At 68.4% G+C, this 42,515-nt stretch carries 38 protein-coding genes and 5 pseudogenes; 26 read left to right on the top strand and 17 right to left on the bottom strand.

What is annotated here, in order from left to right:
* Positions 1 to 174: 174 nt before the first annotated feature.
* Positions 175 to 588 carry a helix-turn-helix domain-containing protein gene (locus tag KUM49_RS29500; RefSeq protein WP_217240014.1) on the bottom strand — a complete coding sequence of 138 codons (414 nt, stop codon included), beginning with the start codon at positions 586 to 588 and terminating at the stop codon, positions 175 to 177.
* An 85-nt stretch (positions 589 to 673) separates the two neighbouring features.
* On the opposite strand from KUM49_RS29500, the gene KUM49_RS29505 reads away from it, so the two are divergent.
* The 6 genes and pseudogenes from KUM49_RS29505 to KUM49_RS29530 all read left to right on the top strand — a co-directional run bounded on the left by KUM49_RS29505 (position 674) and on the right by KUM49_RS29530 (position 4,432).
* Positions 674 to 1,486, top strand: a complete 813-nt coding sequence (locus KUM49_RS29505) for an NAD(P)H-binding protein (protein ID WP_217240015.1) — start codon at positions 674 to 676, stop codon at positions 1,484 to 1,486.
* A gap of 128 nt (positions 1,487 to 1,614) precedes the next feature.
* Positions 1,615 to 1,830: a helix-turn-helix domain-containing protein gene (locus KUM49_RS50800; protein WP_374200213.1), complete on the top strand. Its 216-nt coding sequence runs from the start codon at positions 1,615 to 1,617 to the stop codon at positions 1,828 to 1,830.
* Positions 1,731 to 2,273 (top strand): helix-turn-helix domain-containing protein, encoded by a 543-nt coding sequence (locus tag KUM49_RS29515; RefSeq protein ID WP_308406787.1) that lies wholly within the window; start codon positions 1,731 to 1,733, stop codon positions 2,271 to 2,273. The genes KUM49_RS50800 and KUM49_RS29515 overlap by 100 nt, the downstream gene beginning before the upstream one ends.
* Positions 2,249 to 2,419: pseudogene (locus KUM49_RS29520) on the top strand (ISAzo13 family transposase); the annotation flags it as partial. The gene KUM49_RS29515 and the pseudogene KUM49_RS29520, both read left to right, overlap by 25 nt.
* Before the next feature lie 727 nt (positions 2,420 to 3,146).
* On the top strand, positions 3,147 to 3,500 hold the full coding sequence (locus KUM49_RS29525) for an STAS domain-containing protein (protein ID WP_308406788.1): 354 nt from the start codon (positions 3,147 to 3,149) through the stop codon (positions 3,498 to 3,500).
* Positions 3,500 to 4,432 carry an anti-sigma factor RsbA family regulatory protein gene (locus KUM49_RS29530; RefSeq protein ID WP_217240018.1) on the top strand — a complete coding sequence of 311 codons (933 nt, stop codon included), beginning with the start codon at positions 3,500 to 3,502 and terminating at the stop codon, positions 4,430 to 4,432. The genes KUM49_RS29525 and KUM49_RS29530 overlap by 1 nt, the downstream gene beginning before the upstream one ends.
* Here the strand turns inward: KUM49_RS29530 and KUM49_RS29535 are convergent.
* Positions 4,417 to 4,614, bottom strand: a complete 198-nt coding sequence (locus KUM49_RS29535; RefSeq protein WP_217240019.1) for a hypothetical protein — start codon at positions 4,612 to 4,614, stop codon at positions 4,417 to 4,419. The genes KUM49_RS29530 and KUM49_RS29535 overlap by 16 nt on opposite strands.
* Before the next feature lie 415 nt (positions 4,615 to 5,029).
* On the opposite strand from KUM49_RS29535, the gene KUM49_RS29540 reads away from it, so the two are divergent.
* Both KUM49_RS29540 and KUM49_RS29545 read left to right on the top strand, forming a co-directional pair.
* Entirely contained in the window at positions 5,030 to 5,212 is a 183-nt protein-coding gene (locus KUM49_RS29540; protein ID WP_217240020.1) for a hypothetical protein, read from the top strand.
* Positions 5,213 to 5,415: 203 nt separating this feature from the next.
* Positions 5,416 to 5,958 carry a hypothetical protein gene (locus tag KUM49_RS29545; protein ID WP_217240021.1) on the top strand — a complete coding sequence of 181 codons (543 nt, stop codon included), beginning with the start codon at positions 5,416 to 5,418 and terminating at the stop codon, positions 5,956 to 5,958.
* Between the two features lie 20 nt (positions 5,959 to 5,978).
* Here the strand turns inward: KUM49_RS29545 and KUM49_RS29550 are convergent.
* The 6 genes and pseudogenes from KUM49_RS29550 to KUM49_RS48705 form a co-directional block, all read right to left on the bottom strand.
* A pseudogene (locus tag KUM49_RS29550) lies at positions 5,979 to 6,982 on the bottom strand (IS5 family transposase).
* A 299-nt stretch (positions 6,983 to 7,281) separates the two neighbouring features.
* Complete coding sequence (locus KUM49_RS48690) at positions 7,282 to 8,217, bottom strand: transposase (protein ID WP_308406789.1); 936 nt, start codon at positions 8,215 to 8,217, stop codon at positions 7,282 to 7,284.
* A 14-nt stretch (positions 8,218 to 8,231) separates the two neighbouring features.
* Positions 8,232 to 8,453, bottom strand: a complete 222-nt coding sequence (locus KUM49_RS48695) for a transposase family protein (RefSeq protein WP_308406795.1) — start codon at positions 8,451 to 8,453, stop codon at positions 8,232 to 8,234.
* 607 nt (positions 8,454 to 9,060) lie between these two features.
* A complete protein-coding gene (locus KUM49_RS29560) occupies positions 9,061 to 10,962 on the bottom strand; it encodes a sensor domain-containing diguanylate cyclase (RefSeq protein ID WP_217240022.1) in 1,902 nt (633 codons plus the stop codon).
* Between the two features lie 755 nt (positions 10,963 to 11,717).
* Entirely contained in the window at positions 11,718 to 11,858 is a 141-nt protein-coding gene (locus tag KUM49_RS48700; protein WP_254401983.1) for an ATP-dependent DNA ligase, read from the bottom strand.
* Positions 11,859 to 12,019: 161 nt separating this feature from the next.
* A complete protein-coding gene (locus KUM49_RS48705) occupies positions 12,020 to 12,385 on the bottom strand; it encodes a hypothetical protein (RefSeq protein ID WP_308406790.1) in 366 nt (121 codons plus the stop codon).
* Positions 12,386 to 12,699: 314 nt separating this feature from the next.
* On the opposite strand from KUM49_RS48705, the gene KUM49_RS29570 reads away from it, so the two are divergent.
* The gene (locus KUM49_RS29570; RefSeq protein ID WP_217240023.1) at positions 12,700 to 13,284 is read left to right on the top strand and encodes a hypothetical protein; all 585 of its coding nucleotides are present in this window, start codon (positions 12,700 to 12,702) and stop codon (positions 13,282 to 13,284) included.
* A 354-nt stretch (positions 13,285 to 13,638) separates the two neighbouring features.
* On the opposite strand, the gene KUM49_RS29575 is transcribed toward KUM49_RS29570, so the two are convergent.
* Complete coding sequence (locus tag KUM49_RS29575; protein WP_302185498.1) at positions 13,639 to 15,099, bottom strand: polysaccharide biosynthesis tyrosine autokinase; 1,461 nt, start codon at positions 15,097 to 15,099, stop codon at positions 13,639 to 13,641.
* A 310-nt stretch (positions 15,100 to 15,409) separates the two neighbouring features.
* Here KUM49_RS29575 and KUM49_RS29580 point away from each other — a divergent pair, with 310 nt between their 5' ends.
* From KUM49_RS29580 to KUM49_RS29600, 5 genes are all read left to right on the top strand, one after another.
* Entirely contained in the window at positions 15,410 to 16,279 is an 870-nt protein-coding gene (locus KUM49_RS29580) for a glutaminyl-peptide cyclotransferase (protein WP_308406791.1), read from the top strand.
* Between the two features lie 153 nt (positions 16,280 to 16,432).
* Positions 16,433 to 17,515 carry a glycosyltransferase family 4 protein gene (locus tag KUM49_RS29585; protein WP_217240025.1) on the top strand — a complete coding sequence of 361 codons (1,083 nt, stop codon included), beginning with the start codon at positions 16,433 to 16,435 and terminating at the stop codon, positions 17,513 to 17,515.
* 96 nt (positions 17,516 to 17,611) lie between these two features.
* Complete coding sequence (locus KUM49_RS29590; RefSeq protein WP_217240026.1) at positions 17,612 to 18,409, top strand: FkbM family methyltransferase; 798 nt, start codon at positions 17,612 to 17,614, stop codon at positions 18,407 to 18,409.
* A 185-nt stretch (positions 18,410 to 18,594) separates the two neighbouring features.
* On the top strand, positions 18,595 to 19,578 hold the full coding sequence (locus KUM49_RS29595; RefSeq protein ID WP_217240027.1) for an NAD(P)-dependent oxidoreductase: 984 nt from the start codon (positions 18,595 to 18,597) through the stop codon (positions 19,576 to 19,578).
* Positions 19,579 to 19,606: 28 nt separating this feature from the next.
* Positions 19,607 to 20,236 (top strand): class I SAM-dependent methyltransferase, encoded by a 630-nt coding sequence (locus KUM49_RS29600; RefSeq protein WP_217240028.1) that lies wholly within the window; start codon positions 19,607 to 19,609, stop codon positions 20,234 to 20,236.
* An 82-nt stretch (positions 20,237 to 20,318) separates the two neighbouring features.
* On the opposite strand, the gene KUM49_RS29605 is transcribed toward KUM49_RS29600, so the two are convergent.
* The 5 genes from KUM49_RS29605 to KUM49_RS29625 form a co-directional block, all read right to left on the bottom strand.
* Entirely contained in the window at positions 20,319 to 21,521 is a 1,203-nt protein-coding gene (locus tag KUM49_RS29605; protein ID WP_217240029.1) for a glycosyltransferase family 4 protein, read from the bottom strand.
* On the bottom strand, positions 21,522 to 22,265 hold the full coding sequence (locus KUM49_RS29610; RefSeq protein WP_217240030.1) for an O-methyltransferase: 744 nt from the start codon (positions 22,263 to 22,265) through the stop codon (positions 21,522 to 21,524).
* 128 nt (positions 22,266 to 22,393) lie between these two features.
* Positions 22,394 to 23,539 carry a glycosyltransferase gene (locus KUM49_RS29615; protein WP_217240031.1) on the bottom strand — a complete coding sequence of 382 codons (1,146 nt, stop codon included), beginning with the start codon at positions 23,537 to 23,539 and terminating at the stop codon, positions 22,394 to 22,396.
* Entirely contained in the window at positions 23,536 to 24,234 is a 699-nt protein-coding gene (locus tag KUM49_RS29620; protein ID WP_217240032.1) for a WbqC family protein, read from the bottom strand. Before KUM49_RS29620 ends, KUM49_RS29615 begins: the two co-directional genes overlap by 4 nt.
* Entirely contained in the window at positions 24,231 to 25,409 is a 1,179-nt protein-coding gene (locus KUM49_RS29625) for a GNAT family N-acetyltransferase (protein ID WP_217240033.1), read from the bottom strand. The genes KUM49_RS29620 and KUM49_RS29625 overlap by 4 nt, the downstream gene beginning before the upstream one ends.
* Before the next feature lie 189 nt (positions 25,410 to 25,598).
* On the opposite strand from KUM49_RS29625, the gene KUM49_RS29630 reads away from it, so the two are divergent.
* The 4 genes and pseudogenes from KUM49_RS29630 (at position 25,599) to KUM49_RS29645 (ending at position 30,360) form a co-directional block, all read left to right on the top strand.
* Positions 25,599 to 27,029, top strand: a complete 1,431-nt coding sequence (locus KUM49_RS29630) for an O-antigen ligase (protein WP_217240034.1) — start codon at positions 25,599 to 25,601, stop codon at positions 27,027 to 27,029.
* Positions 27,030 to 27,094: 65 nt separating this feature from the next.
* On the top strand, positions 27,095 to 28,231 hold the full coding sequence (locus KUM49_RS29635; RefSeq protein WP_217240035.1) for a glycosyltransferase: 1,137 nt from the start codon (positions 27,095 to 27,097) through the stop codon (positions 28,229 to 28,231).
* Positions 28,228 to 29,166, top strand: a complete 939-nt coding sequence (locus KUM49_RS29640; protein ID WP_217240036.1) for an NAD-dependent epimerase/dehydratase family protein — start codon at positions 28,228 to 28,230, stop codon at positions 29,164 to 29,166. Before KUM49_RS29635 ends, KUM49_RS29640 begins: the two co-directional genes overlap by 4 nt.
* Before the next feature lie 256 nt (positions 29,167 to 29,422).
* Positions 29,423 to 30,360: pseudogene (locus KUM49_RS29645) on the top strand (IS110 family transposase).
* A 38-nt stretch (positions 30,361 to 30,398) separates the two neighbouring features.
* Here the strand turns inward: KUM49_RS29645 and KUM49_RS29650 are convergent.
* A complete protein-coding gene (locus tag KUM49_RS29650) occupies positions 30,399 to 31,691 on the bottom strand; it encodes a hypothetical protein (RefSeq protein WP_217240037.1) in 1,293 nt (430 codons plus the stop codon).
* Between the two features lie 161 nt (positions 31,692 to 31,852).
* The gene (locus tag KUM49_RS29655; protein ID WP_308406792.1) at positions 31,853 to 33,133 is read right to left on the bottom strand and encodes a nucleotide sugar dehydrogenase; all 1,281 of its coding nucleotides are present in this window, start codon (positions 33,131 to 33,133) and stop codon (positions 31,853 to 31,855) included.
* A gap of 259 nt (positions 33,134 to 33,392) precedes the next feature.
* Between KUM49_RS29655 and KUM49_RS29660 the strand changes: the two genes are divergently transcribed.
* Genes KUM49_RS29660 through KUM49_RS29670 form a run of 3 tightly spaced genes read left to right on the top strand, consistent with a single transcriptional unit; the run spans position 33,393 to position 36,850 of the window.
* Positions 33,393 to 34,481 carry an NAD(P)-dependent oxidoreductase gene (locus KUM49_RS29660; protein ID WP_217240038.1) on the top strand — a complete coding sequence of 363 codons (1,089 nt, stop codon included), beginning with the start codon at positions 33,393 to 33,395 and terminating at the stop codon, positions 34,479 to 34,481.
* Positions 34,478 to 35,668, top strand: a complete 1,191-nt coding sequence (locus KUM49_RS29665) for an MraY family glycosyltransferase (protein WP_217240039.1) — start codon at positions 34,478 to 34,480, stop codon at positions 35,666 to 35,668. The genes KUM49_RS29660 and KUM49_RS29665 overlap by 4 nt, the downstream gene beginning before the upstream one ends.
* 36 nt (positions 35,669 to 35,704) lie before the next feature.
* On the top strand, positions 35,705 to 36,850 hold the full coding sequence (locus KUM49_RS29670) for a glycosyltransferase (RefSeq protein WP_217240040.1): 1,146 nt from the start codon (positions 35,705 to 35,707) through the stop codon (positions 36,848 to 36,850).
* A 41-nt stretch (positions 36,851 to 36,891) separates the two neighbouring features.
* On the opposite strand, the gene KUM49_RS48710 is transcribed toward KUM49_RS29670, so the two are convergent.
* Positions 36,892 to 38,094: a DUF4012 domain-containing protein gene (locus tag KUM49_RS48710; protein ID WP_308406793.1), complete on the bottom strand. Its 1,203-nt coding sequence runs from the start codon at positions 38,092 to 38,094 to the stop codon at positions 36,892 to 36,894.
* Between the two features lie 1,187 nt (positions 38,095 to 39,281).
* On the opposite strand from KUM49_RS48710, the gene KUM49_RS29680 reads away from it, so the two are divergent.
* From KUM49_RS29680 to KUM49_RS29700, 5 genes and pseudogenes are all read left to right on the top strand, one after another.
* Positions 39,282 to 39,845 carry a low molecular weight phosphatase family protein gene (locus KUM49_RS29680; protein WP_217240042.1) on the top strand — a complete coding sequence of 188 codons (564 nt, stop codon included), beginning with the start codon at positions 39,282 to 39,284 and terminating at the stop codon, positions 39,843 to 39,845.
* A gap of 552 nt (positions 39,846 to 40,397) precedes the next feature.
* A complete protein-coding gene (locus KUM49_RS29685) occupies positions 40,398 to 40,892 on the top strand; it encodes a DUF5959 family protein (RefSeq protein ID WP_308406794.1) in 495 nt (164 codons plus the stop codon).
* A 26-nt stretch (positions 40,893 to 40,918) separates the two neighbouring features.
* A complete protein-coding gene (locus KUM49_RS29690; protein ID WP_217240047.1) occupies positions 40,919 to 41,074 on the top strand; it encodes a hypothetical protein in 156 nt (51 codons plus the stop codon).
* A gap of 6 nt (positions 41,075 to 41,080) precedes the next feature.
* Positions 41,081 to 41,637: pseudogene (locus KUM49_RS29695) on the top strand (XRE family transcriptional regulator).
* A 221-nt stretch (positions 41,638 to 41,858) separates the two neighbouring features.
* Positions 41,859 to 42,420, top strand: a pseudogene (locus tag KUM49_RS29700) (GNAT family N-acetyltransferase).
* Positions 42,421 to 42,515 lie beyond the last annotated feature (95 nt).

A 42,515-nucleotide genomic window follows, 5' to 3' on the forward strand; every position in this document is an offset into this window, starting at 1 on the left:
CGTGCCCATAAAACCATCGCCCAGCACCCGCCCCCGAGCACCCTCAACTACCCCGCCAACAGGACATATACCCAGCCAAAGAGGAATCCAGCACTAGTGCTGCCCCGCGGAAGTTCGTTGAGGGGTTGATCAACTGTCCCAGTCATAGTCGGCAAGGTGCTGGAGCCCGCTTGTTCACCGGATTCCGGAGTCGGGATATTCGGCATCCCATTCTTGGCGTGCTTGCGCGATGGCGTCGCGGTGTTCCGCCGACCAGTCCGTGAGGGCCTTGACCAGATAGGTGAGGCTGTGGCCCATCGCCGTGAGCTCGTACTCGACCTGCGGGGGCACCATGGGGTGCACGGTCCGGGTGACCAGGCCGTCGCGTTCCAACCGGCGCACGGTGAGCGTCAGCATCCGCTGTGAGATACCGGGTATGGCGCGCTGTAGCTGTCGGAAACGGCGGACACCCTGGGCCAGTTCGACGACGACCAGGACCGACCATTTGTCGCCGATCCGGTCGAGTACATCGCGGATCCCGCAGTCCTCGTGCTCGTCGCCGCAGCTGACGACGGGTTCGGTGGTTACCCCGGTGTGCCCCACTGACATGGAAGTGCCTCCTTACGCTCCCTGCCGCAAACCCGCAGGATGATCCCGGTTACCGAAGAGAACCTACCGGAACGGGAAGACCCTGATGATCCTGGTTACGGGCGCCGTCGGCGCCCTGGGCATGCTGATCGCCGAGCGGCTGGCCGACCGCGACGACACCGTCCTTGGAACGCGCGAACCTCAGCGGCTCAAGGCCCCGCTGCCGGTCCGCCACATCGACTTCGACGAGCCCGGCACCCTCGCAGGGGGCTTCGAGGCTGTGGATGTACTGCTGCTGATCTCCGCAGGCTACGGCGAGGACGACACCGTCATAGCTCGGCACGGTGCCGCCATCGACGCCGCAGAGAAGGCCGGTGTGGGGCATGTCGTCTATACGAGCCTGACCACCGACGGCGATCACCTTCCCTACGCGCTGCCGCACCGTTGGACCGAGCGTCGGCTCCAGGCGAGCACCATGGACTGGACGATCCTGCGCAATGGCCTGTACGCGGAGTTGCTGGGTGGCCTAGCGGCGCCGTCGGCCGACGGGCGGATTACCGCCCCGCTCGGCGAGGGCCAACTGGCCGCCGTTGCACGGGCGGATCTGGCCGATGCCGCGGCACACGTGACGGTGGAGGCACCCGCTCATGCGGGGCGCATCCATGAACTCGTCGGCGAGAAGGCCATCGGCGGAGCCGACCTGGCCCGCGCTCACGGCCCACACGTCACCTACGAGCCGGAGACCCTCGCGCAGGCCCGCGCGCGCATCGCCGCTTCCGGCGCCGAGCCGTTCCAGGTGCCGATGCTGGTGGGCACCTACTCCGCCATCGCGACCGGATTCATGTCCCGCACCGGCGGTGATCTGCGTCAACTGCTGGGCCGCGCACCCCACTCCGCGCTCGCAGCAGCCCTCGCATAGCCCACACAGCAACCATTCCGCGCCGCCAGGAAAGTGCCATGCCCCGCGCAACCAAGAGGGTTCTGACGGCGGTTGTGGTGGACCTTGCCGAGCCGGTGCCTGCGCGCCTGCTGCGGCTCACAGCGTCTATGACCGCACAGGTCCGGCAGGTCCTACGGGCGAAGATCGTTCTCGCTGCGGCTGACGGGCTGGCCAACGCCGCGATCGCACGCGAGCTGAAGGTCAGCATCAACACGGTGCGCAAGTGGCGGGGCCGGTTCGCCGCCGGTGGCCGGCAGCTCTGTCTGACGCGAAACGCTCCGGCCGGCCCTGTGTCTACGGGCCGCAGGTGCGCGTCGCCGTAGTGGCCGCCGCCACCAGCGCGCCCCCGCACCCGGAGTCGACCTGGTCGCACCGCAAGATCGCAGCGCAGGTGGCGTGCACGGTCTTCGCCGCGATCTCGCCGTCCCAGGTCGGCCGGATCCTGGCGGATCTGAATCTGAAACCGCGCCGGGTGCGGGGCTGGCTCACCCGCCGGGATACCCCGGACTTCTGGCAGCGGGCCGCCGACGTCTGCAACTTGTACCTCTCCACGCCCGAGGGTGCGGTGGTGCTGTCCGTCGGCGAGAAGACCGCCATCGCCGCGCGATCCCGACGGCACCCTGGGCAGGCGCCCCGGCCCGGACGGATAGCGCGGCAGGAGTTCGAATACCGTCGGCACGGCACCTCCTCCCTCGTCGCGGCACTGGACGTGCGAAGCGGCCAGATCCTCACTGAGACCATCACCCGAATGCCGGCAGGCTCCTGATCACCGCCGACGCCGGCGGCTCCAACGACCCCCGCCGCTGGACCTGGAAAAGCAGCCTTGCCACCTTCGCACGAGGGAGCGTCCTGGAGATCACGGTCTGTCACCTACCGCCGGGCACTTCGAAGTGGAACAAGATAGAGGTGCGCCACGAGGCGCCACTGTTACCGGGCAGGGGTGAAAGAACCCTGCCGCCGGGCTGTCGCAGCAGCCCGGTGAAGCTGAGGGCAGCCGATCAGTGGAGACGCACGGAGAGGTGGGAGCAGCCCTGACAACGACGGAGCGCGTCGGTACTTCCAGACGGCGCGTGTCCGGCAAGCAAGACGAGACGCCGTACGAGAGGAACCAGTGCCTGACGTCCCGTAAGTGTTCCACCGGCTCCAATCTGGAGGATATGGGCCGGGTGCAGCGCACGCCGCCTTCTCGTGGGCGGCGACTTCGAAGCCGGTCTTTCGATGCTGGTGAGGAGGCCACGCTGAATGCCTGCTGCGTAAGTGTGGCGATGCTGTCGGGGTAGAGCTGGGCGGCTCACTCGTCGACCGGAAAGTGGTGATCGTGGGAAGCGTGCTGGCATCGACCGGCACTTGCCTGAGGAAACGATCGCCCGCGCGTCACCTCACCCGTGACGCTCACACCCAGGGTGCCGGTTGCGGCCGACGTCAGCGTCCGGCCCTCTCGGAACGTTGCTGGTTCTCATCGACATTTGCGGGCTCCGCGATCTCCGAGCGCTATCCGAAAACGTCGATGTACGTTGCTCGCTCCTACTTACAGATCCAGGCGTGTCTGCCGCCTGGATACACTGCCCCGTCGGGAGGAGCTTTTCCTCTGCCCGTGCCGTGCCGGTCGGCAGGCGGCTTGATGTGAAGGAGTCCGAGCGTGGATGCCCCACATGCGGTGGGCGGACCCGCCCCGGCGGAGCCCGGGAGGGCCGCTCTGGAGGTGAGTCCGTTGCCCGGTCGTTCCGGGATACGTGCCCGCGGTGAGATCAGCGCCCTCACTCGCCCGTCCTGGGAGCAGGCCCTGTCCGAGCTGGCTCGGCGGCACGCGGGTGTGTCGTACGTGGAGCTGTCGGATGTGGCGTTCGTCGACGTGGCCGGGGTAACCGCGCTGGCGGTCACCGCAATGAACCTGCCCGACGGGAGGGTTGTGGTCGAGAATCCCCCGCCGCAGCTGCCGCGGGTTTTGGAGATGTTCTGGCCGGGCCTGGACCGGATCGAGGTGGCTCTGTGATGAGCACGGTGACCACCCACGAGGCGTTCGTCCACCCTGCCCTTTTCTACCGCACCGAGCAGGAGTACACGCGGCAGACGGTGGCCTTCCTGCGCGAGGGCCTGACCAACGGCGAGCCGATGGCCGTGGCGGTGCCCGGCCCCAACCTGGAGCTGATCAGGGCAGGTCTGGGCGGGGACGCCGAGGGCATCCTGTTCCTGGACATGACCGAGGCCGGCCGCAACCCGGGGCGGATCATCCCCAAGGTGCTGCGCGGATTCGCCGACGCCCACCCGCAGGGGCGTGTGCGGATCATCGGCGAGCCGATCTGGGCCGGGCGCAGCGCGGTGGAGTACCCGGCGTGCGCGCAGCACGAGGCGCTGATCAACGCCGCGTTCGAGGGCCGGGCGGTGACGATCCTGTGCCCCTACGACGAGGAGCGGCTGGACCCGGAGGTGATCGCCGATGCGAAGGTCACCCACCCGACCCTCATCAGCGGGGAGGGACGCGAGTCGGTCAGCGACGCCTACGACTGGCAGGCGGTCGTCGACCGGTACAACCAGGCGCTTGCACCTGCACCGGACGCCGTGGCCTTCTCCTACGGTGGTGAGGACCTTCCGGCGGTCCGCCAGTTCGCTCTCGCTCAGGCGGTGCGGTTGGGCATGGCCGGGGAGCGGCTGATGGATGTGGAGCTGGCGGTCTCGGAGCTGACGACCAACAGCGTGGTCCACGGCGGAGGCCGCGGGACACTCGCCATCTGGGCGGAGCAGGGGCAGCTGGTGTGTGAGGTCCGCGATGCGGGCCGGCTGGCCGATCCGCTGGCCGGCCGCCGCCCGCCGGAGCGCGGCCAGTTGGGCGGCCGGGGCCTGATGCTGGTCCACTACGTGGCCGACCTGGTGCGCGTGCACACCGGCGACGACGGCACGACCGTGCGCTTCTACCTCAGCTTGTGACAGCGCGCGGGCGGCCACCTGTCCGGGTGGCCGCCCGCCCCGCTCCTCTCGCGGACCTTGTATTCCTGCCAGCCCCGCACCGAGGGCCGGTAGGCGTCGTCCAGCCTCTTGAAGACCATCCGCTCCATCCCGACCGACGCCCACGTCAGCCACTCGCGCACGATGTCAGCGTCGGTGGTCATGGGCACAACGTCCAGGCGCAGACAGCCGGCGCGCGGCGAACACGGACTCCAGCGCGGCCCCGCGCCGCCGGTACGGCCACCCGGTTGTGTCCGTCCCGGACAGCCGCAGCAGATCCAGTTACGAAGTGGGCCGGCCACTCTTCCACTGCCCGGGCCGCCCCGGCACCGCGGCACCCGCAACGTCTTCAGGACATCGGACCGTCTCCGCGTTCGCGGTGATCAGGTTCGTCAGCGGGGTGCGATCGACGAGCTCGTCCAGCCGTTCCTTCTGCGGTCCCGAGAAGACATGGCCGCGCCTGAGCTGAGCGCCCTTTTCACCTTGCAGGGTGATGTGACCTGTTTCCTGGGTGATGCGATCTGCCAGGGGAAGACGGTAGACATCTGAAGACTCAGCGCTGAGCCGCCGGAGGCCGCGATGGTGCGTTCACTCCAGGAGGATCACGAGTCCGCCGACGACGCCAGCCTGCGCACGGCCAACCAGGCCCGCGACGTGACCCGCGGGTTCTTGTCCGTGGCCGCACCGCACGGCGGGAGCGGAGCGGACGCCGTGCTCCTGGTGGTGTCGGAGCTGTTCACTAGGGCGCGTATCGAGTCGTGATCAATCTGCAGAATCACCTTCGTGGCGGAGTGTGGCCCGCGTTCCCGGTGTGAGGCGCTGTTGATTCGAGCGAAGGCGGAGGGCGGGAACTGCTCTGACATCGGGCCGCACCAGGACCGCCAAACGGTGCGGGTCCGGTAAGCGTGCTGGAGAGGAGCGACGCCACTGCCCCTGCTGCTGAACGGCGCGTAGCATCTCCGGGCATGACGCTGCTGCCGAACCTGCCTCAGAACACGGCGCTGCTCGAGCTGTTGCGGGAGCAGGGTGTTGCGCAGGTGCACGGTGCCTATGCTTACGAGGGGTGGGAGCTGCATACCCACCCCGATCTGGTCGAGAGACTTGAGGACCTTGCTCCCCGCTGGCCCGTCCTGGCGACCTTCGGGATACCGGTGCTTGGAGCCAAGGGCATCGCCGCGGTCGTCGCCTGGGGTATGGGCATGCTGCTGGTGCGTCTTCCCGAGGCGCCGACCGAGCCTCTGGAGCCCGCAGGGCCCTGTCCGCCCCTGACAGATCCGGGCCAGGGCTGGTACTCGGTCTGCCCCTGGCAGAGCGAGCTTCCTTCGGCGGAGTCCAAGCGCCTGCTGTCGGCGCTGGTTCAGCATGCGCTCTCGTATGCGGCGAGCCTGTCGGAGGACGACAGCATCGACTGGCAGGGGCGCCCGGTGCAGGCACCGGACACGCACAGCGGTAAGGCCAAGGGCAGACGCCCCAGCAAGCACAAGGGCGGACGCGGACGACGGCGCTAGTTTGTGTAGCGGGGGCGTGATCAACGGGACGTCCGGGGCAGGTCTTTGATCCAGATGACCGAGGCGCGCAGTTGGAGGCCGACGAGGTAGCTCTCCGGGGTCTTGTCATACGGGGTGGCGACGGCTCGCCAGGCCTTGAGCTTGTTGATCAGCCGCTCGACGGTGTTCCGCTCCTTGTACAGGCCTGCGTCGTAGCAGACGGGCCGACCACCCCTGGGGCCCTTCTTCTTCCGGTTGGCGGCCTGGTCCCGCTTCTCCGGAATGACGGCCTTGATGCCGCGTCTGCGCAGGTGGACGCGGTTGCCGCGGGACGAATAGGCCTTGTCCCCTGCGACGGCTTCGGGCCGGGTGCGGGGGCGGCCGACGGGCCCACGGACCCGGATCTTCCTCAGTACGGCCATGAACTGCGGGCTGTCCGCGGCCTGGCCCGCAGTCAGGATGAACGCCAGCGGGCGGCACTTGCGGTCGGCGGCGAGGTGGACCTTGCTGGTCTGCCCACCCCGCGAGCGTCCCAGGAGGGCGGCCTCCGGCCGGAGCTTTCGGCGCCGCCGGATGCGTCGTCGCTCCTCCCGCTCAGGCTCCGCTTCGACATCCCGTCCGTTTTGTTCTTCGAGGCTGCCCCCTTTGACCTGGCCTTCTCCTCCTCGGCGGCAGCGTCCTCCAAGGCGGTGAGTACGTCCGTGCTCAGGTGCATCCCAGCGGCGTCGTCGTGGGACCGCGCGGTGGTGGAGTCGATGCTGACCAGGGACAGGTCCACCTCGCCCCGCTTCGCGGCTTCCGCGATCAGGCCCTCCAGGAGGTTCTCGAATACGCCGGCGTCACGCCACTGCCCGAAGCGGTTGGAGACGGTCGACCAGGCGCCGAACTCCGGCGGCATCTCCCGCCACTGTGCGCCGGTCTTGAACCGCCGGATCACTCCCTCGAACTGCTGCCGCAGGCGCTCGGGGTACGGACCATACTCGCCGATTGGCAGGTACGGGTCGATGAACTCCCACTGCTCGTCCGTCAGTTGCACTCGCGTCACGCAAGACGATTTACCGGATCACACCTCGGAGCGAGGGCGAAACCCGCAAATTGATCATGACTCGATACGCGCCCTAGCAGCCAGCGCTCCCCTCGAGCCCACCGCCTTTCTCATACGACCTGCCGTGAAGCGGTGCGCTACAGGCGGGCGATGCCGGGGGAGAGGTCGGGGCGGGCGCGGTGGAGGCGCGCGGGATGCCGTCGCCGGCCGGAGGTGTCGCGGGGCGAGGTCGACGCCGACTTCCACCACCAGCTCGGGTTCCACCAGCGTCAACTGCGACGACATCGAGCTGGCTTTGTTCACGATGCCTCACGCGGGGAGGGTGGGTGTTCGCGCGGCTCGTCCAGAGGCAGGCCCCGCCGCAGGGGTGCGACGGCCATCTTCACGCGCTGGTAGTGGCCCAGGTAACCCTTGGCCAGAAGTTCCTGGTGAAGGATCTTGGCGCTGTGTTCGCCCTCGTCCCAGCGTTGCTGCAGGTAGTCGAGGTAGGGGTCCAGGGTGGACGGGCGGCGGGGCGGGCGGCGCATCACCTCGTGCCAGGTGCGGGCCCGGGCGTACTTGCGCACGGTGCGTCGGTCCAGCCCCAGCTCGCGGGCCGCGGAACTGTAGGAACGGCCCGCCTCGGTCAGCGCGTGCACCGCTTCGAACAGCCGCCGGGCATGCCTGCCGGCGGGAGTGTCCCCCGCAGGATCCTCGGCAGCTTCCTCGTGAGGGGGCGGATCGCATGCCTGGCCCGGGGGCAGGGCTGCGGGCAGGCCCCCGCGGTGGGCGGCGGCGATCTCCTGGACGCGCCGGGACAGGCCCTGCCACAGGTGGAAGCGATCGCTGACCTGGACAGCCTTCGGGGCGCCGTCGGCGATGCCCTGTCGGTAGGTCAGCGAGCCGTCCCGGCAGGCGACTTCGACACCGGGATGCGCGCGCAGCCAGCGGCTGAGCTGTTCGGCGTTCCTTCCTTCCCGGAGCGTCAGCGGGAGCCGGGTGGTGGCGTCGACCAGAAGGGTGCCGTAGGCGTCGCCGTAGAGCGCGAAGTCGTCCACCCCGAGCACCCTGGGCGTAACCAGCGAAGGCAGGGCCACTCGCATCAGCTGCGAGAGCACGGTGCACCGCGAGAGCTCGACATTGAGGACGCGCAGCATCCTGGCCCCGCCCCGGCCGGCCAGCATCACACCGACGGCCTCGACCAGGTGCTGCAGCAGCGGAGTGCGCCGCTGATAGTGCACCGTAAGCTCGGGCACCTGTTCGGCAAAGGTCAGCTCGAACAGGCTGTGTTCTCGCAGTACAGACGGCGCACGCTCAAGTCGATCCGCACCGGACGGCCGCCGAGCGTGGTATCAGCGAGGTGCCGCACATAACGGCTGTGGCTCCACGCACTTCTCGTCCCGCACCCCGTACATCCCGCCGATACGCCGGATCTGGTCCGGGCCCGGACCACCACGCAAGGACCGGAGACATCAACCGACTCCACCAGCACACCCGCCAAATGCGGTAACAAAGTTGTCGAGCTCGGCGTCGGAGATCTCAACGGTCTCAACCTGGGGAGCGGAGTTCATGAGGAAACTTCCCTTCGTATGGATGATCCACAAGGGGGTGGCCCCGCCGGGAACATAGCGGGCCTCGGCCGCAGGCGTGCGACACCCGTTTCCGGAGACGTTCGCGCGGGCCCCGCAGCGCAGAGATCAAAGCACGGAGCGCACCGGCTATCCAATCAACCGGAATGCAAACTTAGGAAGTTGAACGTACAGGCTGCACATCCGTGCAGGTGCGCACGCGACGTGAGGGCGGTTTCTCCACATGCCGCGCGGCACTGGGACCCCGACTTGTATTGCGTCCACGCTTTCGAACGGGACTCTCCGCACCAACAGAGCGTTATGTGGCAGGCTCGTGTGTAGACGCATTGCGCACCGCGCCGCAGTTGCGCATTCGATGTGCAGATTCACTGGAGCCGGGAATGCCACTCCACCTCGGACACTGACCGTTGTCGATCGGTGGCATACGTATGCCCGCTCAGGACGGCGTACGCCGAGCGCAATGAGGTGGCCTGCGGCGACGGTGTGGACGACAGTCGATTTGCCTTGCGTTCAGCCGTCTTGCTGCTGTGGGACCGCCGTGCCTCCGCACTGGGGGTGCTCGGTAGGGCGATCACCGGTTGTGGCGTCCTGCAGCGTCTGCGTCTGGCTCTGGCCGTTGTCGTGGTTACTCATGGCCGATCCGGCGGCAGGCACGCGGGGGCGCGCCGCTGATCGGTCCTGACGGTCGCCTTGATGAGCTGGCGGCGGGTCTTGTGCAGCCGGTTCGTCTGTCTCCTGGAGAGGAATGGCCGCGTGGTGGGCCTTGGGTGACGGACTGTTGCGGTTTTGGTGGGGTTGGGGGATGTGCATTCGGATGCGCGCTTTGCCTGCTCTTTTGGCCTCGTACATGGCTTTGTCGGCTTGGTGGAGGAGTTCGTCCGGTGTGACGCCGGGGAGGGCTACTGTCATGCCGATGGAGGCGGAGACGAGCGCCTCCTTGCCGGCGATCTGGTAGGGCTGTGTCAGGGCGGACAGGATTCGCTCGGCGACGTCTCTGGCCCGGGAGGGGTGTGTCCCGGCCTCTCCCTCTAAGAGGGCGGCGAACTCGTCACCGCCGAGGCGGGCTACGGTGTCTTCGGCCCGTACGGATGCCCGGAGCCGATGAGCGGCGTGGACCAGGAGAGCGTCGCCGACCGCGTGTCCGGCCGAGTCGTTGACGGCCTTGAAGCCGTCCAGGTCCACGAAGAGCACTGTGGGTGGGGCTGTGCGAGTGGTCCGTTTCCGCATGGCGTGCGCGACTCGGTCGGCGAAGAGGGCCCGGTTGGGCAGTCCGGTCAGCGCGTCGTGGAAGGCCAGGTGCTCGAGTTGTTCCTGCAGGGCGAGCCGTTCGGTCACGTCCCGACTGCTGAAGATCATTCCCTCGGTGTGGTAGCTGACCGTCGATTCGACGTGGCGCCAGCGTCCGTCGGCGTGGCGGACCCGGCAGGACACGCGGCGGCCCGGACCGCGGATGCACGATGCGGCTTCCTGCCGCAGCGCCTCGGCTTCCTGCATCAGCGGCATCACGTCGTCGGGGTGGCAGTACAGGGGCAGGCGGGCACCCAGCAGGTCCTCAGGCCGGTAGCCGAAGACGTGGTGGGCGGCCGGACTGACGTAGCGGACGCGGCCGTCCGGACTGACGATGGTGATCACGTCGCGAGTGCCGTCGACCAGGGTGCGGTAAAGAGCCTCCCGGGTGGTGGCTTCGCGGGTGATGTGAAGGTGATCGGCGTGGATGATGCCCTGCCGGATACCAAGCGCGACAAGGAGCGAGCCTGCCAGGACCATGAGGGCCATGTCAGTGTGGCCGCCGACCGTGGTGTGGGCTGCCAGGGCAAGGGCGCAGACGGCCACGGGCACGAAAGCGGCCACGACTGCGACGACGGGCATGAGGTGCTGGTCGACGTCCACGACGCTGGTGCCTCCGGTCAGCCATGGGGCGACGGCGATGAGGAGCAGGCCGGTGATCGAGCAGGCCGCCTCGCAAGGAATGCCGTACCAGGTGCCCGGGGCCGGCATGAGGATCCGCAGCATGTCGCCTGCCGACAACACGACGAGGGCCAGGACGCTCACCGTTGTCGCTGTGCGCTCAGGGCGCTTCAGTGAGTAGCGCAGTGCCACCAGAAGTCCGAAGACCAGGATGTCCGTCACCACGCGTGCCAGATCCTGCAAGGAACCGAACACATCGCCGCTTTCGTCGGCGCGATGCAGCAGCAGCACCCAGCCCAATGTGAGCAGGGAGCCGGCGATCATCCAACCGTCCAGGACTCGCCGCAGCCAGATCAGCGTCGTGCCGCGGTCCGCAACTGCGATCACCAGTCCGGCGATCGCCACCACCAGACACAGGACGATTCCGGTGACCGCCAGCAGCTGGAGGACGAAGTGGACGCCACCAGCGGGCTTTCCTCGAGAGGAAGGGAGCTGAGTGACCACGAGGTGGTGAAGGCCACCCGCTGCCACAGAGCCCGCAAAGAGCGAGAGGCGAAGACGCACCCGTCCGGCGGCCGCCCTGGCGCGCCCAAGGAGGGACAGGACGGCCAGACCATGCGCAGCCGGCACTCCTGCAACGGCTGGGATGAACAGCGCCGCTGTCCCGCCCGCGCTCACTGCGGCGGCAAGTACAAATACCAGCCCCAGAGTCTTGCCCCGCCCACAGGTTGCCGATCGCCAGCCGATACGAACGGCGTGCAACGAGCCCCACCAACCGGCTTTGCCCAGCCTCACGCGAACCCCCGACGGTCATCAAGCCCAAAGAGGGCAGGCACACCGTGTCCGGTCTGCTCCAGTCGAGAAGAGGATAGAAGGATGTCTAGTGGATAGCCCCGTTAAAAGTAGTAAGTTCACCTGAAGAAAGGATTTACCCCTATGGGCTGACACCCTGCCAGTTGCTATTTGAACCGCGCTCCATGGCGCCTCGCGGCAGCGAGGAAACGTGGACGGTCGTGTCGGGTTTCAGTGTCGTACGGGCGTTTGACCCGGTAGGAGTTGTGGCGGGCTCACTTGACGAATCTGGGATCGGTTTCGGGATTGAGGCGCTGGAGGATTTCAGCGGCGGCGCCGTGGCGGGCGATGTCCCGTCAGTCAGGGGGAAAGGCCGCCGCCACCCTCGTCCTGAGCAACCCGGCTAAGGGCGTTCAGCTACTCCGAACCCCCCCCACGATACGCATCCCTCACATGCGGGTGCACAGTCACGGCGGCGACGACCAGAGGGGAACGTCGGCGGGGGAGAGGTCGGGGCGGGCGCGGTGCAGGCGTGCGGGGTGGCGCCACCGGCCGGAGGCGTCACGGGCGACGTCGACGCCCACTTCCACCACCAGCTCGGGTTCCACCAGCGTGACGACCAGTTTTTCCTGGCTGCCCCACCCGGCGGAGAGCGACCAGCCCGTCCACGGATGACCGCGCCGCCCAGCAGCCAGAAGGTCGGCGACCGCAGCACCCGCCTGGGCGAGAGTGGTGGTGCGGCCGACGTACTGAAGGCGGCCTCCGTCGTCTACCTGCCGAGCAGCAGCGTGCGGGGAGTGGCCAGGGAACCGGTGACCGCGCCGACGATCGTCTCGCTCGTCTCGCGGACCTTGTATTTCTGCCAGCCTCTCGTCAACGGGCGGTAGGCGTCGTTCAGCCTCTTGAAGACCACTCCCTCCATTCCGACCGACGCCCACGTCAGCCACTCGCGCACGGTGTCGGCGTCGGTGGTCGATGGACACAGCGTCCACGGCGCCGACAGCTGGCGGGCAGCGAACACGGACTCCAGCGCGGCCCCGCGCCGCCGGTACGGCCACCCCGTCGTGTCCGTCCCGGACAGCCTGAGCAGATCGAACGCAACAACGTGACAGCACCCGGCCCGCTCGGTCCGCACTCAGTCGCGCAGCGTCTCCCGCCCCTGCCGGAGACGGGCTCCGAGGTGTCCGCCACTGAGGATTCCCGAAGGGGCCGGACCAGGTGGATCCTCCCGTCGCTGCCGGAGCGGCTACCAACTCGGTCGTCGCACGATCCATCGTCAGGCGACAGACATGCGTAAGAAGGACCAACAAGCGCCACACCATCCGGTGACTTCTGGTCGAGCCCAAGCTGTGACGAATCGATATACACCATTTACCCATGTATACAGGTCTTGACACGAGGCCGACGTTGCGTCATCCCACCTGACCTCAATCCCGAAAGGTGCAAAGTATGAGAACCTCACTGCTGTGGCGGGTTGCCCTGGCGTCGGCGGCATCCGCTGCTGTCATCGCCGCGCCGCTGGTGGGCGCAGGCACAGCCCACGCCCAGTATCCGCCCCCTGGTCCGAGCCTGACCCTCTCCTCGGACACGGTGGAGGCCGGAGAAGACGTCAGCTTCACAGGAACGGGCTTCGCCCCCAACCAGTCCCCCGTCACGGCAGCGCTGTTCTCGAAGAAGGTCGTGCTCGGCCGGTTCCAGGCCGACAGGCAGGGAGTTGTCGAGGGCACGGTGACCATCCCCGAGTGCACCGAGCCCGGCCTTCACACCTTCAAGCTGTTTGCGCACGACCCCGATCTGATTCTTCGTGCGCCCCTCGAGGTACTGCCCCCCGCGGACGATGTCGACTGTCCCGACGACGATGGTCGCGACGACCACTACGGCCACGACGGCAGAGGGGACCACCGCGGCCACCATGGCCGGCTTGCGGACACGGGCAACGACAAGACGCTGATGATGATGGGAGGTGCGGCGGTCGGGCTGGCCGTAGTCGGTGGAGGGACAATGCTCGCCATGCGCCGTCACCGCAAGTCCTGACGGAGGGACGGGTACACACCGTCGTCCGGTGACCCCGATGCCGGAACCGTGCCACGGATTCCGGAAGGCGCCGCTGACCGCAGCTGCGCTTTCCTTGGCCGGTGCCGCGGCTGCCGAGCCGATCGGGGTCACCGGACGGCTGCCCCGCTTCGAACAGCTCGCGGACGCGGAAGGATCCGGAAATCCATACTGCGGCGGTCGTCCTCGACCGCTACCCGCCCCGTGGGTGCGCCGCAGACCTGTGCGTCAGTTGCCAGACCGCTCGGTGGCGGTGCCGGCACGCGAAGCCGTGTGTAACTGCGCATCTCCACCCTTCCCCCCTTTGGACGAACCGAGCCCTTCTCTTCTCTCGCCTCACTTCTCACCTGCTGTCGGCGCAGGCGCGCCGCTCTCGTCCAGGTGGGCCGACATGCGCGGTGTGGGCAGTTCGCCGTGCCCCCTGTAGGCGTCGTAGCCGGCGCCTTTCGGTGCCGCGGCCATGCTGAAGACGGTGCCCAGGACACGACTGCCCACGCGCTCCAGGGCCTCGACGGAGGCACGGACCTGGTCACGGCTGGTTTTCGAGGCGCGGACGACGAGCAACGTGCCCTGGGCCAGCGGAGCGAGTCCAAGGGTATCGGCGACCGGCAGCAACGGCGCCGTATCGGCGATCACCACGTCGTAGGTACTCGCGAGCTCACTCAGCAGTTCCCTCATACGGGTTGAGCCAAGCAACTCGGTGGGGTTCGGTGGCTTCGGGCCACTGGCGAGCACCGCGAGCCGATCGTCGGCTTGCTGGATGACGTCCCCGACGCGGGCTTGCCCGATCAGCACAGTGGTCAGTCCGGCGTCCTGGATGAGGCCGAAGGTCTCGGCCACGCTGGGGCGGCGCAGATCGCAGTCCACCAGGCAGGTGGAGGCGCCCATCTCCGCGAGGGAGAGAGCCAGGTTTGCCGCGGTGTTCGTCTTGCCCTCGCCAGGCAGCGGACTGGTCACCATGATGATCCGGGGACGATCGTCGACCTGGGCGAACTGCAGGTTCGTGCGCAGCTTCCGGAACGCCTCGGCGCGCGGGGAGTGTTGCCCCGCTGTGGTCACGAGCGGTCGTCTGGGTGCCTGCTTGTCGAACGGGATGGATCCCAGGTCCGGCAGCCCGGAGAACTCGGTGAGCGCCCCACTGGTCTTCAGGGTGGTGTCGAGAGTTTCCCGCAGGACCACAAGCCCGGCCCCGACCAGCAGCCCACCGAGCACTCCGACGGCCAGGTTGAGCAACGGACGTGGCGAGTCCGGGACGGCGGGCGTGGTCGCCTTCTGGGTGATGCCCAGCGCGACGGGCGAGACGGGCGGAGGAGGTACCGGCTGGCGCGCGTCGGTCGGCTCCGGGGACATCGGCCTGGGCGGTGTTTCCAGTTGCTCGACGACCACGGTGAAACGCTCCGCGACGGCGTTGGCGATGCCCGCGGCACGCTCGGGAACGGTATCGCGGACGCTGATGTTGATGAGCACGGTGTCGAGCGGGGCTTCGGCGGTGATCCGAGACGCCAGTTCCTCCGGTGTGGTGCGCAGCCTCAGCTCACGTACCACGGGCTGTGTCACCTGGCTGGTGGTGACGATCGAGGCATACGACTGCACACGCGCCTGGGAGAAGCTCTGCCCCTGAGTCAGCTGAACCATGTCCTCGCCATGGCGGGTGGCGACGAAGAGCTGAGTCCGCGCCTCGTAGGTGGGGGTGCTCAAGCCGGTAGCGGCGCATGCGGCGCCGACAGCGAGGACCAGACAGACCACGGCAGTCGGCCAACGTCTGGCAAGAGCCTTCAAGAATCCTCGCAGATCCAAACTGCACCTCTCATAGAACCAGGCGAATCGCCCGAAGATGACACATTTTTCCCTTCGTGTAGAGGTGAAGGTAGGGGATCGAACACCTCAGTCCGGGTAGCCACCCCAATGTCGGCCCGACAAACAGCCCTGTAGGCAGACACCTGTCGGTTGAGGGCCCCTGATCCACCGTGCCGAGCGAGCGCTGCACCATCCGGTGGCTTTTCTGCAGCGCCGCACGGTTCGACAGTCCTGCTCGCCGTTCGCCGGTGTAAGCAGTCTTGGTCAGAGGCCGCCGCTCAAGGTCACCGTGAAGCGAGGAGTTCCTGCCGTGTCTGAACGCCTGCGATTCGCAGTGGTAGCCGTGCTTTCGGTCGTGCTGCTCGCCTCCTGTGCGGCGGAGGAAGCGAGGGAACACCCCGCGTCCGGCGTGGTCGCCGGGGCCAGGGCGGCGAAGGGCGAGTCGGTTTCCTCCGGCGGCATGGAGCAGTTGCGCGTCATGGTGCTCGAGGTTCTTCCGCACGATCCGCAGGCCTTTACTCAGGGGTTGGAGGTGGCCGGCGGCACGTTGTACGAGAGCACTGGCCTGGTCGGTCGTTCCTCGGTGCGGGCAGGTCCGACCGGAGGGCACCCGACAGTCCAGAGGGCGCTGCTCGCACCGCTGTTCGGGGAGGGCATCACCGTGGTCGGCAGGAAGCTGTGGCAGCTCACCTGGCGGAACCGCATCGCCATCGAACGCGACGCCAGGACACTGTCGGAGGTGCGTCGTGTCCCGTACCCCGACGAGGGCTGGGGCGTGTGCCACCAGCGGTCCAGAAACCGGCTGGTGACGAGCAACGGATCATCGCGGCTGACCTACCGGGATCCGAGGACACTCGCGAGGAGAGGCGACATCAACGTCACCCAGGGCGGCCGACCGGTGACAAAGCTGAACGAACTCGAGTGTGTCGGCGAGGCCGTGTACGCCAACGTCCTGTTCACCGATCGCATCGTGCGCATCGACTCCGCCACCGGTGCGGTGACAGCGAGCATCGACGCCTCGGGCCTGCTTCGCAAGGACGAACGCGTGCACGGATCCGCGCTGAACGGTATCGCGGCCGTCCCTGGCACCGACCAGTTCCTGGTCACCGGCAAGCTCTGGCCCAAGACGTTCCGCGTGGCCTTCGTTCCGGCCGGGCGCACCGGCGGCTCCGAGGGCTGAACGGCTCTTCCGTTCCAGTGAAGATCGGCGAGGCGAGCGAGAGAAAGCGCGAAACGTCGCGATCCTTCAGTGTGTCCGATTCACACAAGGTGGAGCAACGCGGCGATGCACATCGTGCGGGTAAGCTACCGGATCCCTCCCATGCAGGGCGGAATGGAGCGTCATGTCGAGCGCCTGACGCATCATCAGGTACAGGGCGGAAACCGGGTGACGCTCTCGTTCCGGCATGGCGCAACGGTCCCGGTCGGCGCCACGCGGCTGCCGCTGCAAAGAACCACCCCGTCCCGGATGCTGGCGCGGGCGTCCGACCGGCTCGCGTTCTCGGCGGCAACGGCTGCCGCGATCACGGACCTCTGCGCCGGCTCGACACGACGCGCCGTGGACCTGGTACACCTTCACGGCGACTACGTCGAGGCCGCCTGGCTGGGGCCCGTCTGCCGACGGCTGGGAATTCCGCTGTTCCTGACAGTCCATGCGGCACTCGCCGACCGGCATCAGTGGCTCGCCCGGCGTGCTTTCCGCAGTGTGGAGGCGTTCATCGCGCTGGGGTCGGCGACCGCTGCCGACCTTGTGGCGCGTGGCGTGGACCCGAGGCGCATCCTCACCATGTCCAGCGGCCTGGAGCTGTCCGCCATGCCGCCACCCGCCGACGCCCGGGCCCGTGAGCGGGGCCTGATCGTCAGCGTCGGCGCGTTGAACCCGATGAAGAACCACGGTCTGCTCATCGAGGCGTTCCACGAACTGGCGAGCGGCCGACCGGGGGCGCGCCTCGTCATCGCAGGCGAAGGACCGGAGCGTGACCGCCTGAGCCGGCTCGCGGCAGCGGGCCCAGGTGTCGAACTCCTCGGCCCCTTGCCCCGGCAGGAGGTCTACGACCTGGTCCGGCGAGCCGAGGTGTTCGTACTCGCCTCACGCCGACTCCCCGGAAAGGGCGAGGGCGTGCCCACGGCGGCGCTGGAGGCGATGGCGCTTGGAACACCAGTCGTGGTGTCCTCCGACGCCTTGCTCGATCCCGTGGTGAGCGTCCGCGGGGCGTACCGGGTCTTTCCGTCCGGGGCGAAGCAGAGCCTGGTGAACGCCCTGAGAACCGTGCTCGACGACGAGGCGGGCCGTTACCGGATGAGTGAACTCGGGCTGCGCGCGGCCGGGGAACTGGACTGGTCCCGGGTCGCCCGGCGCGTGGACGACTGGTACCAGGCGGCGCTGGGACGGCGGCGCGCCCTCGCCGGACACTGAAAGGAGCAGACCATTGCCGACAACCATTCCTGGGATGGTCAGACTGGCCTGGGAACATCCCGCCACCCGTGGCGGCGGGGCCGGGCCCTCGCCGGCATGGCCGGGTGGCAGGCCTGGAAGCGACTGGTCCGGCGGCCGGTCGACTTGCCCGTGTACGGCGACTTGTCGTTCCGTGCCTACCCCGACAGCACGCAGCCGGGTCGCTTCGTCTATTTCGGGGGACTTCCCGACTACGAGGAGATGACCTTCATAAAGCGCTATCTCCGTCCAGGAGAGGGGTTTATCGACGGCGGCGCCAACGAGGGAATGTTCACCTTGCTCGCCGCGCAGCTCGTGGGCCCGACCGGAGCCGTGCACTCCTTCGAGGCCGTCCCCGCGTTCGCCCAACGGCTGCGGGACAACGTAGATGCGAATTCCCTCGGGTGTGTGACCGTCCACGAAATGGCGATCGGAACGGAACCGGGTACGACGTCGTTCGTCATCAGGGGTGCGGGCTCGCGCATCCGGACGGATACCGACAACGGCAACACCGTGCGGGTGAGGCTCGGCCGACTCGACGACACTCTGCCTGAGCACCCCTTCGCCATGGGCAAGCTCGATGTCGAGGGTGCGGAGTACCTGGCGCTGCGCGGCGCGGGCCGCCTCGTCGCCCGGGGCGAGCCGGCGGTGTGGATGCTCGAACTCGTCGACACGTTCCTCCATCGCTTCGGCTCCACGGCGCGTGGGGTCCGGCGGTGGCTCGGTGACCACGGTTACGACGTGGTGCTCTACGACCCGCACAGCAACCGGCTTGTCGCGGCCCCGGATCAGCTCCGCCCGGGGCAGCCCGACGTACTGGCCGTGCGCCGTCAGCGGCGTCGGGAAGTGGAAGCGCGGCTCGCAGAGACGGTCTGACCGCGGACAGAAGAGCGAAGCCGATGCCGACGCTCGGCCCCACCTGCGGACGCAATCACGAAAGTGCCCAGAATGTCTGAACCGAGAATATCGCCCAATTCGGTAAGAATGTGACGTTCGGTTCACTGGTGACGGCCTGTGACCGCTGATGCGGCACGGGCCGTGCCGACGGAAGGGGATCCGTGATGAGTACGGCGCACTGCGTCGAACGTGCTGTTGTGACCGGGGCGGCGGGCTTCATCGGCTCCCACCTTGTGGACACCCTGCTACAACGCGGGACCACCGTTCTGGGCGTCGACCGGCGCTCACCCCGTGACAACGCCATGGCGGCGGAGAACCTCGCGAGCGCGCTGGGCCACCCGGGCTTCCGGCTGGTTCAGGGCGACCTCGTCACGGACGAGATCAAGCCCTGGGTCGACGGCGCGGACGCCGTCTTCCACCTCGCCGCCATCCCGGGCGTCCGACCCTCCTGGGGGGACGGTTTCGGCGAATACGTCGCGTGCAACGTGCTGGCGACGCAACGCCTGCTGGACGCATGCGTGTCCTCCGGGGTCTGCCGCCTGGTCCTCGCCTCCTCCTCCAGCGTGTACGGGGACGCGATGGGCAGGGGGCCCCTGCACGAGGAGTGCCTCACGGCTCCACTGTCACCGTACGGGGTGACCAAGCTCGCGGCCGAACGTCTCGCTCTCGCCTACGCGCTCGCTCCGGCAAGCCCCACCAGCGTGATCGCACTGCGCTACTTCACGGTGTACGGCCCCCGGCAGCGGCCGGACATGGCCATCGGCCGGATGCTGCGCGCGGTCCGCACGGGACAGCCGCTGCGGCTCTACGGGGACGGCCGCCAGCGCCGGGACTTCACCTACGTTGCGGACGCCGTCGCGGCCACCCTTGCCGCGGCGACCGCGGAGGCGACCGCGGAGGCGGTCAACGTCGGCGGCGGGGACAGCGTTTCCGTGCTCGACGTGCTGAGCCGCATCGCCGCGATCACCGGCGCCGAGGTCCCGGTGCGCGACGACAGTCACCAGCCGGGCGACGTACAGGTGACCGAAGCGGACCTCACGAAGGCGCGTGAACTGCTCGGCTATAAACCTTCGGTCACGCTGCGCGAGGGCATCGAGCGCCAGTGGCGGTCGCTGACCGCCGCCGCGACTCACCGTGCGGAACGGTGACCGCGAAGATGGAGTCGAAGGAGGGCTGGTGCACGAGGAGATGAACGTCGCGAAGGTCGACGGAGGCACGGCGCTGCAGAAGGTGTCCGGAATCGTTCGTACGTATCCTTCCATCTGGCAGGGCACGGTGGTGGACGTCGGTTGCCGTACCCGCGAACTCGAGGCGGCGCTGAGCGGTCGCCAGGTGCGCTACGTGGGCGTCGACCTCGACCCGGCGGCCGAGGTCGTGGCCGACCTTGGCGACCGCCTGCCGTTCGAGGACCGGTCGGTCGAGGTGGTGACCGCCTTCGACGTCCTGGAGCACACCGACGACATCCACCGGGGCTTCTCCGAATTGTGCCGGGTCGCCCGCGAACACGTCGTGATCACCCTCCCCAACTGTTACGAGGTGGGCACCCGGGTCAGGCATCTGTGCGGCAAGCCCATCTCCGCGAAGTACGGACTGCCCACCTCACCGCCCGAGGACCGGCACCGCTGGTTCTTCTCCCTGGAAGACGCGCGGGGCTTCGTACGCAGCGCGTCCAGTCGGCACGGCTGGCGGGTGACAGACGAACGGGCGCTGCTCGGACCCAGGCGTCAGCGCATCGGACGGGCCGTGTGCCGGTGGCCGAATCTCCTCTGCGCGACCTATCTGGTGCGCCTTCAGCCCTGCTCGTGAAACCCGCTCCCGGCGCCGAGTGCGATCTCCTCGCACTCGGCGCCGGGACCGCGGACGCCGGGGAATCTGACCGGGCATCCGCTCAGAGCATCGCCTCGATCATCTCGGCCGCTCGCTGCGGTGAGAACTTCTCCTGCGCCCTGCGCCGCAGCCGCAGCCCCAGCGCGCACCGGTCCTCGGGCGGCATGGCTGCCAGGCTTCGCAGGTGAGCCACCAGCCCGTCCAGATCACCGACCCGTGCCACACACGGATAGCCGGCTCCCACCACATCCCTCGAACCACCCGCGTCCGTCGTCACGACAGGGGTGCCGCAGGCCATGGCCTCCAGCAGAACCCGCGGGAAGCCCTCCTCATAGCTCGGCATCACGACGCAGTCCGCCGCCGCGTACAGCTCGGGCAGGTCGCGGTTGGGGACCGCCCCCAGCAACTGCATCCTCCCGCCCAGCGCGGGATCCGAGGCCTCGCGCTCCAGGCGCGGCCGCTCCGGGCCGTCCCCTGCGACGACGAGCCGGACACGTACGTTCGGATCCGCGGCTTCCACGACTCGGCTGACCTCGGCGAGCAGTGGAGTCAACACACGCGCGCCCTTCCGGTACGACAGCCGGTGCACGAAGAGCATGACGAACTCGTCACCGTTCCAGCCGAATTGCTTGCGCGCCGTGTGGCGCGCCTCCGTGTCCAGCGGAGTGAACCGGCTGGCGTCGACATCGTTGTACAGCAGCCGCATCCGGTGCCGGGGCACCCCCCACAGACCGGCCATGATGGGGACCATGGTCTCCGGCCCGGTGACCAGGCAGTGCACCGCTCGCGCCGTCACCCGATTGAGGACGTCCTGCAGCCTGTGTCGCAGCAACTTGCGTCGCTCCGGCTCCCGCACGTCTGGCAGACCGCTGCGCCACAGCAGGATGCGGTGGCGGTACAGCGGATACGTGAGGATCAGCACGGTCACGAACAGGGTCGAGTAGCGCAGAAAGTAGGTCCGATAGCCGGCGCGAGCGCACCGGTGGATGGTGAGCGCCGTGCCCAGGACCCGGCCGAGCCTGCTCCGGCCTGGCACGCGCAGCAGGAGACGGACGCCCGCCAGACGCTCCGGCGGGCTGCCCCGCTCGACGGCGGCCGCGAGATCGATCCGTGCCCCCAGTGCCGCGAGCAAAGCCGGAATGTGCGCGAAGTGCTCAGATTCGTTCTGCGACAGATGGGGGACGACGTAGACAAGCCCTGGACGCACAGCCGGTGCGGCGGAGACTGCCGCTCCGGGTTCGCGGTGCCGCTTTCTGCCGGCCATCTAGCCCACCCGCTGGGCCGGTGCAACACCCCGCACGTCGGTGCCGAGTCGGCGCACCGCCCCGGTGATCTTCCGCGAGTCGAAGAGGAAGACAGGGCGCTGACCGTGCCGCCCGCAGAAGTCCAGAAAGGCCCTGCTGGAATTGACGTCGTCGCTCGCGAAGACACCGCCCTCGGCCATTCTGGGCCAGGCCTGCCTGTACTCGAACAGCTGCGGCAGATAGAGATGGTCGCTGTCGTGGAAGAACAGGTCGATGGTCCCCACGCGCTCCAAAGCCCGGCTGAAGCACGCCTCGGGGTCCTTGGCGTCAAGGATCTCCAGCCGCCACTGCGGGTGTTCACCCACCAGCCGCCCGGCAGTGCGGTTGATGTCGAAGCTGTGCAGCAGCCCTGAACCGTTGCGCTCGAGTGCGGCGAGGATCAGCCAAGAGGACCGGCCGTCGGCCACACCGGTCTCCACCACCGACCGGGGCCTGAGCAGCCGGCTGAGCCCGTACAGAACGGCGCTGGTCTCCACTTCCACGCCGTGCGTGCGGGGATAGTGGAGTTGCGTGTCCGCGTAGCGGTCGGCCAGCCTTTCGGCGACCTCTTGGTACTCACCGAGCACGAGCTCGATCTCGGCGGGCTCCCACCCCAGTTCCCCGAGGAAATCGGCTGCCGATGTGGTGAGCCTGCCTCCGGACTGGGTGAAGTCCCGGACGCTCGGTTCCGTGTACCGCCGAATGCCGGTTCCCAGTGTGCGCATGGCGACGTATCCGCCCAACACCGATGCCACAGGCGCCACGCCGGAGTGCCTTACCCAACGACGAACAGTCGACGCTCGTCCCATGGAAGTCTCCATTTCGGTTCTTGCTTGGCTGATTCTTGCTTGGGTCATTTTCTGGGTGTGACCGACTGGAAAAGGTCGGTCAGCATGTCGATGTTGTTCTCGAAGCCGTAGGTGTCCAGAACCTGGCGGCGTACGGACGCCAGTTGCTCCGCGCCGGGCGGGGAGGCGAGGACCTGACGCACACCTGACGCGATCGCGGCGGCATCGACCGGGACGAGGCGGACGCTGCCCCACCCGGCCGCGACCGCGGGAATCCCGCCGACCGAGGTGGCGACCACCGGAACGCCGGCGGCTGTGGCCTCCAGTAGCGTCCGGGGCAGCCCTTCGTCCCGGGAGGAGATGACGAAGAGGTCCGCCCGGGAGAGCTCCGCACGGATATCGTCGAGATCGCGGGTCCCGAGGAACTCCACGTGCGGTGACAGACCGAGCCGCGCGGCCTCGTCGGTGAGACGATCCCGTAGCGGTCCGTCACCCACGATGCGCAGGCGGACGGCGGGTTCGGTCCGGACGAGCTCGGCCACAGCCGCGAGCAGAAGGTCGAAGCCCTTCGAGGCCACGAGTCGGCCAACCGTCAGAAGCCGAAGGGCCGGTGACTCCAACGGGGGCCGCTCACGCTTCAGCGGCTCTTCCCATACCGGGAGCAGCCGCGGCGGGACCTCGGCGCAGGGAAGAAACCGTCCGGCCAGCGAGTCGGAGATGGAACGGGACACGGCCCGGCGGGTGTCGGCTCGACGAGCGAAGAAGACGACGGCCCGGCGCAGGACGGCCCGGCGCCAGCGGCCGAGGGAGGCCACCGGCAGGGCGAGGTAGTCGCCATGCACGTCCATCAGCCAGGGACTTCGCACAAGCCGCGAGACGAGCCAGGCCGAGAGCCAGCCCCAGGGTTCGGTGCCGTTGACCACGACCGTCTCACCGCGGCGCTGGGCAGCCCGTGCTAGCCGTACACCGATCCGTACCGATCCCGCCACCCAGATCAGCGACTGCGGGCCGGGGTGCCGCGGTCGCCGGTGGACGTGCAGCGGCCCTCGCCGGCACTCCAGGCGCGGGCCGGCCCAGACGCACTCGGCGCGGCCGAGGCGGCCTGCCAGCGCGGCCCAGGTGCGGAAGTCGGCGGAGTCGTCGACATCCGCCTGTCGGACCCCCGAGATCGTCACGGCGGTGAGCCCGATGGGCTGCGTGGCCGTCGTCATGACGCACGGAGCCGGTAGCCGGACAGCAGCGGCGGCAGCTTGGCGGGGTCCAGCCGCGACCATGCGTCTAAAGCTGACAGGCACGGTACGAAGGGGGCGTGGCCCTGGGCGTAGGTCGGGTGGTCGAAGTCGAAGAACCGGACCCTAATCCCGTGTTCGGCGAAGGCGTCGAGGGTCAGGTAGTCGCGTCCCGACGGCCCCGCGAGGTATTCGTCCGCGCCTGCTGCCCGGCAGAGACCGACGATCAATTCGGACTTGCTTCCGGTGACGTCGAGCTCGGAGGAACGAACCGTCGGCACCTTGACGTCGAACTGCGACAGCAGATAGTCAGCGAGGTCGAGATTGAGATCGGCCAGCGAGCCGGCGGGCGGTGCCGCGTCGATCACCGACAGCAGACCCTCTGTCCGGTGCGCAGCCTGGGTCCCCGACGCCGCCTGGACCAGGCGTCCGCGGTAACGCCGGCGCCAGAAGGGCGCCTCGCAGATCCGCACATCGCAGATCCGCGTCCCGAAGGGCGCGGTCACCGGCACCGTCAGCCAGGTGGGCCGGCCGTTCACCAGGACCCGGTTGCGGTTCTGGAAGTAATTCTTCCGGTACGGCACCGAGTCGAGGACGATCCACAGGTCGGACGCGGCGACCTTGGCCAGGAGGCCGAGCCACGGCAGGTGCTCGGGCTGGTGGATGGTGACCCTCATACGAGGACGCCTTCCAGCCGGGACACCTCGAAAGCCTCTCCGTACCGGGCACGCATCTCGTAGCCGCGGTATCGGGAGCGGGCCTCGACGCCCTCGATCCACCGCTCGCCGTACTTGGCGTACTCCGACTCGTGCTGGCGCAGGGCCCGCAGCTTCTTGTCGATGGTGCCGTCGATGCTGATGTAGAGCTGCGGGCGGAAGCCGACGTAGCTGCGGCCCGACGGTGTGATGGGCTCGTACATGACGACGGAGTTGTAGTATCGGCTCGCCGCGATGGTGGCGAGCGCGGTGTTGGCATGGGACCGGTGTGTGTCGAACGGCCAGTGCGTGAAGACCATCGTCGGGCGGAACTCGTCGACAACCCTGTTGATCGATTCCACGACGGTCGAGTGGTTCTCCACGTCCTTGGCGGGGAACGACAGGACCTCGATCTCCTTCACCCCGAGTGTCGCGGCGGCTTCCCTGCCCTCGGCCACCGCCACGTCGGCGTCCCGGAAGTGGCTTCCGTCGTAACTGGTGTAGTCCGAGGGGCTCATCACGAGGAAGCGCACCTGGGCCCCCGCCTCGACAAGACGGGCGGCGGTGCCCCCGGCCGCCAGCTCGATGTCGTCGAGATGAGCCCCCACGAACAGGCTGCGCTCGAACATCGGATTGCTGCAGAACATCACGTCTTCCTCTCGGGCAAGGGTCACCGATGGGGGCGTAGCACCGGTCGCCAGGGACAATTTGTTTTCCGGGGTGGTGCCGGTGACACGGAAACCCGCGCGCTTGTAGAGGGCGAGCGCGGGCCGGTTGCCGGGGTCGCAGACGAGGGTGACGACGCCAGGCGTCCGCGCCAAGAAGGCGGCGAGCAGCCCGGAGGCGACACCGGCACGCCGGTGGCGGGGGTCGGTCGCCACGCGGTGCACATGCGCCCCGTCCGGCCGTCGTGACGCGATCAGGAATCCGGCCGGTCTCCCCGACACCGTTGCGACGAGGCTCAGCTCCCGCTTGCCGGGGAGGGCCCGTACGAAGTTCTCGCGCTGCCACGGCCCGGTGTCGTAGTGGTCGCTCGCCTCGTGCGCGCGTTGCTCCAGCTCGACGAGCGCGTCAAGCAGTTCATCCATCACATCGCCGAAGCGGCGCAGCTCGTGGACGGGCTGCGGGACCACGGCTGTCGCCTTCGTCCTGTGCATCCAGGCCCCCCAGAGTCGCGGTGCTCGCCCGAGCGTTGCAGGACGGGGACAAGATCCGGGGTCGGCGGGCCGATCGGGAAGAACCAGTACGCTCCAACGGCGTACGCGGGCTGCGGACTCCCGCGTGCCGGACACCGCGTTCCGTGCCACGCGACCACACTGAGCCCGGTGACATTGCCGAGGACGCTCATGCGGCCGCTCCGCCGACCGAAGCGCGACACCGTGCCCCTGCCCGGGCAGTCCGCCACGCTCATGGTCGCCGCCGCGGTTTCCGTACTCGTGATCGCCGTGCTGCTGGGCACGCGCGGCTCGGCCTGGCCCCTGGCATCGGCGTTGGTCATCCTGATGATGCTGGGGATGCTCCTGCCGTCCGCACTCGTGCTGGTCGGGGCTGTGGTGCTGGGGCATGGGCTCGGCATCGCAGCGCTGCAGGCCCCCCTGGTGGGTCCGCTGCTCATCACCGACGTGTTGCTGTTGCTGCACCTGCTGCTTGGTCTCACACTTCGGCGCACGGGGGGCGAATGCAACTGGCGGGTTGGCGCATGTCTCGTGCTGTTCCTGACCTGGTCGTTCCTGTGCACGCTCCTCGCTGGCACATCGGTCAGCCCGCTCCTCCGGATCGCCGTCTACGGCGCGGTGTTCCTGCTCCTGTCGAGCCGGGAAACGGATCGGAGGCTCGTCTACGTGGGTGTCCTGTGCTATGCCCTCGTCAACCTCGTGGGCGGGGTACTGGGGGGGCAGGCACGGCTCGTCGGGGTGGACATCCATGACCCGTTTCAGACCGGCGTGCTGTTGCTGGTCGCGCTGTGCCCCCTGCTCACCTCCGAACTGCGGTTCTGGGGCAGGTGGGTCGTCGGCGCGATGCTCCTGGGAGGGATCCTCCTGACGCAGACCCGCAGCGTGTGGTTCGCCACCATCGTCGTGCTCGTCGTCTGGGCCCAACGGAAGATCTCCATGCCCAGGCTCGTCGTCATTATCGCGGGCCTCACGCTTGTGGGGCTGCGGACAGTCGACCTCGTCACGGAATGGCTGGGCCTCAACGGCTTCAGCGCGGTGCTCCGTCACCGGAGTATCGTCAACGGATTCCGTGCCGGCCTGGAGAACCCCTTCCTGGGCAGCGGGTGGAGCCGCGTGTCGACCATGGAGCACTTCCAGATGTCCGGGTGGGACGTGGCGCGGCAGGTCATGCCCTACAACCTCTTCATCAACGTGTTCACCTCGGTGGGCCTGCCGGCGCTGCTGGCGCTCATGCTGTTCCTGGGTGGGCTGCTGCGGCGTCTGGTCCGGCGCCGTGACGCCCCGCTGTTGGTCACCGTCGCGGTGCTCGCCATGTCCTTCACGGAGATGACCCTGTATGCGGGGTCGATGCAGACACTGCTCTTCTTTGTCTACGCGGGCATGGGGCTCGGCCGCCCGGCGGAACCGAAGGGTGGAACAGTGCGCCTGCAGCCTGAGACAGCCGGGGCCGACGGGTACGCCGTAGGTGTGGCCGCCGTTCCGGCCGGCGGCGTGTCGGAGTCGCCCCCTCGTCCCCGGCAGGTCACCATGAGCGCTCGTCGTGGGCGGGTAACGGTGCCCGACCCAGCGGTCGGCCAGGAACGTGGTGAGGCTGCATGGTGATTGCCCGACGTCGCACCAACGGCGCCGCCTCCTCGCGGATTCGGGTGATGAGAGTCATCGCGAGAATGAACGTGGGGGGTCCCGCCCTCCAGGTCTCCACACTGATGCGCGGGCTCGACACGGAGTTGTTCGACCAACGGTTGTACGCCGGTTTCGTGGGCCCGGACGAGGCCGACTACGTGCACCAGCGGGCCCGGGACGTGCAGGTCTGCCGGGTGCCCACCCTGGGCCGGGCCGTGCGGCCGGCCGACGACCTGCGCGCGTTGTCCGCGCTGGTCGCCGCCATGCGCCGGTTCCGGCCGCACATCGTGCACACGCACACCGCCAAGGCTGGATCGCTCGGGCGTGCGGCAGCGGTGCTGGCGCAGGTGCCTGCACGGGTGCACACCTTCCACGGCCACCTCCTGCACGGCTATTTCTCACCGGCCAAGACCCGTCTGGTGGTCCGGGCCGAGCGGGGTCTGGCGGCCGTCAGCGACCGGCTCGTGGCGGTCGGGCACGGTGTCCGGGACGACCTCCTGGCTGCAGGCATCGGGCGGCCCGGGCAGTACGCTGTGGTGCCGCCCGGCACCACAGCGGCATCGGCTCCCGGGCGCGCGGAGGCGCGGGAACAGCTCGGCATCCCGCAGGACAGCCTCGTCGTGGCCTATGTCGGGCGGGTGACCAGGATCAAGCGGCCCGACCGCTTCCTCGCGGTGGCCCGCGAGGTGCGCCGCGCCGTGACGACCACCCGATTCCTGGTGTGCGGGGACGGAGACCTGAGCGTCGACCTGGAATCGGCCGCCGATCTGCGCGACTCGCTGCATCTGCTGGGCTGGCGCGCCGATGTGGAGACCGTTTACGCCGCCGCGGACGTGGTGCTCCTGACCTCGGACAACGAGGGTATGCCGGTCAGCCTGATCGAGGCCGGGATGGCCGGGGTACCGGCCGTGGCCACGAACGTGGGCAGCGTGGCCGAGGTGCTCCGGGACGGGACGACGGGGCTGCTGGCCTCCCCGGATGCCGACGAGCTCACTCGCCACACCGTCACGCTGCTCCGCGACGACGGTCTCCGCCGCCGGATGGGAGAACAGGCCCGCGACTGGACAACGCGGCAATTCGGGGCCGAGCGCCTGGTGCGGGACACCCACGACCTCTACGCCTCCATCGCCGTAGCGCGCGGCTGGTGGCCCGCTCCCCTATCGAAAGGTGCCGACCGTTGAACGTCGTAGTGACCGGAGGCGCCGGGTTCATCGGAGCGAACCTGTGCCGCGAGCTGGCCTTGCGCCCCTCCGTCGGCGAGGTTGTCGCCCTGGACGACCTGAGTACCGGCTCGGCGGCCAACCTCGCGGATACGGACGTGGAATTGGTCGAGGGCAGCATCCTCGACCGCGACCTGCTCGACAGCGTGGTGGCTCGGGCCGACACGGTTGTCCATCTGGCCGCGCGACCATCCGTGCCGCGTTCCCTGGCGGATCCGTTTGCCAGCCACGAAGTCAACGCCACCGGGACCATGCGCGTGCTGGAGGCGTGCCGCCGTGGGAACACGCACCTGGTCGCCGCGTCGTCGTCCTCGGTGTACGGCTCCGTCACCGACCTGCCCAAGCACGAGGGCCTGCCGACCCGTCCGCTCAGCCCTTACGCCGCCAGCAAGGTCGCGACCGAGTCGTACGTGCTCGCCCACCATTCGGCTTTCGGCCTTCCGGCCCTCGTCTTCCGCTTCTTCAACGTCTACGGCCCGCTGCAGCAGGCCGGACACGCCTACGCCGCGGTCGTCCCGTCCTTCGTCGACGCGGCACTGCGCGGTCAACCGCTGACGGTGTTCGGCGACGGCTACCAGGTCCGCGACTTCACGTACGTGGGCACGGTCGTCCGAGTGCTCGCCGACGCCGTCGATCGCAGGGTCACCTGTGCCAGCCCGGTCAACCTGGCCTTCGGTACCCGGATCAGCGTGTTGGAACTCGCGCATCACCTCGCCAAGACGCTGGAACTGGCGATCGAGGTCCGCCACGAGGCACCCCGTAACGGCGAGGTCCGGGCTTCCCAGGCCGACGACGGCCTGCTGCGGAGTCTGTTCACCGGTATCCGTCCGGTGCCGCTGGAGCAGGGACTGGCCGAGACCGTCCGGTGGTTCCGCTCGCTGATGGCGTACGCGTAGGGCCGGCACCGTGCCGCTTCTCAGGCGGCTCTACCGTCTTGATCGGGTTGATCGAGCCATTCGTAGGGTTGGGTCGCCCAGGAGTGCTGGGTGTGGCTATCAGGCGGCTGCCGTCTCGTGGCTTGCCTCGCTTCGCCTCCGGCACCCCACGACGACTCGGCCGCCGATTAGGAAGTGCGAACAAGTCGCTGCGTAGAGCAATGCCGGCGAGGTCGTCCGTGGCACGAACAGCACGAACACACACGTCAGGAGCGCGATGAGCCGGATATGGGCGGGGATCGACAGCGGCAAGGGCCATCATCACGGCCTCGCGGTGGATGCCGACGGCAAGACGCTGCTGTCGCGGCGGGTTGCCAACGACGAACCCGAGCTGCTGAAACTGATCGGTGACGCCCTCGACCTGGCCGACGGCCGCCCGGTCACCTGGGCCATCTACATGACCGGCGGGGAACCCGCGCTGCTGCTGGCCCTGCTGATCAACCACGGCCAGGAAGTCCTCTACATGCCCGGCCGGCTGGTGAACCGGGCATCCGACGGCTACCGCGGCGAGGGCAAGACCGACGCCCGCGACGCCTACGTCATCGCCGACCAGGCCAGAATGCGCCGCGACCTGCGGCCCTCCGCCCCGGCGACGAAGCCGCCATCGAGCTCAAGCTGCTGACCGGACGCCGGGCCGACCTGGTCGAGGACCGCACCCGCGCAGTGAACCGCCTGTGCGGCACCCTGCTGAGCATGTTCCCCGCCCTGGAGCGGGCCCTGGAGGTCACCGACACCGGGCCTCTCAGGCTGCTGACGGGCTACCAGACCCCGGCCGCGATCCGCCGCGCCGGGATCTCGCGGCTGACCACCTGGCTGGCCAACCGTAAGGCCCGCAACGCGAGATCCCTGGCCGAGGCCGCAGTCGAGGCCGCCGAGCGCCAGCACACCGCCGTCCCCGGGGAGAAGACCATCGCGAAGCTGGTCCACACCCTGGCAGAGGAGGTGATGGCCCTCAATCAGCAGATCTCCGAGATGGACAAGCTCATCGAGGGCCGGTTTCGAGAGCTGGTCAGCGTCCGCTGCGACCCGAACTCTCGGAAGTTCTACGACCGCAAACGCGCGGAGGGTAAAAAGCACGTCCAGGCCGTGCTCGCCCTCGCCCGCCGACGCGTCAACGTTCTGTGGGCCCTGATTGGTGACCGACGGTGCTATTAAGTCGCACCTCCAGTGACTACGGCTGCTTGACAACAGCGTTAGGAAGCGGGGTGAGCGCTGGGTTGGCCGACTGCCGGACCCGGTTCTGTGGGTGCCCCCGGATCGGTCAGCGACCGGAGGAGGACCCGGAGGCTGAGGAACCAGCCGACCGTACTCAGCGAGATCAGGCCCAGCGATCCCCACGCGAACGCCGCGGTGCCGCACAACGAACCGGCACAGACCTGCGTGGCAGCCACAAGCGTCGCGAGCTGGCAGATGCCTTCGGCGCTGAGAAACACCAGCCTGACCCCCGGGACTCCCAGAGCGGAGGGCAGCACCTTCGCCCAGACCACGGCGCCACGCAGCGCGGCGCCCGCCAGCATCACCACCGCTGTCGTGGAGAGCACCTTGTACTCGGGGCCGTACACGAGGCCGAGCAGAAGGCCCAGAAGAGCAGCAGCCGCCACCACCGCGAGCACCCCGATCCCTCCGGTGAGTGCGCTGGAGCGGAGGACGTCCCGCATCACCGCCGTACGGCTCCCTTGGGCCGCGGCCCGTGCCAGGCGCGGGTAGAGCTGAGCCGCCAGCGGATTGACGAAGCTCGCGAAGAGACGGCCCGGAGCACCGGCGATCTTGAGGTACGTCACCAGGGTGGGGCCGCCGAGCAGTCCGGCCAGCAGGAAGATGCCGTTGTCCGTCGCCAAGGAGACCGATCCGGTCGCCGAACTCTTCACTAGGAAGGGCACCAGACCCGGTGGCGACGGAACGTGACAAGCGGAGGACGGGCCACACGCCCGACGGACCTGCCGCCAGGCGACCGCCGTGACGACCACCGTGTAGACCAGGCCTGTGACGACGGTCGCCGCCAGGTAGCCGACCGTACCGATCGTCAGCAATGCGCCCAGCGTCACCACGCAGCCGAACAGGGCCAGCACCAGGCGGATCACGCCGAGCCGGGAGAGCTGGTCGGCGATCGCGAACCCGGCCGAAGCACTTCCCGACGGCGTGGCCACCCCGGCTGCCAGCACGGCCGGCATGAGCAGCACGAGCCATTCGGCGGAGATCAATCCGACGGCTGCGGCGGCCAGCACCGCCACGACACCCACGACCGTGGCCAGCAGTCCTGCCGCGACGTCCAGCCACAGAAGTCTGCGGTACAGCCGGGTTCCCCGGCCACGGCCGCGACGTTGTTCCAGGGGGACGAACCGCTGCTGCGCGTCCTCGAAACGCGGATCCCACAGCAGGAACCAGACCGTCGCCACGGACTGGGCCAGCAGCACCTTTCCCGTCTCCGCCCCGCCGGCCTGCCGGGCCAGCGTGGCCGTGGTGGCGAACGACACTGCCGATTCCATCTGGGAGGCGACAGTGAGGGAACCGAAGGTATGCAGATGCCGTTGCCAGCGTTGGAGGGGTCGCCTACGCCCAATGCTCGCGCGGTGGTCGCTCCCGGTGTGTTCTCTGTGCGTCACAGCCCATTCACCTGCCGCTGCGCCTCCGCGCAGCGCATACACGTTCAGAGGATCTCGACACGCTCACCCCGGCACCGGTTGCGGGTGTCGAAGACATAGGCCCCGGCCCGTTCGACGAGTGCGTAGTCGAAGGCGTCGTGGTCGGTCGTCACCAGGACCACGTCGGCGGTCCGGATCTCCGCCTCGGTGAGCTCCACCCGGGTGATGTCCGGGGGAACGAGATACGAGTCGGTGTGCGGCTCCGTCACGACCAGTTGGGCGCCGAGAGCGAGTAGCGACCGGGCGATGACGAGGGCGGGCGACTCTCGGATGTCGCCGGTGTTCTTCTTGTAGGACAGACCGAGTTGCAGCACGCGGGAGCCATTGACCGACTTGCCGCGCTTGTTCAGGCCGTGGGTGATCCGCCGGACGACGTGGTCGGGCATGTGATCGTTGATCTCATTGGCCAGGGTGACGAACCGGACGTCCTGCCTCAGCAGCCTCTTGACCTGCCACGACAGATAGGAGGGGTCCACCGGCAGGCAGTGTCCGCCCACACCCGGCCCGGGCCTGAACGGCATGAAACCGAACGGCTTGGTACTCGCGGCCTCGACCGCCTCCCAGATGTCCGCCCCCAACTGCCGCGAGATCATGGCCATCTCGTTGACCAACGCGATGTTGACGTGCCGGAAGGTGTTCTCCAGCAGCTTGGTCAGCTCGGCGGTGCGGCACGAGCTCACGGGCACGGTGCGCTCCACGATGGAGGCGTAGAAGCGCTCGATGCTGCCGAGCGATGCCTCGTCGATCCCCGAGATCACCTTGGGCGTGTTCTCCAGGTGCCAGTCGGGGTTCCCGGGGTCGATGCGCTCCGGGGAGTAACCGAGGTGGAAGTCCCGACCGGCCTCCAGCCCGCTGCCCGCCTCCAGCAGCGGCCGCAGCAGGCACTCGGTCGTCCCGGGATACGTGGTGGACTCCAGGATCACGGTGGAGCCGGGGCTGAGGTGGGGGGCGATGCTCCGACCGGCGCAATCCACAAAGCCCAGATCGGGTGCACCCTCACGCAGCGGGGTTGGCACGGTGATAACGCAGACGTCGACACTGTCGATCGTCTTGTAGTCGGTGGTGGCGCGGAAGCGGCCGCTGTCCGCCGCGGCCACAAGGCTCGCGCCGTCGACGCCCTCGATGTAGGAGTCGCAGGCGCCCAGGCGCTTGACACGCAACTCATCGGTGTCCACGCCGATCACGGAAAAGCCGGCTTCGACCGCCCGCATGGCCAGTGGCAGACCCACGTATCCCAGGCCGACAACGATCAGCTTGCTCCCGCTCGTACGGCTGCTCTGACGCACCCATTACTCCGATTTTTTTGCAACCGCCACTATGTCAGGCCAATTTGATACACATGCGGCCGCCTCGATCGGCATCTGCGGTACATGTCTGGCTCGCATCACCCTAATTCCGTAACGACAAGACGCGCCGAAGGGCGTCAACGAGGCATGACGATGTTTCAATTACGGCTGTCGATCGCATAGGTGAACGTTGGCTCGGTGATGTGACCGGGCTCTGCCAGGGGACCGAGACCCACCATCCGAACCGGAGTGACGGCGCATGGATCATTGTTCGAAATACCTGGTTACTGGCGGGGCTGGCTTCATCGGATCCCATCTCGTTGACGCACTGCTGGCCGAGGGGCACCGCGTGGTAGTCCTCGACGACCTCTCCACCGGGCAACCGGGATACATCGCCCGGACGGAGGCGAATCCGCTTTTCCGCTTTGTGCGCGGCTCCGTTCTGGACGCACCGCTCGTCGACAGGCTGGTGCAGGAGTGCGAGACCGTCATTCATTTGGCTGCCGCCGTAGGGGTCAAACTCATTGTCGAACAGCCGTTGACATCCTTCATCACGAACACGAAAGGCACTGAAACGGTCATCGAGTCCGCGTGTCGCCACGAACGCAGGATCCTGATCGCCAGCACGTCGGAAATCTACGGAAAGAATTCCTCCGGACGGCTCACCGAGACCTCCGACCGCATCCTGGGCAGCCCTTCCGTGGCCCGTTGGTCGTACAGCACGGCCAAGGCAGTGGACGAGATCATGGCCTGTCTCTACCACCGTGAGCGGGGGCTGCGGTCGACCGTGGTCCGGTTTTTCAACACCGTGGGGCCCCGCCAGAGTCCGGCGTACGGGATGGTCATCCCACGCTTCGCCCGGCAGGCGGTGCGGGGGGAGCCCCTCACGATCCATGCGAGCGGCCGTCAAAGGCGCTGCTTCCTGCATGTCGCCGACGCCGTCGCGGCCCTGATGATCCTGCTGGAACGCCCGGGCACGGAAGGAGAGATCTTCAACATCGGCGCGGACGACGAGATCAGCATCCGGGAGCTCGCCGACCGGATCATCACCCAGGCCCAGAGCGCCTCCCCGGTGGAGCATCTGTCGTACGACGAGGCGTACGGACCAGGCTTCGAGGACATGGAACGCCGGGTCCCGGACACCACGAAGCTCCGCGTCCTGACCGGCTGGCAGCCTCGGCGTACGCTCTCCGACATCCTCTCGGACGCGATCGCGGATGCTCGTGCCGAATGGCACGGCAACCTGCATGAGCCCGTACCAGCGGTCTTGGAGCACTCGGGACAGCGTGTCCCGGCGGCCGGCACACCCGTTCCCGAGACCGCCCTGGCAGCACCGTGGCCGGCGTGAGTTCGGCGCTCTGTACGGCGGGAGCAGGCGCTGCGGCGCTGCTGCTTGCACTCGTACTGACGGAGCCCTTGCGGCGCTTCGCCGTGCTCCATGGGATCACCGACCGGCCCAACGCCCGCAAGGCGCACACCCGGCCGACGCCCTATCTGGGCGGTGTCGCGGTCGCGGTCGCCACCCTTGCCGCGGGTACGGCCGCCGCGATCGCCCGCAGTGTCCTCGACCCGGCTCTCGCGGTGCTGCTCGGTTGCGGGACGATCGTGTGCGTCCTCGGGCTCGTCGACGATCTGCGCCAGCTCGGCCCGGGCATCCGGCTGTGCGTCGAGACGTCGGCTGCCGCGACGGTGGTCCTGGTGGGGGGGCATCCGACGCTCTTCGGCGGCGCGTTCGACGCGGTGCTCGCCGTCCTGTGGATCGTCTTCATGACGAACGCGTTCAACCTGCTGGACAACATGGACGGCGTGGCTTCCTCGCTGTGTGCTGTCATCGGCGGAGTGGTCTGCCTCACCGACGCGTCCGACGGCCCTGGCGTAGTGATGGCGGCCCTGGCCGGAGCCTGCCTCGGTTTCCTCTTCCACAACCGGCACCCGGCACGCATCTTCCTCGGGGACGCGGGTTCTCTCTTTCTCGGCTTCACGCTCTCCTCCGGGGTGATGGTGCTCCACCGGGGTGCGGACGGCCTGTCCGTTCCCGTCGTCCTTCTGCTGGTCACTCTGATCCCGACGGTGGACACCGCCCTGGTGATGACGTCCCGCTACCGGGAGTCGAGGCCGCTGCTGCAGGGCGGCACGGATCACATGACCCACCGGCTGCGCCGGATGGGGATGACGGTCCAGCAGGTCGTGCATGCCCTCTGTTTCGTCGCGGCGCTGGGCTGCCTGTCCGGGTCGCTCGTGACGCACGGGGCGGTCGCTCCAGGGGTCGCGCTCGTCGCGGCCGTTCTGGTGGGCGCCGTGGCGGTGCGGCTGCTGCTCAGGGTCCCATCCACGGCAGGCCTTCCCCCGCACGCCGAGGTCCGGGCCAGTACTCCGGGACGCACGGCGCGTTCGGTCGGGACGCTGAGGCGCAGCGGAACGCTCGGGCGTCGCGTCCAGCCGGCAGACGTGCCGCACAGTCGGGAAGTCGGCACGAACAGCGCAATGTTCCCCGCGGCCAGCGGTCCGCCGGCACCGAACTCGAGCCGAGGCTGACGGGCGATCACAGGTCGCTCGGCCTGGGAGGGCGGCGTGGTGAAGACGACACGTATCTGCGAAGTGATCAAGACCCTGGACGTGGGCGGTGCCGAGGTTCTCCTCGTGAACCGCCTGCGCCGGGCACCGCGGACCGGCCGCGACTACACCGTGGTCTTCCTGCGGGCGGCGACGGAGGAACTGGTGAACGCGCTCCGGGACTGCGGAGTGACGGTCGTCGACCTTCGGTCCGCTCCACGGTGGCGGCGCTACCTCAGGATGGTGGGCGTGGTGCGGCGGCTGGCTCCCGATGTGGTCAATGTGCACTCACCGTTGCTCGCGGCGGTGCTGCGCCCGGCCCTGCACCTGAGGCGCTCGCGGCCAGCGCTGGTCTCGACGGTGCACTGTGTGTCGTGTCACCCGCTGACCAGACTGGTCAACCGGACGACCCGCCGTCTGGACGACCTGACAGTGGCCGTCTCACCGCAGGTGGCCGCTTCCGGGACCGTGCGGGGCGCCCGTGCGGTCCGCACCCGCATTCACGGCGTGGACGTCGCGATCCAGCGCAGCTGGGCCCGGCAGGCGGACCAGGTGCGGGCCGAGTTCGAGATCCCCCGCGATGCCTTCGTCCTGGCATTCGTCGCGAACTTCCGCGCGGTGAAGAACCATCCGATGATGCTCGATGCGGCCGAAGTGGTGCTGAGCCGGCGTCCTGACGCGCTGTTCGTCCTCGCCGGGGACGGGCCACTGCGTGAACAGGTGCTCGCGGACATCGACCGACGCGGGCTGGGCGACCGGGTGCGCTACCTGGGACGGGTGCGGCAGGCCGGCCGGCTGGTGGCGGCGGCCGACGCCCTGGTGCTGTCGTCGCATCATGAGGCGATGCCCGTGGTCGTCATGGAGGCCATCGCGTCCGGCGTGCCAGTGGTGGCCCCGGCAGTCGGAGGTATCCCCGATCTGGTCCACGACGGTGACAACGGCATCCTCGTCCAACCCGGTTCCCCAGAACGGCTGGCGGAGGCCGTCCTGCGCGCCATGCGTCCCGAGGTGCACGCGGCGCTCTCCGCCGGAGCGCTGGCCGACACCTCTTCGGTGGACGTGGCCGCCACTGCAGCATGGTTCGACGACGTCTACGAGGCCTTGGCGGACGGGGCTCGCAGGAGGCGGGCAGCGGCAGCCGGAAGAGCGGCGCAGGTCGGCTGACCTCTTCCGGTTTCGTCCCTGCCCTGCTGGGTGTGCCGCCGTCAGTCGCCGCACGCCGGGTAGGCCCCCACGTGCGCCCGCAGCGGTGTGACCAGCGGCTGGCGCCAGAGTACGGGTTCGCGGTCGCTGATCGGCTCGACCAGGTCGAGCGTGAGGATCCGGGTGTCTTGCGCGGGCAGTTCCACATCCAGCGTGTAGACCGGGTGCCGTCGCTCCGCGCCACTTCCCACCAGGGCGGCCCGGCCGTCGAGGGACGCGCCGGTGAGGTGTGCGCCGACGCTGGCGTAGTAGGAGACCAGTAGCCGATTGTCGCCCGGCCGGGTCTTGTACGGCGGCTTGTCGCCCCGCTGGGTGACATACGCGGGAAGTCCTGACGTCGGAGCCGCGTTCCTGAGCGTGATCCGTGCGGTGACGAGCCGGCCACGAGACGTGCAGCGGCCCGGGGTCCAGCTCAGCTCCCGCTCGAGGTAGTAGTCGAGCTTCCCGCCGGCGGCGTTGTTGATGACGAGTCCGGCGAAGGGACCGGGATCGTCGGGAAATGTGCCGCCCCAGGGCCGGGTGGCCAGAAGACGCTGCTCGTCCTCCCGGGCACTCCACATCTTCAGCCGTCCCTCGGCCGCGTCGCCATAAGCGGCCCTGACCAGTCCGGCGAGCCGCCGCGGGTCCTGGAGGGCGTTCACCAGGCTGCCGGTCGCCGTGCGCGCCAGATCCAGGAGAAACGCCTTGCGTTGCGCGTCGTCGGGGTAGCGCGCGTATCCGGTGCGCTCCGCAAGATCCAGCGCATTGTCGGCGGTGAGCTGTGTGCCGTCGGCCAGTCGTCCCGGACCCGTCACGCTGAGCAGTCGGGACAGAACGGTGGGGTCCAGGCCTACGACCCCGTCCACCTGCCGGCCGCTGCGCTGGTGCCAGGTTGCCGTCCAGATACGGGCGGCGTGGGGGAAGTGCGGGCTGAGGTTGGAGTTGGCCCAGTACCGGGTGGGCTGGGCCCGACCGTAGCGGGCGGTGAACTCGGCTCCCAGATCGACCTTGGGGTTCGCGCCCGTCACCGCGTCGTCGTTGCCGAGGGCCTCGAAGCTCAGTTGTCCCCGGTCGGCGGTGATCACGGCGAAGGCCCCGGGCATGCCACCGGTGCCACGGGCTTCCGCCGTGTTCTGCACGACGACGAAGTACCGCCGCGGGCTGTGCTGTCCCAGCACCGGCGGCAGTACCCGGGCGGCCACTGCGGCATCTGCCGTGGCGGGCACGATCCGGTCGAGCAACCGGACGAGTTGCGTGTGTGCGTGACCGACCGCGTGGGGCCATGTGCTGCCGGGCAGTTGTCGGACCTCCGCGCGCGTCTCTGTGGCGATACTCGCCGCCCGTTCCAGAGCCGGAGCATGGCCGCCCAAGGCGGGCAGCAGTGCTGCGAAGCCTCTTCCACGGGAGTCACGCGCGACGTTCGAAGCGATGTTCACGACCGGCGGAAGTACATCGTGAGTCAGCCGGTCGGCGGCCTTCGTGATGCCCCGGATGGTTTCTGCGGGCGGACCGAGGTACGGGGTGTGTGTGAGGAGATACCAGGCCGGTCCGCTGCTGAGGCGATGCGCCCGGGCAGCATGTGCCGCCGCGGAACGCATCGCCGCCTCCGGGTCCGCGGTCCCCGCGGCCCCCATGGCCGAAGACCGAAGCGTCTCCAGCGACCGCTGAGCAGCCATGAGCTCCGCCCGAACAAGCAGGCTGGTGGCCACAATCCAAGCCATCTCCGCGAGGCACAGGAGGGCGGCAGCCCACAGGACTTGCCGGGCCCGAGGCCTCGGGAAGCGGCGCCATTCGGCGAGTACGGACAGCCCTGTACTTCCGGGGAGCTTGAGGCGCCGTCGCAAGCGCATGAATGAATCAGCGATCCGTGATTCTCCAGCCATGAGGCTGACGTCACCGTCCTTTTTCAGTCAATTCTTCGCGCCGGCGATCCCCTTCACGGTGCAGCCTCCGCCGGCGGTGCGGTGCGGTGCGGTGCGCTCAGGTCGGGGCTTCGGGCGAATACGGCTGGCGGGGAGCAGGATGCCCCTACGACTGCGATTACGAGTAGAACAGCGGAGGCTGCCGTGAGCGTGGAGGCCACGTGAGGACGGTACGTCCATGAACAGCGACGAATAGTGCTTGCTAAGCATGTCCAGGAGATAAGGCACTGTATGGCGTATGCCGATCGTCGGATCGCCGCCGGTCCTCTGACCACCGGAATCACCGCATAGCCCAGGGGGCACGCTATCCCGACACGAGGGGCGACGCTGACAACGTGCCAATCCGATTGGTTATCCTGTGTCGATGTTCTCGCCAGCGGTTCGCTGTGCGGCTTCGGCGCGATGGTGTTGAGACCTCCGATGCCCAGGGCACCAACCGCTGCTGTGGACGAAAGGCCTCAAAGCCCCGCCGGCAGCCCCTAGGAGTGTGTGTGCCCCCGTTCCGCGTACTCGTGGTGTGCACCGGCAACGTCTATCGCTCTCCGCTTGCCGAGTGCCTGCTTAGGCATCGGCTGTTCGAACATCGGCGTATGCTCCATTTGAGCAGCGCGGGAACCGGTGCCGTTGAGGGTACGCCCATGGCGGCTGCTGTTGCCTCCTTCCTCCTTGGCCGTGGCGTGCAGCCCTGCGGGACGGGTTCCCGCCGCCTGACCAAGGAGATGGTGGAGAACGCGGACCTGGTGCTGGGCGCTGCCACGGAGCATCGTGAGGCCGCTGTGCGGCTGTCCCCTGTGCGCGCGTTGTCCCGTGCATTCACCGCTCGGGAATTCGCTCAGCTGGTGCGCTCAGAGGACGCTGCAGGCGTTGTGGATCCCGCCGCACGGTTTCCGGCCCTGGTCAAGGGCGCGGCCGCTCGCCGCGGTGTCATGTCGGCGCACACCGGTGACATCGACGTAATGGACCCTCTTGGCGCTCCTGCAGAACAAGTACATCAGTGCCTGGCCCAGACCGACGAGGTGGTGGAACAGATCGCCTCTGCCATGCGGACCGGATAGCGGTCCAGGCAAGCATGCGCCGAGTTCTACCTGGTGGCCGCTGCCCGTGACCTCGTCAGAGGAGGATGCGGTGGCGCAGGAGGGAAAGCTGGCTCTGCCGTACATCTGACGCTTGATCAGCTCGGTCTGCCGATTGACGCCCTCGGCGCCGCCGTTGTGATCAGGGCAAGCGAGGGCTGCGGTGACGGCGTCCAGGTCCGGGTCTGTGTAGGGAACGGCCCTGTCTCGCATTCGGTGGTGACGGAGAGTTGTCAGGGTCGTTGACCTTCATGTGATAGGTGTGAACGAGCTTGTGCAGACGGTGGCGCGCCAGATGCACGGACGAGCAGGCTTCACCCTGCTCCGGCACCGCATCCTCCTCGGATAACAGCACGCTCCGTCACCACCGAATGCGAGACAGGGCCGCTCACCGTACAGACCCCCGGTCGGCGAAGGCATGACGAACGGCCAGCGGGCGTGAGCCGTTGCTGCCGCAGCGCCCCAAGCCGGGCCCGCCCGCCGGTACGGACGCGGCGGCAGATGATGGACGTGGGCTGTCCCGCATGTCAGGCGGTGGCTGTCGTCCTGGCCGTTGCGTGGGAGAGGATCAAGAGCAACCTGGTCCATCAAGTGTTCAGAGCAACGGTGGTTGACGTAGCGCAGGCGCTCGAACTGGTCCGGTTCGCCGATGAGGTCCGGAGCGTCGCGATTGAGGTGGTAGGTGGTGCGCCTTTGGTGATGGGCGCAGAGCGGTACTACCCAGCCGAGATCGTTCTAAGGAGCGACTTCGTCAACGGGAGAATCGGGCTGCAGGTATCGCGTGAGGATCTGGACGAGTGGGAGCGTTGCCTCGATGCCCTTCAGGCTGAGGAGGGCGCCCAGTGGCCGGCCGGTGACCGCAGTGCCTGGGTGGAGGTGGTCCCTGATGATCCGGTGGAGGTGACTGTGCACGACTCGCCGTCGACGCGGATTTCGGTGCTCGTACCGATTGACGTCGCCTCGGATTGGCTGGAGGAGAACCGACTGCGGTTGGCTCGTGTCCGGGCGGTTCTCTCAGCTTCCGCATAGGGATCGCAGGATGTGTTGATCTTCGTGTGGCACCCCGGGTGATCCCCGGGCTGGTCAAGTGGGAGGGTACCCAGAGTGTGTTGTGGGGCGAGGGCGTCCGCGAGCAGTTCCAGGCGCCGGAGCTCAACCTCGCCCGCTACATCAAGGACGGCACCGTCACCGACCAGGACAACGGGGAGTAGAGGGCGATGAGCGTGTTCGGCCAGGGCCTGGAACAGGCGGTGCAGCGGGCGTTCACGCGCCCGATCCCGAAGAGCGCGGGCGCGCAGATGCGGTACCTGGTCAAACAGCTCAAGGGCACCAGAGCGGTCGCCCAGATGCTGCGGATCTCCCAGCGCACCGTCGAGCGGTACGTGAAGGACCAGATCAAAAAGCCCCGCCCGGACCTCGCCTCGCGGCTGGAGACCGAGGTCAGGAAGAGGTGGCAGCCGCAGATCCGCGCCAGAGCACGGCAGCAGGCGGCGACCACCGGCGGCATCGTCATCGACACCCGCGCCGGATCGGCTACACCGCGCCGATCGGCTCCACCGACGACGCCCGCATCCGGCACCTGACCGTCGCCCTGCCGCCGCAGTACGCCGCCCGCCTCTTCGACGCCCAGCAGCAGGGCGCGTCCGACCAGCACCTGCAGGAGATCGCCGCCGAAGGACTCAAGGAGGTGTACTTCCAGGACAGCGGCCGCCGCGCCGGCAGCCTGGAAGAGGTCCGCTTCACCGACATCGAGCACCTCGAGTTCGACCTGTAGGCCGCAGTCAACCAGTCCCGACAGCAGATGTACGACACTTCGGGAGGCGGCCCGCCGCTGCCGAAGTCGATGTTCACAAGCACGGGAGGCATCCCGTTCCTGGCTGGCGTGGCTTGTGGAGACTGGCCCCAGTAGGTGAGGGTGGAGCCTGGGCAGGTGAGTTGATCCGTCTGCGAGTCCTTGATCGCTGCCGAGCCTGCTGATTACAGTAGTTGGTCGGCATGACTGAACTCGGACCCGTCGCCTGGCCACCTGCCCCGATCAGGACCGAGAGGCTCGTGCTCCGTGAGTCCGAGACCCGGGACCGTGCGGCGTTCATCGAGCTGCTCGCCTCGCCGGAGGTGCACACCAATCTCAATGGTCCCCGGCCCGTGACGAGCTTGAGCGCGAGACGCCCAGGGTGCCCGAGCAGTGGTCCGGGAGTTTCGTCGTTGATCTCGACGGGTCGATGATCGGCCAGATTCTGCTCAGGAGAGCAACGGGGCACCGTCGCCCGGCTGCCGCGGGGAAGGCCGATCTCGGCTACATGTTACTGCCATGGCGTGGGGATTCGGGTACGCCGCCGAGGCGTGCGCGGCGGCACTCGACTGGGTCGACGGCGTCCTTCCCGGCGAGCCGGTGGTGCTCAGCACCCAAACCGCCAACGTCGGCTCGATGTGCCTCGCGGCAAAGCTGGGGTTCACCGAGGTAGAGCGGTTCCATGCCTGGGACGCCGGGCAGTGGCTCGGCCTGCGCCCCCCGGTCACGCCGTCTGCTTGGGCTCCTGCTCGACAGCACTACTAGGGCCTGTGTGATGTCGTGATCATCTTTCCGATCCGATCCGTTCGACGGGTGGAGTCGGGTAGAAAGTCGGTCGTGACGCGCAGGCAACTCACCGA

The organism is Streptomyces sp. AC555_RSS877 (genome assembly GCF_019049245.1).
In the GTDB taxonomy this organism is placed as follows: Bacteria; Actinomycetota; Actinomycetes; order Streptomycetales; family Streptomycetaceae; genus Streptomyces.

Bases quoted from the DNA above. Each gene is read 5' to 3' on its own strand.
- KUM49_RS29605 (WP_217240029.1), bottom strand. From the start codon at position 21,521: ATGGCCGGCAGAAAGCGGCACCGCGAACCCGGAGCGGCAGTCTCCGCC.
- KUM49_RS29595 (WP_217240027.1), top strand. From the start codon at position 18,595: ATGAGTACGGCGCACTGCGTCGAACGTGCTGTTGTGACCGGGGCGGCG.
- KUM49_RS29590 (WP_217240026.1), top strand. From the start codon at position 17,612: ATGGCCGGGTGGCAGGCCTGGAAGCGACTGGTCCGGCGGCCGGTCGAC.
- KUM49_RS50800 (WP_374200213.1), top strand. From the start codon at position 1,615: ATGACCGCACAGGTCCGGCAGGTCCTACGGGCGAAGATCGTTCTCGCT.
- KUM49_RS29500 (WP_217240014.1), bottom strand. From the start codon at position 588: ATGTCAGTGGGGCACACCGGGGTAACCACCGAACCCGTCGTCAGCTGC.
- KUM49_RS29535 (WP_217240019.1), bottom strand. From the start codon at position 4,614: ATGACCACCGACGCTGACATCGTGCGCGAGTGGCTGACGTGGGCGTCG.
- KUM49_RS29630 (WP_217240034.1), top strand. From the start codon at position 25,599: ATGCGGCCGCTCCGCCGACCGAAGCGCGACACCGTGCCCCTGCCCGGG.
- KUM49_RS29530 (WP_217240018.1), top strand. From the start codon at position 3,500: ATGAGCACGGTGACCACCCACGAGGCGTTCGTCCACCCTGCCCTTTTC.
- KUM49_RS29620 (WP_217240032.1), bottom strand. From the start codon at position 24,234: ATGAGGGTCACCATCCACCAGCCCGAGCACCTGCCGTGGCTCGGCCTC.
- KUM49_RS29650 (WP_217240037.1), bottom strand. From the start codon at position 31,691: ATGGAATCGGCAGTGTCGTTCGCCACCACGGCCACGCTGGCCCGGCAG.
- KUM49_RS29615 (WP_217240031.1), bottom strand. From the start codon at position 23,539: ATGACGACGGCCACGCAGCCCATCGGGCTCACCGCCGTGACGATCTCG.
- KUM49_RS29610 (WP_217240030.1), bottom strand. From the start codon at position 22,265: ATGCGCACACTGGGAACCGGCATTCGGCGGTACACGGAACCGAGCGTC.
- KUM49_RS29545 (WP_217240021.1), top strand. From the start codon at position 5,416: ATGACGCTGCTGCCGAACCTGCCTCAGAACACGGCGCTGCTCGAGCTG.
- KUM49_RS29505 (WP_217240015.1), top strand. From the start codon at position 674: ATGATCCTGGTTACGGGCGCCGTCGGCGCCCTGGGCATGCTGATCGCC.
- KUM49_RS29660 (WP_217240038.1), top strand. From the start codon at position 33,393: ATGGATCATTGTTCGAAATACCTGGTTACTGGCGGGGCTGGCTTCATC.
- KUM49_RS29635 (WP_217240035.1), top strand. From the start codon at position 27,095: ATGAACGTGGGGGGTCCCGCCCTCCAGGTCTCCACACTGATGCGCGGG.
- KUM49_RS29540 (WP_217240020.1), top strand. From the start codon at position 5,030: ATGGTGCGTTCACTCCAGGAGGATCACGAGTCCGCCGACGACGCCAGC.
- KUM49_RS29585 (WP_217240025.1), top strand. From the start codon at position 16,433: ATGGAGCGTCATGTCGAGCGCCTGACGCATCATCAGGTACAGGGCGGA.
- KUM49_RS29570 (WP_217240023.1), top strand. From the start codon at position 12,700: ATGAGAACCTCACTGCTGTGGCGGGTTGCCCTGGCGTCGGCGGCATCC.
- KUM49_RS29625 (WP_217240033.1), bottom strand. From the start codon at position 25,409: ATGCACAGGACGAAGGCGACAGCCGTGGTCCCGCAGCCCGTCCACGAG.